48 protein-coding genes are annotated in these 48,818 nt (G+C 52.7%); 25 read left to right on the top strand and 23 right to left on the bottom strand.

Annotated features, from left to right (window positions below; all coding sequences use genetic code 11):
* Positions 1-32 precede the first annotated feature (32 nt).
* From OGX92_RS04730 to zapG, 4 genes are all read right to left on the bottom strand, one after another.
* Positions 33-1,390, bottom strand: a protein-coding gene (locus OGX92_RS04730; RefSeq protein WP_174785198.1) for an IS3 family transposase whose coding sequence is annotated in 2 segments (ribosomal slippage) — positions 33-928 and positions 928-1,390 — 1,359 coding nt in all. Because the reading frame shifts where the segments join, the coding sequence is not laid out codon by codon here.
* Positions 1,391-1,487: 97 nt separating this feature from the next.
* Positions 1,488-2,555 carry an outer membrane-stress sensor serine endopeptidase DegS gene (gene degS, locus OGX92_RS04725; RefSeq protein WP_003025154.1) on the bottom strand — a complete coding sequence of 356 codons (1,068 nt, stop codon included), beginning with the start codon at positions 2,553-2,555 and terminating at the stop codon, positions 1,488-1,490.
* An 89-nt stretch (positions 2,556-2,644) separates the two neighbouring features.
* Positions 2,645-4,012 (bottom strand): serine endoprotease DegQ, encoded by a 1,368-nt coding sequence (gene degQ, locus OGX92_RS04720; RefSeq protein ID WP_003828805.1) that lies wholly within the window; start codon positions 4,010-4,012, stop codon positions 2,645-2,647.
* Between the two features lie 168 nt (positions 4,013-4,180).
* Entirely contained in the window at positions 4,181-4,579 is a 399-nt protein-coding gene (gene zapG / locus OGX92_RS04715; RefSeq protein WP_003025147.1) for a Z-ring associated protein ZapG, read from the bottom strand.
* A gap of 192 nt (positions 4,580-4,771) precedes the next feature.
* On the opposite strand from zapG, the gene zapE reads away from it, so the two are divergent.
* The 5 genes from zapE to sspB all read left to right on the top strand — a co-directional run bounded on the left by zapE (position 4,772) and on the right by sspB (position 8,418).
* Positions 4,772-5,899 (top strand): cell division protein ZapE, encoded by a 1,128-nt coding sequence (zapE, locus tag OGX92_RS04710; RefSeq protein WP_126317333.1) that lies wholly within the window; start codon positions 4,772-4,774, stop codon positions 5,897-5,899.
* A gap of 218 nt (positions 5,900-6,117) precedes the next feature.
* The gene (gene rplM / locus OGX92_RS04705; RefSeq protein ID WP_003025141.1) at positions 6,118-6,546 is read left to right on the top strand and encodes a 50S ribosomal protein L13; all 429 of its coding nucleotides are present in this window, start codon (positions 6,118-6,120) and stop codon (positions 6,544-6,546) included.
* A gap of 15 nt (positions 6,547-6,561) precedes the next feature.
* Positions 6,562-6,954 carry a 30S ribosomal protein S9 gene (gene rpsI, locus OGX92_RS04700; RefSeq protein ID WP_003025138.1) on the top strand — a complete coding sequence of 131 codons (393 nt, stop codon included), beginning with the start codon at positions 6,562-6,564 and terminating at the stop codon, positions 6,952-6,954.
* A 316-nt stretch (positions 6,955-7,270) separates the two neighbouring features.
* Positions 7,271-7,909, top strand: a complete 639-nt coding sequence (sspA, locus tag OGX92_RS04695) for a stringent starvation protein SspA (RefSeq protein WP_003025132.1) — start codon at positions 7,271-7,273, stop codon at positions 7,907-7,909.
* Between the two features lie 5 nt (positions 7,910-7,914).
* Positions 7,915-8,418 (top strand): ClpXP protease specificity-enhancing factor, encoded by a 504-nt coding sequence (sspB, locus tag OGX92_RS04690; protein ID WP_003025130.1) that lies wholly within the window; start codon positions 7,915-7,917, stop codon positions 8,416-8,418.
* Positions 8,419-8,473: 55 nt separating this feature from the next.
* Here the strand turns inward: sspB and dcuC are convergent, their stop codons facing one another.
* Positions 8,474-9,841, bottom strand: coding sequence for an anaerobic C4-dicarboxylate transporter DcuC (dcuC, locus tag OGX92_RS04685; protein WP_240389378.1), 1,368 nt, complete (start codon positions 9,839-9,841; stop codon positions 8,474-8,476).
* Between the two features lie 359 nt (positions 9,842-10,200).
* Here dcuC and nanR point away from each other — a divergent pair, with 359 nt between their 5' ends.
* The 5 genes from nanR to nanQ all read left to right on the top strand — a co-directional run bounded on the left by nanR (position 10,201) and on the right by nanQ (position 15,182).
* Complete coding sequence (gene nanR, locus OGX92_RS04680; protein WP_126317335.1) at positions 10,201-10,992, top strand: transcriptional regulator NanR; 792 nt, start codon at positions 10,201-10,203, stop codon at positions 10,990-10,992.
* A 259-nt stretch (positions 10,993-11,251) separates the two neighbouring features.
* Positions 11,252-12,145, top strand: a complete 894-nt coding sequence (nanA, locus tag OGX92_RS04675; protein ID WP_003828793.1) for an N-acetylneuraminate lyase — start codon at positions 11,252-11,254, stop codon at positions 12,143-12,145.
* Positions 12,146-12,254: 109 nt separating this feature from the next.
* The gene (gene nanT / locus OGX92_RS04670) at positions 12,255-13,745 is read left to right on the top strand and encodes a sialic acid transporter NanT (protein WP_003828791.1); all 1,491 of its coding nucleotides are present in this window, start codon (positions 12,255-12,257) and stop codon (positions 13,743-13,745) included.
* Between the two features lie 97 nt (positions 13,746-13,842).
* Complete coding sequence (gene nanK / locus OGX92_RS04665) at positions 13,843-14,712, top strand: N-acetylmannosamine kinase (protein ID WP_240389377.1); 870 nt, start codon at positions 13,843-13,845, stop codon at positions 14,710-14,712.
* A gap of 2 nt (positions 14,713-14,714) precedes the next feature.
* Positions 14,715-15,182, top strand: a complete 468-nt coding sequence (gene nanQ / locus OGX92_RS04660) for an N-acetylneuraminate anomerase (RefSeq protein WP_003828788.1) — start codon at positions 14,715-14,717, stop codon at positions 15,180-15,182.
* A 58-nt stretch (positions 15,183-15,240) separates the two neighbouring features.
* On the opposite strand, the gene OGX92_RS04655 is transcribed toward nanQ, so the two are convergent.
* The 4 genes from OGX92_RS04655 to gltB all read right to left on the bottom strand — a co-directional run bounded on the left by OGX92_RS04655 (position 15,241) and on the right by gltB (position 23,900).
* On the bottom strand, positions 15,241-16,521 hold the full coding sequence (locus OGX92_RS04655; RefSeq protein ID WP_286586283.1) for a cytosine deaminase: 1,281 nt from the start codon (positions 16,519-16,521) through the stop codon (positions 15,241-15,243).
* Entirely contained in the window at positions 16,511-17,761 is a 1,251-nt protein-coding gene (gene codB / locus OGX92_RS04650) for a cytosine permease (RefSeq protein WP_286586282.1), read from the bottom strand. Before codB ends, OGX92_RS04655 begins: the two co-directional genes overlap by 11 nt.
* 247 nt (positions 17,762-18,008) lie before the next feature.
* Complete coding sequence (locus tag OGX92_RS04645) at positions 18,009-19,427, bottom strand: glutamate synthase small subunit (protein WP_063941616.1); 1,419 nt, start codon at positions 19,425-19,427, stop codon at positions 18,009-18,011.
* Between the two features lie 12 nt (positions 19,428-19,439).
* Positions 19,440-23,900: a glutamate synthase large subunit gene (gene gltB, locus OGX92_RS04640; protein WP_003828779.1), complete on the bottom strand. Its 4,461-nt coding sequence runs from the start codon at positions 23,898-23,900 to the stop codon at positions 19,440-19,442.
* A 684-nt stretch (positions 23,901-24,584) separates the two neighbouring features.
* Here gltB and mnmL point away from each other — a divergent pair.
* The 4 genes from mnmL to mtgA all read left to right on the top strand — a co-directional run bounded on the left by mnmL (position 24,585) and on the right by mtgA (position 29,645).
* Positions 24,585-25,514, top strand: coding sequence for a tRNA modification radical SAM protein MnmL/YtqA (gene mnmL, locus OGX92_RS04635; RefSeq protein ID WP_008785937.1), 930 nt, complete (start codon positions 24,585-24,587; stop codon positions 25,512-25,514).
* A gap of 195 nt (positions 25,515-25,709) precedes the next feature.
* Positions 25,710-28,046: an aerobic respiration two-component sensor histidine kinase ArcB gene (gene arcB, locus OGX92_RS04630; protein WP_286586281.1), complete on the top strand. Its 2,337-nt coding sequence runs from the start codon at positions 25,710-25,712 to the stop codon at positions 28,044-28,046.
* A gap of 229 nt (positions 28,047-28,275) precedes the next feature.
* Positions 28,276-28,929 carry an isoprenoid biosynthesis glyoxalase ElbB gene (gene elbB / locus OGX92_RS04625; protein ID WP_286586280.1) on the top strand — a complete coding sequence of 218 codons (654 nt, stop codon included), beginning with the start codon at positions 28,276-28,278 and terminating at the stop codon, positions 28,927-28,929.
* Positions 28,926-29,645 carry a monofunctional biosynthetic peptidoglycan transglycosylase gene (mtgA, locus tag OGX92_RS04620; RefSeq protein WP_003828772.1) on the top strand — a complete coding sequence of 240 codons (720 nt, stop codon included), beginning with the start codon at positions 28,926-28,928 and terminating at the stop codon, positions 29,643-29,645. Before elbB ends, mtgA begins: the two co-directional genes overlap by 4 nt.
* A gap of 66 nt (positions 29,646-29,711) precedes the next feature.
* Here the strand turns inward: mtgA and npr are convergent, their stop codons facing one another.
* The 11 genes from npr to OGX92_RS04565 all read right to left on the bottom strand — a co-directional run bounded on the left by npr (position 29,712) and on the right by OGX92_RS04565 (position 37,631).
* Positions 29,712-29,984 carry a PTS phosphocarrier protein NPr gene (npr, locus tag OGX92_RS04615; RefSeq protein WP_003828770.1) on the bottom strand — a complete coding sequence of 91 codons (273 nt, stop codon included), beginning with the start codon at positions 29,982-29,984 and terminating at the stop codon, positions 29,712-29,714.
* On the bottom strand, positions 29,981-30,835 hold the full coding sequence (gene rapZ / locus OGX92_RS04610) for an RNase adapter RapZ (protein WP_003025085.1): 855 nt from the start codon (positions 30,833-30,835) through the stop codon (positions 29,981-29,983). Before rapZ ends, npr begins: the two co-directional genes overlap by 4 nt.
* A 45-nt stretch (positions 30,836-30,880) precedes the next feature.
* Positions 30,881-31,372, bottom strand: a complete 492-nt coding sequence (gene ptsN / locus OGX92_RS04605; RefSeq protein WP_003025083.1) for a PTS IIA-like nitrogen regulatory protein PtsN — start codon at positions 31,370-31,372, stop codon at positions 30,881-30,883.
* Positions 31,373-31,455: 83 nt separating this feature from the next.
* Entirely contained in the window at positions 31,456-31,743 is a 288-nt protein-coding gene (gene hpf / locus OGX92_RS04600) for a ribosome hibernation promoting factor (RefSeq protein ID WP_003025078.1), read from the bottom strand.
* A gap of 22 nt (positions 31,744-31,765) precedes the next feature.
* A complete protein-coding gene (gene rpoN / locus OGX92_RS04595) occupies positions 31,766-33,199 on the bottom strand; it encodes an RNA polymerase factor sigma-54 (RefSeq protein ID WP_286586284.1) in 1,434 nt (477 codons plus the stop codon).
* Between the two features lie 46 nt (positions 33,200-33,245).
* Positions 33,246-33,971 (bottom strand): LPS export ABC transporter ATP-binding protein, encoded by a 726-nt coding sequence (gene lptB, locus OGX92_RS04590; protein ID WP_003828761.1) that lies wholly within the window; start codon positions 33,969-33,971, stop codon positions 33,246-33,248.
* Positions 33,972-33,977: 6 nt separating this feature from the next.
* The gene (gene lptA / locus OGX92_RS04585) at positions 33,978-34,526 is read right to left on the bottom strand and encodes a lipopolysaccharide ABC transporter substrate-binding protein LptA (protein WP_003828759.1); all 549 of its coding nucleotides are present in this window, start codon (positions 34,524-34,526) and stop codon (positions 33,978-33,980) included.
* Positions 34,495-35,070 (bottom strand): LPS export ABC transporter periplasmic protein LptC, encoded by a 576-nt coding sequence (gene lptC, locus OGX92_RS04580; protein ID WP_003828757.1) that lies wholly within the window; start codon positions 35,068-35,070, stop codon positions 34,495-34,497. The genes lptA and lptC overlap by 32 nt, the downstream gene beginning before the upstream one ends.
* Positions 35,067-35,633: a 3-deoxy-manno-octulosonate-8-phosphatase KdsC gene (gene kdsC / locus OGX92_RS04575; RefSeq protein ID WP_003828755.1), complete on the bottom strand. Its 567-nt coding sequence runs from the start codon at positions 35,631-35,633 to the stop codon at positions 35,067-35,069. The genes lptC and kdsC overlap by 4 nt, the downstream gene beginning before the upstream one ends.
* Positions 35,634-35,653: 20 nt before the next feature.
* The gene (kdsD, locus tag OGX92_RS04570) at positions 35,654-36,640 is read right to left on the bottom strand and encodes an arabinose-5-phosphate isomerase KdsD (protein WP_003828753.1); all 987 of its coding nucleotides are present in this window, start codon (positions 36,638-36,640) and stop codon (positions 35,654-35,656) included.
* Between the two features lie 13 nt (positions 36,641-36,653).
* The gene (locus tag OGX92_RS04565) at positions 36,654-37,631 is read right to left on the bottom strand and encodes a calcium/sodium antiporter (protein WP_286586279.1); all 978 of its coding nucleotides are present in this window, start codon (positions 37,629-37,631) and stop codon (positions 36,654-36,656) included.
* 215 nt (positions 37,632-37,846) lie between these two features.
* On the opposite strand from OGX92_RS04565, the gene mlaF reads away from it, so the two are divergent.
* The 7 genes from mlaF to murA all read left to right on the top strand — a co-directional run bounded on the left by mlaF (position 37,847) and on the right by murA (position 42,695).
* Positions 37,847-38,659, top strand: coding sequence for a phospholipid ABC transporter ATP-binding protein MlaF (mlaF, locus tag OGX92_RS04560; protein WP_003828749.1), 813 nt, complete (start codon positions 37,847-37,849; stop codon positions 38,657-38,659).
* A gap of 7 nt (positions 38,660-38,666) precedes the next feature.
* Positions 38,667-39,449 (top strand): lipid asymmetry maintenance ABC transporter permease subunit MlaE, encoded by a 783-nt coding sequence (gene mlaE / locus OGX92_RS04555; protein WP_003025053.1) that lies wholly within the window; start codon positions 38,667-38,669, stop codon positions 39,447-39,449.
* Positions 39,450-39,453: 4 nt separating this feature from the next.
* Positions 39,454-40,011: an outer membrane lipid asymmetry maintenance protein MlaD gene (mlaD, locus tag OGX92_RS04550; RefSeq protein ID WP_003828747.1), complete on the top strand. Its 558-nt coding sequence runs from the start codon at positions 39,454-39,456 to the stop codon at positions 40,009-40,011.
* Positions 40,012-40,029: 18 nt separating this feature from the next.
* On the top strand, positions 40,030-40,665 hold the full coding sequence (gene mlaC / locus OGX92_RS04545) for a phospholipid-binding protein MlaC (protein WP_003025047.1): 636 nt from the start codon (positions 40,030-40,032) through the stop codon (positions 40,663-40,665).
* On the top strand, positions 40,665-40,958 hold the full coding sequence (mlaB, locus tag OGX92_RS04540; RefSeq protein ID WP_003828745.1) for a lipid asymmetry maintenance protein MlaB: 294 nt from the start codon (positions 40,665-40,667) through the stop codon (positions 40,956-40,958). Before mlaC ends, mlaB begins: the two co-directional genes overlap by 1 nt.
* Positions 40,959-41,127: 169 nt before the next feature.
* Positions 41,128-41,382 (top strand): BolA family iron metabolism protein IbaG, encoded by a 255-nt coding sequence (gene ibaG / locus OGX92_RS04535; protein ID WP_003025040.1) that lies wholly within the window; start codon positions 41,128-41,130, stop codon positions 41,380-41,382.
* A gap of 53 nt (positions 41,383-41,435) precedes the next feature.
* Positions 41,436-42,695 carry a UDP-N-acetylglucosamine 1-carboxyvinyltransferase gene (gene murA, locus OGX92_RS04530; protein ID WP_003828741.1) on the top strand — a complete coding sequence of 420 codons (1,260 nt, stop codon included), beginning with the start codon at positions 41,436-41,438 and terminating at the stop codon, positions 42,693-42,695.
* Positions 42,696-42,751: 56 nt separating this feature from the next.
* Here the strand turns inward: murA and sfsB are convergent, their stop codons facing one another.
* The gene (gene sfsB / locus OGX92_RS04525; RefSeq protein ID WP_003025035.1) at positions 42,752-43,036 is read right to left on the bottom strand and encodes a DNA-binding transcriptional regulator SfsB; all 285 of its coding nucleotides are present in this window, start codon (positions 43,034-43,036) and stop codon (positions 42,752-42,754) included.
* 222 nt (positions 43,037-43,258) lie between these two features.
* Positions 43,259-44,230, bottom strand: coding sequence for an octaprenyl diphosphate synthase (gene ispB, locus OGX92_RS04520; RefSeq protein WP_003025033.1), 972 nt, complete (start codon positions 44,228-44,230; stop codon positions 43,259-43,261).
* Positions 44,231-44,488: 258 nt separating this feature from the next.
* On the opposite strand from ispB, the gene rplU reads away from it, so the two are divergent.
* From rplU to cgtA, 4 genes are all read left to right on the top strand, one after another.
* The gene (gene rplU / locus OGX92_RS04515; protein ID WP_003025032.1) at positions 44,489-44,800 is read left to right on the top strand and encodes a 50S ribosomal protein L21; all 312 of its coding nucleotides are present in this window, start codon (positions 44,489-44,491) and stop codon (positions 44,798-44,800) included.
* A gap of 19 nt (positions 44,801-44,819) precedes the next feature.
* Positions 44,820-45,077 carry a 50S ribosomal protein L27 gene (gene rpmA / locus OGX92_RS04510; RefSeq protein WP_003025030.1) on the top strand — a complete coding sequence of 86 codons (258 nt, stop codon included), beginning with the start codon at positions 44,820-44,822 and terminating at the stop codon, positions 45,075-45,077.
* A gap of 125 nt (positions 45,078-45,202) precedes the next feature.
* Entirely contained in the window at positions 45,203-46,168 is a 966-nt protein-coding gene (locus tag OGX92_RS04505; RefSeq protein ID WP_174328906.1) for a DMT family transporter, read from the top strand.
* A 15-nt stretch (positions 46,169-46,183) separates the two neighbouring features.
* Entirely contained in the window at positions 46,184-47,356 is a 1,173-nt protein-coding gene (gene cgtA, locus OGX92_RS04500; RefSeq protein ID WP_003828732.1) for an Obg family GTPase CgtA, read from the top strand.
* A gap of 55 nt (positions 47,357-47,411) precedes the next feature.
* On the opposite strand, the gene OGX92_RS04495 is transcribed toward cgtA, so the two are convergent.
* Positions 47,412-48,769 (bottom strand): IS3 family transposase gene (locus OGX92_RS04495; protein WP_174785198.1). Its coding sequence is split into 2 segments (ribosomal slippage): positions 47,412-48,307 and positions 48,307-48,769, totalling 1,359 coding nucleotides; the frame shifts between segments, so codons are not numbered across the junction.
* Between the last annotated feature and the right edge of the window lie 49 nt (positions 48,770-48,818).

The raw sequence follows: 48,818 nt of genomic DNA, 5'->3' as shown, positions 1-48,818 counted from the left end.
TGAACTGACCCCATAATGTTGGACAGTTTATTTTAAGCGGTTATCTGGGCCTGGGTTCGGTACTCTACCGGACTCAGGCCTTTCAGTTTCTGTTTTATTCTTTCATGGTTGTAATAGTGGATGTAGTCATCGATAGCCATGCGCAACTCGCTGATATTCTTGTGTTCCGTGAGGTAAAAACACTCAGATTTCAGTGTGCCGAAGAAGCTCTCCATCACTGCATTGTCATGACAGTTTCCCTTTCTTGACATGCTCTGTTTTAGACCCGCCTCCTTTAGCCGGTTCTGATAATGCGCCATCTGATATTGCCAGCCCTGATCTGAGTGGAGCAGCGGGTATTCGTTTTTGCCCAGTACAGATATAGCCTTCGACAGCATGTTATCCACCATCGACAGAAGAGGACGGGACTCCATCTGATACGCTACTATTTCTCCGTTATACAGATCCAGAACCGGGGACAGATACAGCTTTTCTCCGCTTATTTTAAATTCCGTGACATCTGTTACCCACTTCTGGTTGGGTTTATCCACACTGAACTGCCGGTTCAGTACATTACCCGCAACTTTCCCATGCCGGCCTTTGTAAGAGTTATATTTCTTCCTTCTGATACAACAGGTTAAATCTAACACCTTCATTAACCTCTGAACCGTTTTATGGTTCAGTAAGCTTCCTTCCCGGCGGCCAGCCAGCGTGATTCGCCTGTATCCATACCGTCCTTTATGTTTATGGAACAGCGTTAAAATATGCTGCTTATCATCGGCATATTTGTCTGGTTTTTTACCGTTGGCCAGTTGCCAGTAGAACGTGCTTCTTGCCAGTCCTGCAGCTTTTAACAAGCGTGCAAGAGGGAACTTCAGCCTTAACTCATTCACGACCTGCGCTTTATCCCGCGTCCTGACGTGCTTCTTTCCCTGAGTAAGGCCTGCAGCTTTTTTAGATATGCCACTTCAGCACGCAGTTGTTCAAGTTCCTCACGTTCATCCGGAGCAAGGGGGGTCTGCAAAGGAGGGACGGGGTGATTCTCAGGGCGTTCTGGCATCGTTTTTTTCCTGCGTCGACTGTCTGTAAGGGCTTCTAATCCCCCTTCATCATACAGTCGTTCCCACTGACTAACAGTGGAAAAGGCAGGGATAGTGAATTTTGCACAGACTTCGCGAACAGACAGCTGGTGTTCACGCATATGCAGGATAACGGACTCTTTAAAAGCAGGAGAATAGGTGAAATGCCGGGTTGTAAGCCCGGCTTCGCCATGGAGCTTCCAGGCGGCAGACCATTTACGAACGGCACTGTGATCGATACCAAAACGTTTTGCAGTCGCCTCCTGTCCTTCCAGCCCGGAAAGATAGTGCTGCACAACCTCAAGCTTGAAGCTGAGAGAATACTTGCTCATAAAAAACTGCACCTTACTTCGTTGGGTGTCCAACTTTTTGGGTGCAGTTCAAACATGCTCCGGTTTTTTTATGGTCAGTAGGCCGCCAGACGTGACGTTAATTGGTGGCTGGGTATTCCTGGATCGTTACCTGCAGCGTCAACTGTTTGTCATCACGCATCACGACAACGGAGATAACTGAACCTGGTCGAATCTCTGCCACCTGGTCCATCGTTTCCAGTGCAGACACTGCCGGTTTGTTATTGACCGAGATAATCAGATCGTTAACCTGAATGCCTGCCTGCGCAGCCGGACCGTCCGGGGCTACTTCGTTAACCACAATCCCCTGAATTTGATCCATCCCGCCGCCCTGAGCGTGCAGTGGTGCAATTTCGCGACCGCTGATGCCGATGTAGCCACGAATCACGCGCCCGTCACGAATCAGCTTATCCATGATTTTAGTCGCCAACTGAAACGGAATGGCAAAGCCGATCCCTTCCGGGGTTTCGCCATCGTTGCTCTTATCAAATGACAGCGTGTTAATCCCCATCAATTCACCCAGTGAGTTGACCAGCGCACCGCCGGAGTTTCCGTGGTTGATGGAAGCATCTGTTTGCAGGAAGTTTTGCCGTCCTGTTGGGTTCAGGCCAATTCGACCGGTGGCGCTGATGATCCCCTGAGTGATGGTTTGCCCAAGGTTGTACGGGTTACCGATGGCGAGTACCACGTCACCAATGTGCGGCACGCGTTTGTTATTAATTGGGATTGTTGGCAGCCCGCCAGTGGCGTTGATTTTCAGCACCGCAAGGTCGGTTAACGTATCAGACCCCACAAGCAGCGCTTCAAATACGCGACCGTCCTGCAATGCGACGATGATTTGGTCGGCATCGTTAATGACGTGCTTATTGGTAATGATATAGCCGCGCTGATCCATGATAACGCCTGAGCCGAGCGTGCGGATCTCAAGCTGGTTGTGCGCGGTACTGTTCATACTGCGGTTATAAACGTTCACGACGGCAGGCGCTGCGCGGCGAACCGCCGGGTTATAGCTAGCGGGCGTTTCATCTGCACTGTCGAACTGCGGTGCGGTAAGCGTATTAATTTTTCGCAGAGAGGGCATCGCGGCCAGCAGGATGGCGCCGACGATTAAACCAATCGCGACCGAACGTAAAAGCTTCACAAACATGATGGCGGCGTCATTAATAAAGGGAACGGCAGCAGCATATCACGAGTTTACCGGACATCACACGAGGGGCTGATGTCCGGTTGCATGCGTTAACGCAGGAGCAGGTAAATACTCTCGTTACCGCGCACCACCTGCAGAGCAATGATCGACGGTTTCGCTTCCAGCACTTTGCGCATTTCGGCGATTGAGTTTACGCGATCGCGGTTAACACCAATGATAACGTCATCTTTATGCAGACCGGCCTGTGCGGCAGGGCTGCTTTTTTCTACGTTATCAATTCTGATGCCTTTGGTGCCGTCTTTTAACTGACCGTCGCTGAGCGTGGCACCTTGCAACGCAGGCGCAATCATCTCTGCGCTGGCGGACGAAGATGTGCTGGTATCGAGGGTGACTTCAACCTCCAGCGGTTTACCGTTACGCAGCAGGCCCAGTTTGACCTTGGTCCCAGGTTCGGTTGTCGCAATGCGTGAACGCAGTTCGGCGAAGCTGTTGAGCGGTTTACCGTTGAGGCTGGTAATGACGTCACCAGATTTCACTCCCGCTTTTGCGGAGCCGGAGTTAGGCAGAACCTCACTGACAAACGCGCCACGCTGTACGTCCAGTTTGAACGCTTTGGCGATATCCGAGGTCATTTCGGTGCCTTTGATACCCAACAGACCGCGTTTGATTTCACCAAACTGCATCAGCTGCTGTGCCAGCGTGCGCGCCATGTTGCTCGGGATTGCAAAACCAATCCCGATGCTGCCGCCGCCGGGGGCCAGAATCGCGGTGTTAATACCGATCAGCTCACCGTTCAGGTTGAGCAATGCGCCGCCTGAGTTACCGCGGTTGATAGAGGCGTCAGTCTGAATAAAGTTTTCCAGACCTTCCAGGTTCAACCCACTGCGACCTAAAGCCGATACAATGCCGGAGGTGGCCGTTTGACCCAAACCGAACGGGTTACCCACAGCCACCGCGAAATCACCTACGCGGAGTTTGTCTGAGTCGGCAATAGCAATTTGTGTCAGGTTGCTGGGGTGCTGAATTTGTAGCAGTGCGATATCGCTCTGATCGTCGCTGCCGATAAGCTTAGCGTCGAACTCACGGCCATCATTAAGCTGAACGCTGATTTTTTGCGCCTGGTTAATGACGTGGTTATTGGTCAGGACGTAGCCTTTGGCGGCATCAATAATGACCCCTGAACCCAGCCCTTCAAAAGGTTGTGAAGGTTGATCGGGAAGTTCATCACCAAAAAACTTTTTGAACTCTTCCGGGACTTTCTGCCCCTGAGTGGCGGTGCCTTCGACCCTTACGCTCACCACTGCTGGTAACACTTTCTCCAGCATCGGAGCGAGGCTGGGAAGCGCTGCCTGACCGGGAACCTGGCCGGGAATCGACGCAATGGCCGGGAATGGCGCCGAGAGAGTTAACCCGACACTTAACGCTAATGCACTCAACAGCTGGGTTTGTTTTTTCATGGATCCTGCTCTCGTACCTTGAGTAAACGGAAGATGATTCAAAACAGGTTGATGTTATTGAATTTTCGGTTAGGTCACAATGCGGCTAACGACTAAATAATAGCTGGGACAGGAAGAGAAGCGGAGGGCGCAATTGCTGCGCCCAATAAATTTCTTAACGATGTGCGGTTAGTCGCGCTTTGCGCCGCTACGCAGCAGGCCGGATGCCCCTTCAGAATAGTCACGTGGCATCTGAACCGGCGCCTGATCGTTGCCTGCTTCAGACTCTGCCAGACGGTTACGGAACGGGTTGTTTTCCGGCGACATACCCGGCAGCAGGTTGCTGGAGCTTTTCGCCATGTGTTGGTAAATCTGACGATAATCGTCCGCCATGTTATCCAGCAATTCAGCGCTGCGGGCAAAGTGGCTCACCAGCTCTTCGCGGTACTCTTCCAGCTCAGCTTTATTTTTTTCCAGTTCGTACTGCAATGCCTGCTGTTGGCGTAATTTACGATTACCAAAACGCATGGCTACAGCACCAATAATGATACCGACGACTAACCCAATTAGCGCATATTCCCAGGTCATGAACATCTCCCGTTGTCTTGTGTTTCCGTAGGGTGTTGGCTTTAGGCTCCATGCCTGCGCCTGATTATGCCACTATAACCGCTAATCCCGTAGAAGTGGAATCCCGTGTTTATATCACGTAATGTAGAACGGCCTTTTTTTCGTCAACCGTGAGCGACGGCACATCGATTCTCAAGGAATAACAATAACATCATGCAAAGCCTTTCCCCGACATCGCGTTACCAGCAAGCCCTCAGCGACGGCAGTCATCAGCCCGACAACGTACAACTCGAAGCCGTGAATCGACTGGAAACAATTTTCCAGGCGCTTACGACACCAGCACGTCCTGCACCGCAGGAGAGCGGACTGATGGCGCGTTTTGGTAAATTGCTGGGCAAGCGTGAGTCGCCGATCAACGCATCGGTGCGTGGCTTGTATATGTGGGGCGGAGTTGGGCGTGGAAAAACCTGGCTGATGGATCTGTTTTACCATAGCCTGCCGGGCGAACGTAAACAGCGTTTGCACTTTCACCGTTTTATGCTGCGCGTGCATGAAGAGCTTACTGCCTTACAAGGGCAGAGCGATCCGCTGGAAATCATCGCCGACCGCTTTAAGGCCGAAACGGACGTGCTGTGCTTCGACGAATTTTTTGTTTCTGATATCACCGACGCCATGCTGCTTGGCGGCCTGATGAAGGCGCTGTTTGCCCGTGGCATTACGCTGGTGGCGACCTCCAATATTCCGCCAGATGAGCTATATCGCAACGGTTTGCAACGCACGCGTTTTCTTCCTGCCATTGATGCCATCAAACAGCATTGTGACATCATGAATGTCGATGCCGGCGTCGATTATCGTCTGCGTACCTTAACGCAGGCGCATTTGTGGTTGTCGCCATTGAATGAGGAAACCCGCCAGCAGATGGATAAGCTCTGGCTGGCATTAGCGGGAACCAAAGGTGAACATGCGCCAACGCTGGAGATTAACCATCGTCCTATGCAAACCCTGGCTGTAGAAAATCAGACGCTGGCGGTGTCGTTTACCACGCTCTGTGTCGATGCCCGGAGTCAGCATGACTACATTGCGTTGTCGCGTCTGTTTCACACGGTGCTGTTGTCTGATGTGCCGGTCATGACCCCGCTGATGGAGAGTGAAGCGCGACGCTTTATCGCATTGGTGGATGAGTTCTATGAACGCCACGTCAAGCTGGTGGTCAGTGCGGCATCACCCCTCTATGAAATTTATCAGGGCGAGCGTCTGAAGTTTGAATTTCAGCGTTGTTTGTCGCGTTTGCAGGAGATGCAAAGCGAAGAGTATCTGAAGCGGGAACATTTAGCCGGTTAAACCTGCCGCAAATCACATAAAGGGGTCGATCTTTGACCCTGACTTCTCTATAATCTTGCGACCCCACGTTACGAGAGAGTTTTTTTCCCAAAACTTTCTATGCGCCGGCATAGGCTATTCGAAGGGGTAGGTTTGCTGGACAATGTCGTGTGAACCTCAACTGATAAAACGTTTGGGTGTTCACCAACGTGTAACTTATTTATTTGGGTAAGCTTTTAATGAAAACTTTTACAGCTAAACCAGAAACCGTAAAACGCGACTGGTATGTTGTTGACGCGACCGGTAAAACTCTGGGCCGTCTGGCTTCCGAACTGGCTCTGCGCCTGCGCGGTAAGCACAAAGCGGAATATACTCCGCACGTAGATACCGGTGATTACATCATCGTTCTGAACGCTGACAAAGTTGCTGTAACCGGCAACAAGCGTACTGACAAAGTGTACTATCACCACACCGGCCACATCGGTGGTATCAAACAAGCGACCTTTGAAGAGATGATTGCTCGCCGTCCTGAGCGTGTGCTTGAAATCGCGGTTAAAGGCATGCTGCCAAAAGGCCCGCTGGGTCGTGCTATGTTCCGTAAACTGAAAGTTTACGCTGGCAACGAGCACAACCACGCGGCACAGCAACCGCAAGTTCTTGACATCTAATCGGGATTATAGGCAATGGCTGAAAATCAATACTACGGCACTGGTCGCCGCAAAAGTTCCGCAGCTCGCGTTTTCATCAAACCGGGCAGTGGTAAAATCGTAATCAACCAACGTTCTCTGGAACAGTACTTCGGTCGTGAAACTGCCCGCATGGTAGTTCGTCAGCCGCTGGAACTTGTCGACATGGTTGAGAAACTGGATCTGTACATCACTGTTAAAGGTGGTGGTATCTCTGGTCAGGCTGGTGCGATCCGTCACGGTATCACCCGCGCTCTGATGGAGTACGACGAATCCCTGCGTGGCGAACTGCGTAAAGCTGGCTTCGTTACCCGTGATGCTCGTCAGGTTGAACGTAAGAAAGTCGGTCTGCGTAAAGCACGTCGTCGTCCTCAGTTCTCCAAACGTTAATTGTACTCTGCTTTGGCAGACGACAATTTGCGAAAAAACCCGCTTCGGCGGGTTTTTTTATCGTTATTTCTCGCCTCAGATCCACGCTAATCCGCTGATTGCCACCTCTTTTTCCCCATTTCAAGAATCGACTCACCACAAAGGTCACAAAATCTGGTAAACTATCATCCAATTTTCTGCCCAAATGTCCGGTATCGTTCATTTTTTGTTTGTATTTTGAACAGCAATGACTTTCCCGAGCCTGGGTGACATCACTTCTGGCTGGCCACTGAGTGGCTGGTAGCAGTAAAAATTCTGAATATACCTGGAGGTTTTCATGGCTGTCGCTGCCAACAAACGTTCGGTAATGACGCTGTTTTCTGGTCCTACTGACATCTATAGCCATCAGGTCCGCATTGTGCTGGCTGAGAAAGGTGTTAGTTTCGAGATTGAGCATGTGGAGAAGGACAATCCACCTCAGGATCTGATCGACCTCAACCCGAATCAGAGCGTACCGACACTGGTGGATCGTGAGCTGACCCTGTGGGAATCTCGCATCATTATGGAATACCTGGATGAGCGCTTCCCGCATCCGCCGCTGATGCCGGTTTACCCGGTTGCGCGTGGTGAAAGCCGCCTGTACATGCAGCGTATTGAAAAAGACTGGTACACGCTGATGAATGTCATCGTGAACGGTTCTGCATCTGAAGCCGAAGTCGCGCGTAAGCGTCTGCGCGAAGAACTGCTGGCAATCGCGCCAGTATTTGGCCAGAAACCTTACTTCCTGAGCGATGAGTTCAGCCTGGTAGACTGCTACCTGGCGCCGCTGCTGTGGCGTTTACCGCAGCTGGGTATTGAATTCAACGGTGCAGGTTCGAAAGAACTGAAAGGGTACATGACTCGCGTCTTCGAACGTGACTCTTTCCTGGCTTCTCTGACTGAGCCTGAACGTGAAATGCGTCTGGGCCGGGGTTAATCTGTATGGATTTGCCACAGCTAACACCACGCCGTCCGTATCTGCTGCGCGCGTTCTATGAGTGGTTGCTGGACAACCAGCTCACGCCGCATCTGGTGGTGGATGTGACGCTCCAGGACGTGCAGGTTCCAATGGAATATGCGCGTGACGGGCAAATTGTTCTGAATATTGCACCGCGTGCGGTGGGCAACCTGGAACTGGCTAACGATGAAGTGCGCTTTAACGCGCGCTTCGGTGGTGTGCCGCGTCAGGTGTCTGTGCCGTTGGCTGCCGTTCTGGCAATTTATGCACGTGAAAATGGCGCCGGTACGATGTTCGAACCGGAAGCCGCCTACGACGAAGATGTTGCCAGCTTAAATGATGACGACAACGACGCGTCTGGTTTTGAGAGTGAAACGGTCATGTCGGTCATTGATGGCGATAAGCCTGATAATGGCGACGACAACGATCCGGATGATACTCCGCCACCGCCTCGCGGTGGGCGTCCAGCGCTGCGCGTAGTGAAATAAATAGTGAAATAAAAAACAGGCCCTTTGGGGCCTGTTCTGTTTTCTGGCTTTGGCATCAATAAAACAGAGCGATGGTGGCTACCATATTCACCACAAATCCTACTGCCATCGGGATTGCTGTACGTTTTACCACTTCAAAGGGCGATACGCCGGCAATACCCGATGTCACGACAATGACCGCGGTAATGGGTGACACCGCCCGGGCCAGCGTAGTGGCAAAATGCATCGGCATAATCATTACTACGGCAGGAATATGCAGCCCGGCGGCAATATCCGGAATGAGGCTGGCAAAAGACATAAACGGCGCGTTGCCTGACCCCATGACGATCGCACAGGCGGCAATGACTACAGCCATGATGATCATCACGCCGATGCCGCCAAGACCGGAATGCTCTGCGCCTTTTATGACGGCGTCGACAGTCCCGATAGTCGTCAACCCTTTCGCAAAGATTTCACCGGCGACCACCAGCGTGACAACGTTGGCAAACTGCGTCCCCATGCCGTCAAAAAAAGCCTGCACATCATCCATCGTTTCGCGCAGATTATGTTTATGCAGGAATTCAACAAACATAGTCAGCGTCATGCTCATCAACATCACCACCACCAGATTCAACTCTGCTTTCATTAGTCCCATTTGTGCAAGGGCAAGCGAGCCCAGCATCAGGATCAGCGGCATGACAGGTAGAATGGCGTAATAGAGCGGAGGTACGTTTTCCAGCGTCTTTTGTTCCGCAAATCCGTTACTTTCCGGTGCGGCTTTTTTATCAAATTGACGCTGAACGAAAAAATGCGCAATGGCGACGGCGACAATGACACACGACGCGACGGGCAACTGGTATTGAAAGAAATAGGTGGCGATTTTCATGCCCGCGACCTGCGCGGCAAAAATAGAGTTGGTTTCCAGAATGCCCCATTCAATCGACATCGAAGTGGCAATGACCGCAACAGCGGATAAACGGCTCACGCCAAGACTAACCAGTGTTGGGAACAGCGTCACCATCAGCAACATACCTAACCCGGATGCGCTGGTAATGAATTGCGCCATGATCTGACCAATCACATAGGTGGCGGCAAGAACTACATAGGGGGAACGGATTAGCTTGAGCGGGCGACTTAACAGGCTAACCATCGCTCTGCTGGCCCCCATTCTGTCCATATAACGGGCATAACCGCCCACCGCCATGATTGATAACCCCAGTCCGGCCGCACGGTTGGAGAGCATACGCAAAATTTCGTTGTAAATATCGAACAGTAGATAGCCACTGCTTTTGTCGTCAGCGACCAACGCGCCGTAGCCCAGCCAAACGCCGCAGATCATCAGAAAGATCCCGGCGGCGGCCAGCACGACCTGCGGTTTGTAGTTTTTGAGGATCAGGTAACCCATCGTTAATAAAACGATGACAGAGATAATGATGCCGAACATTGTTTCACTCCATGCCAGAGAAGAAGATAAATCCGGTAATAATGCTGTTGTCAAAACGGATGTTATATTTTTCTGGGCATTTTTTATGGAGTGAATATCTTATTTTTAATTCAATGATGTAATTATTTATCGTTATAAAATAGAATGTTATGATAAATTATCACGTTCATGTTCATAATTTTCATGAAGCTATTTAACTCCATTCAATTAAAATGAGGCAGAAGATACTCGCTTAAAATAATATTGCTGTTACGTATATTATCAATAAGCCAGCCGGATCAGATCGTCCATCATTTCACCCTGCTTTCGATCCTGTGTTAGGATAAACCCGCTGTTGTTTATCACCACGACTTAGCTGAATGGACCCTATGAACGCATTTGATTCGCAAGCTGAAGACTCTCCATCCACCATTGGCCGTAGCTTACGCAATCGCCCGTTGGCGCGTAAAAAACTGTCTGAAATGGTTGAAGAAGAACTGGAGCAGATGATTCGTCGTCGGGAATTTGGCGAGGGCGAACAGTTGCCGTCTGAGCGGGAGCTGATGGCCTTCTTTAACGTGGGCCGTCCTTCTGTACGAGAAGCGCTGGCCGCGTTAAAACGCAAAGGTCTGGTACAAATCAACAACGGCGAGCGCGCCCGCGTTTCGCGTCCTTCAGCTGATACCATCATTAGCGAGCTGTCTGGTATGGCGAAAGATTTCCTCGCACATCCCGGCGGCATTGCCCACTTCGAGCAGTTGCGACTGTTCTTTGAATCCAGCCTGGTACGATACGCCGCCGAACATGCGACAGATGAGCAAATCGACAGACTGGCTAAAGCACTGGAGATCAACAGCCAGTCGCTCGATGACAATACGTTGTTCATCCGCTCGGACGTTGATTTTCACCGTGTACTGGCTGAGATCCCGGGTAATCCTATCTTTATGGCTATCCATGTTGCGCTGTTAGACTGGCTGATTGCCGCCCGTCCGACCGTTGCCGATCAAGAGTTGTATGAGCACAACAACGTGAGTTATCAGCAGCATATCGCGATTGTAGAAGCTATTCGTCAGCGCGATCCTGAGGAAGCTGACCGCGCACTGCAAGAACACCTCAACAGCGTTTCCGCGACCTGGCACGCCTTCAGCAAAAGTAAAAAATTGCGTAAGTGATCGCGATCCTGACGATCGTTTAAACACAAAATCATTCAAGTTGCATCAAGGCGGCAGGAGAGCGAGTTCCCTGGAGCATAGATAACTATGTGACAGGGGTGAGCGAACGCAGCTAACGCAGAGGCGGCTCGAAGGATGACGTGTTTAGTGAAGTAGATCGCACTATAAGCGTTCTCTATTGTATTGCTGCTTATTTGATCTGGTATAACAGGTATAAAGGTATGCAGTCAGATAACACTAATCATCGTCAGAGGTCGTTATGGCAAGAGATTTAAAAGGCGTAATGCCAGCGTTGTTAACCCCATTCGATAACCAACAGAGACTGGACATCGAGAGTTTGCGCCGCCTGGTGCGTTTCAACATTGGTCAGGGTGTAGACGGGCTCTATGTCGGTGGCTCAACGGGTGAGGCCTTTGTCCAAAACCGCGTTGAAAGAGAGCAGGTACTGGAAATTGTTGCCGAAGAGGCGAAAGGTAAGGTGACGCTGATCGCCCACGTTGGCACGGTGAGTACTGAAGAGAGCCAACAGCTGGCGAGCGCGGCACATCGTTACGGCTTTGATGCCGTTTCGGCCGTTACACCGTTTTACTATCCGTTCAGCTTTGAAGAACATTGCGATCACTACCGCGCAATTATTGATTCCGCTGATGGTTTACCGATGGTGGTCTATAACATTCCGGCGCTGAGCGGCGTAAAACTGACGCTGGATCAGATCAACACGCTGGTGACGCTGCCGGGCGTTGGTGCTCTGAAGCAAACTTCAGGCGATCTCTATCAGATGGAACAGATCCGCCGCGCTCATCCCGATCTGGTGCTTTATAACGGCTATGACGAAATCTTCGCTTCCGGACTGCTCGCGGGCGCAGATGGCGGTATCGGTAGCACTTACAACATCATGGGGTGGCGCTATCAGGGAATTGTGAAAGCGCTCAAAGAAGGTGACATTCGCACGGCGCAAAAGCTGCAAACCGAGTGCAATAAGGTTATCGATCTGCTTATTAAGGTTGGCGTGTTCCGCGGCCTGAAAACAGTACTGCACTATATGGATGTGGTTTCTGTCCCACTGTGCCGTAAACCCTTTGCCCCGGTAGATGAACACTATCTGCCGGAACTGAAAGCGCTGGCAAACCAACTGCTGGCGGAAAAGGCGTAATCGCGGGTCGCCGGGGGCGCTTCGCTTGCCCGGCCTGGATTTTCGACCGTAGGCCGGGTAAGGCAAAGTCACCACCCGGCACAACAACAAAAATCGTCGGGAGAGTAAAATGAGTACTTCTACCCAGAACATCCCGTGGTATCGCCATCTCAATCGGGCTCAATGGCGGGCATTTTCCGCCGCCTGGCTGGGATATTTGCTTGATGGTTTCGATTTTGTGTTAATCGCCCTGGTGCTGACAGAAGTGCAGGGCGAATTCGGACTGACGACGGTGCAGGCCGCCAGCCTGATCTCGGCCGCCTTTATCTCCCGTTGGTTTGGCGGGTTAATGCTGGGGGCAATGGGCGACCGCTACGGACGCCGCCTGGCAATGGTCACCAGCATCATTCTGTTCTCTGTGGGAACGCTGGCCTGCGGTTTCGCGCCGGGCTACACCACCATGTTTATCGCCCGCCTGGTTATCGGTATGGGAATGGCCGGTGAGTATGGCTCCAGCGCAACCTATGTTATTGAAAGTTGGCCTAAACACCTGCGAAACAAAGCCAGTGGTTTCCTGATTTCCGGCTTTTCCGTTGGTGCCGTGATCGCCGCCCAGGTTTACAGCCTGGTGGTCCCGGTCTGGGGATGGCGTGCGCTGTTTTTCATCGGCATCCTGCCAATTATCTTCGCCCTCTGGCTGCGTAAAAATATTCCGGAAGCGGAAGACTGGAAAGAGAAACACGAAGGCAAAGCGCCGGTACGCACGATGGTGGACATTCTCTACCGGGGCGAGCATCGGGTAATTAATATTCTGATGACGCTCGCCGCTGCAACCGCGCTGTGGTTCTGCTTTGCTGGCAACCTGCAAAATGCGGCTATTGTGGCGGTCCTGGGACTGATATGCGCCTTTATCTTCATTAGCTTTATGGTGCAAAGCAGCGGGAAACGCTGGCCAACGGGCGTGATGCTGATGGTGGTCGTGCTATTTGCCTTCCTGTACTCGTGGCCGATTCAGGCGCTGTTGCCAACCTATCTGAAAACGGAACTGCTGTACGATCCTTCCACGGTGGCCAGAGTGCTCTTCTTTAGCGGCTTTGGTGCGGCGGTTGGTTGTTGCGTCGGCGGTTTTCTTGGTGACTGGCTGGGCACGCGTAAAGCCTATGTCTGCAGTCTGCTGGCCTCGCAGTTGCTGATTATTCCGGTATTTGCGATAGGCGGTTCAAACGTTTGGGTACTGGGTTTGCTGCTGTTTTTCCAACAAATGCTCGGCCAGGGGATCTCCGGGATCTTACCAAAACTGATTGGCGGCTATTTCGATACCGATCAGCGTGCGGCGGGATTGGGCTTCACCTATAACGTGGGCGCACTGGGCGGGGCTTTGGCACCGATCATCGGCGCGCTGATTGCCCAACGTCTTGATCTGGGTACCGCGCTGGGATCGCTCTCTTTCGGCCTGACATTTGTAGTGATCCTGCTGATTGGTCTTGATATGCCGTCCCGTGTACAGCGCTGGCTGCGTCCTGAAGCGTTGCGTACGCATGATGCCATTGATGGTCGACCGTTTAGCGGTGCCGTGCCGTTCGGCGGTGACAAAAGCACCATGGTGAAATCCAAAAGTTAATCCAATTGCCCGGTGCTGAACCGGGCAATAGCCGTAAGGGAAGAAATATGTCGTTCTTCGAGCTACAGAGCGCCACCACGATGCATGAGGCTGCGCCATGACCACACTGGCGATTGATATTGGCGGCACCAAATTGGCTGCCGCGCTGGTAGAGAACAATCTGCAAGTCCGCGAGCGGCATGAACTGCCGACGCCTGCCAGTAAAACGCCGCAAGCGCTGCGCACTGCGTTACAAACACTGGTTGCACCGCTACAGGGGCGTGCTAATCGGGTGGCGATCGCCTCGACGGGGATTATCCGTGAGGGGGCTTTACTGTCGCTGAATTCGCATAACCTCGGCGGGTTGATGCATTTTCCGCTGACACAAACGCTGGAACAAATCACCGACCTGCCGACGCTGGCCGTCAATGACGCACAGGCAGCGGCGTGGGCTGAGTACCATGCGCTTGGTGGTGAGTACCGCGATCTGGTGTTTATTACCGTCTCCACAGGCGTGGGCGGGGGAGTCGTCAGCGGTGGGAAACTGCTGACTGGAATCGGCGGTCTTGCTGGGCATCTGGGACATACGCTGGCCGATCCGCATGGGCCTGTTTGCGGCTGCGGGCGTGTGGGCTGCGTTGAGGCGATCGCATCCGGTCGTGGAATAGCGGCGGCAGCCGAAGGCGCGCTTGCCGGATGCGACGCCAAAACTATTTTTAGCTGTGCCGGGCAGGGGGATGAGCAGGCAAGTCGGTTGATCCATCGCTCAGCGCGAACATTGGCAAGGCTTGTTGCCGATGTGAAGGCCACGACCGATTGCCAGATTGTGGTGATTGGCGGCAGCGTTGGGCTGGCTGAAGGGTATCTGGCGCTGGTGGAACATTATCTGGCACAAGAGCCTTTGGCCTATCACGTGGAATTGCTGGCGGCGCATTACCGTCATGACGCTGGATTACTGGGGGCCGCGCTGTTGGCCCAGGGAGAATGATGATGATATCAGATGCGTTGAATTCACTGCCTTCTGCCGGATTACATCCGGTCTTGCAGCAGGCGTTAACGCTTGCCATTGCGGCGAATCCGCAGGAGAAGACGCCTGGGCGCTACACGTTGCAGGGCGAGAATATTTTTATGAATGTCATGCAATTTACAACGCAGAGCCCAGAGCAAAAGAAAGCGGAGCTGCATCAGCAGTACATTGATATTCAGATGCTGTTGTCCGGCGAAGAACGTATTCTGTTTGGGATGACCGATTCTGCTCGTCACTGCGAAGAGATGCACGTTGAGGATGATTATCAGCTGTGCAGTCAGATTGCCGATGAGCAGGCTATGGTACTGAAGCCGGGAAAATTTGTGATTTTTATGCCGGGCGAGCCGCATAAACCGGGTTGTGTGGTGCAGGCCCCGATGGACATCAAAAAGGTGGTGATCAAAGTCCGCGCCAGTTTATTACAAGCTTGAGAATGAGAGACTGTGTCGGATGGCAAGGCTTACGCCATCCGACATGGAATGTAACGACCTAGCGCTTAAACGTCACCGTTTCTGGCTGCGTCAGATGCAGTGTGGTTTGGCTTGGGACCGTCTCGGCAATGACTCGACCATGACGAATGGAATAACGGGCAGGCGTCTGGCGACGAACCGCATCAAACCCATTTTCTGCAGGCAAAATCACCAGATTCGCAGAATTCCCCACGTTCAGACCGTAGTCCTGCAGGTGCAGGGTTTTCGCGCTGTGGGTGGTGACCAGGTTCAACCCATCGTTAATTTGTCCGTATCCCATCAACTGGCACACGTGTAATCCCATATGCAGCACCTGCAGCATATTCGCAGTGCCCAGCGGGTACCACGGATCGAAGACGTCATCATGACCGAAGCAGACGTTGATCTCCGCCTCCAGCATCTCTTTGACGCGCGTAACACCACGACGCTTAGGGTACGTGTCGAAGCGCCCTTGCAGGTGAATATTCACCAGTGGATTTGCGACAAAGTTAATACCGGACATTTTCAACAGACGGAAAAGACGGGAAGCATACGCGCCGTTATAGGAATGCATTGCCGTGGTATGGCTGGCGGTCACGCGTTCGCCCATATTGTAGCGATGCGCCAGGGCCGCAACGGTTTCAACAAAGCGGGATTGCTCATCATCGATTTCGTCACAGTGCACGTCGATAAGTCTGTCGTATTTTTGCGCCAGAGCGAAAATCTTATGCAGCGACTCTACGCCATATTCACGCGTGAATTCAAAGTGCGGGATCGCGCCAATGACGTCGGCGCCCAGACGCACGGCATCCTCCAGGAGCGCTTCACCGTTGGGATAAGAAAGAATGCCTTCTTGCGGGAACGCGACAATCTGTAGCTCTACCCATGGAGCGACTTCTTGCTTCACCTCCAGCATGGCTTTTAGCGCCGTCAACGTAGGGTCGGAAACGTCAACGTGAGTACGGACATACTGGATGCCGTTGGCCATCTGCCACTTCAGGGTCTGCATGGCGCGCGCTTTGACGTCTTCGTGAGTGAGCATTGCCTTACGTTCAGCCCAGCGCTCAATGCCCTCAAACAGCGTACCAGACTGATTCCAGCTCGGCTCGCCCGCGGTTTGCGTAGTGTCCAGATGGATATGTGGCTCAACGAACGGTGGGATTGCCAGACCGCCTTCAGCATCAAGCACTTCACCCTGTGGTATCGTCGCTGCGTCTTGAGGCTCAATACGGCTAAAGCGCCCGTTTTCAATCGTGATTTGCCATAACCCTTCACGTCCCTGTAAACGCGCCTGATGAATGGTGATGTTATTATTCTGCATGGCTGACCTCCGGGGATTTAGCAAGGCTGCGATTGAAAAGTGGATTCAGCAGGATATAGCTGAATACGCCGCCGAGTACGGCATTGACGGGCACGATGCCTGGAATATAGTGACCTGCGGCAATGCCCAGTGCAACGGACAGGAGCGCTATCCAGTTTACGGAAATAAATTGCGCTTTGCTGAAGTCGGCATATCGGCGATGGTTCAGCAGATAGTCGGCGATGATCACCCCGCCAATCGGGGGAATCGCTGCCGACAGAAATGTCAGCCAGCCGACAAAGTTATTGTAAAGCCATAGCGCGCACAGTGTGCCGATAATACCGTTAGCCACTGACAGCGTACGGCTGGAAAGGCCGGTAATATTGGCAAATCCCAGGCCCGATGCATACAACGCATTATCGTTGGTGGTCCAGATATTCAGGCCGAGAACGATGATTGCGGGCAGCAGCAGTCCCTGGGCAATCATCACGTCAGAGATATCCGCCTGTCCAACCGCAGCCGCGCCCGCAGCGCCGAAGATGAACATCAAGGAGTTGCCAAGGAAAAACGCCACCATGGCGATCAGCACCGCGCCTTTGGCGTTGCGGCCAAAACGGACGAAGTCAGCGGTTAACGTTCCTGCGCTGACAAACGAACCGACCACCAGCGCCAGTGCGGTGGAGAAATCCAGCGGCGTTTGCGGCACTATCGCTTTTAAATGCTCCAAACCGCCGACATCGCTCACTGCCAGCCAGACGGAGTAGCTGCCAAGTACGACGATGGCAGGCACGGCGATGATAGATAAAACGGTCAGCGCTGAGATGCCAAAAAAGATGGTCAGGGTCATCAGCAGACCGGAAACCGCAATCAGGATATTGACGTCAATTCCCGTCGCTTTGCCAACCGGGATAGCAAACAGGGCCACACCAACGCCAAACCAGCCTACCTGTGTGCCGCCTAACAGCAGAGAGGGAAGCCATGAACCTTTCACACCAAATGAGTAACGCGCCAGAAGGTGGGTTGAGAGCCCTGTTTTTGCGCCGATAAAACCGAGAAATGCAGTGTAAATACCGAGGAGAAGATTACCGAAGAGAACTGCCAGGAAGAAATCATTATAGGAAAGACCGGTACCGAGTGTGCCACCGGTCCACATACTGGCGGAAAAAAATGTGAGCCCCAACATCACAAATGTTAGTGGAACTACGCCTTTTCGCGCCGCCAGAGGGACGGGGCCCTGGCTATAATTGTTGTCTTGCGACACAACGCCTCCATGAATTTTGCCCAAAAAATCCGCCGCATAATATACAGTTCTCAACGTAAAGCAAACGTTTTCGTCTGATTTTTACATGGTTATTATTCATGATGTTGATGTGTTTGGGGTGTTAAGGTTATTTGCCCTGTTTACTAAAGGTGTTGTCAGACTGGCTTAATCGGCAGGTTTGGCGGTATTGCGGCAGGAATTTGGCATCTCACCCACCAGGGCAGATGAGATGCCTTAAGAGGCTGTATTACACTTCCAGGTAGTTCAGGATGCCGTCCGCCGCTTTACGACCTTCGGCAATCGCGGTGACTACCAGATCCGAACCGCGCACGATGTCACCACCGGCGAAGATTTTCGGGTTGCTAGTCTGGAAGGCGTTGTCGCTGCGCTCTGGAGCAATAATGCGGCCCTGAGAATCCAGTTCGACGCTGTGTTTTGCCAGCCACTCCATACTGTGCGGACGGAAGCCAAACGCCAGTACCACCGCATCTGCCGGAACAACGTGTTCGGAACCGGCGACGATCTCCGCACGGCGACGGCCCTTCGCATCCGGTTCACCCATTTCAGTACGCGCCATTTTCACACCGCATACCTTACCGTTGGCGTTCACTTCCACGCCTAAAGGCTGGACGTTGAACTGGAATTCGACGCCTTCTTCACGCGCATTTTTCACTTCGCGTTTGGAACCCGGCATGTTCTCTTCGTCACGACGATAAGCGCAGATGACATGTGCTGCGTTCTGGCGAACCGAGGTCCGCACGCAGTCCATCGCGGTATCGCCGCCGCCGAGAACGACGACGCGTTTGCCTTCCATGCTGATGTACGGCTCGTCGCTGTTTTCGCCAAAGCCCATCAACTGTTTGGTATTGGCGATCAGGAACGGCAGGGCATCAAATACGCCGGAAGCGTCTTCGTTTTCCAGCCCACCGCGCATAGACTGATAGGTACCTACGCCAAGGAACACGGCGTCATAATCTTTCAGCAGATCGTCAAGCTGTACATCGCGGCCCACTTCCACGTTCAATTTGAACTCAATGCCCATACCGGTGAAGATTTCACGACGGCGGGTCATCACCTCTTTTTCCAGTTTGAAGGCTGGAATACCGAAGGTCAGCAGACCGCCGATTTCTGGGTGGCGGTCAAATACCACCGCCTTCACGCCGTTGCGGGTCAGCACATCAGCACAGGCCAGGCCTGCCGGACCGGCACCGATGATCGCCACGCGCTTGTCGGTTTGGCGCACGCCGGTCATATCCGGGCGCCAGCCCATTTCGAATGCTTTATCGTTGATATAGCGCTCGATGTTGCCGATAGTCACCGCGCCGAACTCATCGTTCAGCGTACAGGATCCTTCACACAGACGATCCTGCGGGCACACGCGGCCACAGACTTCCGGCAGAGTGTTGGTCTGGTGCGACAGTTCTGCTGCTTCAAAAATACGCCCCTCGTTCGCCAGTTTCAGCCAGTTCGGGATGTAGTTATGCACCGGGCACTTCCACTCGCAGTACGGGTTACCGCAGGACAGGCAACGGTCTGCCTGTGCTTTGGCCTGGCCTTCGGAAAACGGCTCGTAGATCTCGATAAACTCGATCTTACGGATCTTCAGCGGCTTCTTAGGCGGATCAACGCGCTGCAAGTCGATAAATTGGTATACGTTCTGACTCATTGCTGCTACCCCTTACTGCGCCTGCACACGCAGCTCTGCTGCGCTACGACTACGGTGACCCAACAGTGCTTTCACATCACTGGATTTTGGTTTTACCAGCGCGAATTTCGCCGAGAATGCTGGCCAGTTAGCCAGGATCTCTTCGCCGTGTGAAGAGCCGGTATGCTGTACGTGCTCGGTAATCAAACCGCGCAGGTGTTCCTCGTGGATAGCCAGCGAGTCCACGCTCAGCACTTCTACCAGTTCCGGGTTCACGCGTTTGCGGAACTCACCGTCTTCGTCGAGCACGTAGGCGAATCCACCCGTCATACCCGCTCCGAAATTGACGCCCGTTTTTCCGAGAATACAGACGATGCCGCCGGTCATATATTCGCAGCCGTTGTCGCCAATACCTTCAACCACGGTGATTGCGCCGGAGTTACGTACTGCAAAGCGCTCACCTGCACGACCCGCGGCAAACAGGCGGCCACCGGTGGCGCCATACAGACAGGTGTTACCAATGATGCTCGCCTCATGGCTACGGAAAGCAGAGCCAACTGGAGGACGCACTGCCAGCAGACCGCCCGCCATACCTTTACCGACATAGTCGTTGGCATCACCGGTCAGATACAACTCCACGCCGCCCGCGTTCCACACGCCGAAGCTCTGGCCTGCGGTACCGCTGAAGTGCGCTTTGATTGGGTCAGACGCCAGCCCCTGATCGCCATGCGTTTGCGCGATATAGCCCGACAGCGACGCGCCAACGGAACGGTCGGTGTTGCGGATATCGAACCAGAAGGTTTTACTCTGGCGCTCGTCGACAAACGGTTTCGCTTGCTGTAACAACTGAGCGTTCAGCACGCCGTTATCAAACGGCGGGTTGTTCTCGGTGCAATGCAGCGCTTTACCCGGATGCGGTTCGGCGGTTTCCAGCAGACGAGACAGCTCCAGTTTCTGTTGCTTGGCGGTAAACCCTTCCAGCTCTTTGAGCAGGTCGGTACGACCAATCAGATCCACCAGACGCTTCACACCCAGTTGCGCCATCAGCTCACGGACTTCGCGGGCGATAAATTCAAAGTAGTTAGTCACTTTGAACGGCAGGCCGTGATAGTGGTTCTTACGCAGTTTGTCATCCTGAGTCGCCACGCCGGTTGCGCAGTTGTTCAGGTGGCAAATACGCAGGTATTTACAGCCCAGCGCCACCATTGGACCGGTACCGAAGCCGAAGCTTTCCGCACCCAGAATCGCCGCTTTAATGATATCGACACCGGTTTTCAGACCGCCATCAACCTGCAGACGAATCTTGTGACGCAGACCGTTAGCGACCAGCGCCTGCTGGGTTTCCACCAGACCGAGTTCCCACGGGCAGCCCGCATATTTCACCGAGGAGAGCGGGCTTGCGCCGGTACCGCCATCGTAGCCAGCAATGGTGATCAGATCCGCATAGGCTTTTGCCACGCCTGTGGCGATAGTGCCGACACCCGGTTCGGAAACCAGCTTCACGGAGATCATCGCTTTCGGGTTGACCTGTTTGAGGTCGAAAATCAGCTGTGCTAAGTCTTCGATAGAGTAAATATCGTGGTGCGGCGGCGGGGAGATCAACGTCACGCCCGGTACCGAATAGCGCAGTTTAGCGATGTACGGGGTGACTTTATCACCCGGTAACTGACCGCCTTCGCCAGGCTTCGCGCCCTGAGCGACTTTAATCTGAATGACATCGGCATTGACCAGATACGCCGGGGTTACGCCAAAGCGACCGGAGGCAACCTGCTTAATGCGCGACACCTTGTTAGTGCCGTAGCGCGCCGGGTCTTCGCCGCCTTCACCGGAGTTCGAGTTGCCACCGATGCTGTTCATGGCTTCGGCCAGCGCTTCGTGTGCTTCGGGGCTTAATGCACCGATGGACATCGCCGCGGTATCAAAGCGTTTAAACAGTTCGGTTGCGGGTTCTACTTCGCTAATGCTTACGGCTTCATCGCCAGGCGTAATCGCCAGCAGATCGCGCAGCGTGGCCGCCGGACGCTCATTGACCAGCTTGGCATATTCCTGATAGTCGCTGTACTCGCCGCTTTGTACCGCCTGTTGCAGCGTGCGCACCACGTCCGGGTTGTAGGCATGGTATTCGCCGCCGTGGACGTATTTGAGCAAACCGCCCTGGCTGATAGGCTTACGTGCCAGCCAGGCATGTTTGGAGAGGTTCAGCAGATCCTGCTGGAAGTCGGTAAACCCTGCGCCGCTGATGCGGCTGACTACGCCCTGGAAGCACAGCGCCACGACATCATCATGCAGACCAACCGCTTCAAACAGCTTCGAGCAGCGGTAAGAGGCGATGGTCGAGATGCCCATTTTGGACATGATTTTGTACAGACCTTTGTTGATGCCGTTACGGTAGTTCAGCATCACGGTCCGGTAATCTTTGGCAATCGCCTGAGTGTCGATCAATCGTCCCAGCGTTTCATACGCAAGATACGGATAAATGGCCGTCGCGCCAAAGCCGAGCAGGACAGCAAAATGGTGCGGGTCACGGGCGCTGGCGGTTTCAACGATGATGTTGGCGTCGCAACGCAGACTTTGTTCTACCAGACGCGTTTGCACTGCGCCCACGGCCATCGGTGCCGGAACCGGCAAACGGTTTTTCGCGATGTTACGGTCAGAGAGCACCAGCAGCACCGTACCGTTACGCACCATCTGTTCGGCTTTATCGCACAATGCTTTGACGGTCTCTTCGAGCGTGGTTTCGGTCACGTCGAAGGTGATATCCAGGCGATCGGCGCGGTAATGTTCCTCTTTCATGGTGGTGAGCTGGGTGAAATCGGAGTACAGCAGGATCGGCGATTTAAAGCTCAGGCGGTGTGCCTGACCTTCGGCTTCGCAGAAGACGTTCATCTCACGACCGATGCTGGTGGCCAGCGACATAACGTGCGCTTCACGCAGCGGGTCGATCGGTGGGTTAGTCACCTGCGCGAACTGCTGGCGGAAGTAGTCATAAATGATGCGTGGCTGGCTTGAGAGCACCGCAAACGGGGTATCATCACCCATTGAGCCGACCGCTTCCTGACCGTTTTCACCGAGCACGCGGATCACGGAATCCAGCTCTTCGGCGCTGTAGTTAAACTGTTTCTGATAGCTGGCGAGCGTGTCATCGTCCAGTTCGCGGCTGCCGACCTGATCGTCTGCGAGGTCTTCGAACGGCACCAGACGGCGGACGTTCTTCTCCATCCACTCTTTGTACGGATGGCGGCTTTTCAGATCGTCATCGGTTTCGGCGGAGTGCAGAATGCGCCCGCTGCGGGTATCGATAACCATCAGCTCGCCTGGGCCGACGCGACCTTTCTCGACGACTTCATCCGGCTGATAATCCCAGATCCCGACTTCAGAGGCGCAGGTAATCAGCTTGTCTTTGGTGATGACGTAGCGCGCCGGACGCAGGCCGTTACGGTCAAGGTTACAGGCGGCAAAGCGGCCGTCGGACATAACAATGCCCGCCGGGCCATCCCACGGCTCCATGTGCATGGAGTTAAAGTCAAAGAACGCGCGCAGCTCCGGGTCCATATCCGGGTTGTTCTGCCAGGCCGGCGGCACCAGTAAACGCATGGCGCGGATAATGTCCATCCCGCCAGCCAGCAGCAGTTCCAGCATGTTATCCATTGAGCTGGAGTCGGAGCCGGTTTCGTTAACGAACGGTGCGGCGTCGTGCAGGTCAGGGATCAGCGGTGTCTGGAATTTATAGGTACGTGCGCGTGCCCACTGGCGGTTGCCGGTGATGGTGTTAATTTCACCGTTATGCGCCAGGTAGCGGAACGGTTGCGCCAGCGGCCACCGCGGTACGGTATTAGTGGAGAAGCGCTGGTGGAACAGGCAGATGGCCGATTCCAGACGCAGATCCGCCAGGTCCAGGTAAAAGCGCGGCAGATCCGCCGGCATACACAGACCTTTATAGATATTGACCAGGTTCGACAAGCTACAGACGTAGAAGTCTTTATCGTCCTGGAGGCGTTTTTCGATACGACGGCGCGCGATGAACAGGCGACGCTCCATATCACGCGGACGCCAGCCCGCAGGGGCGTTGACAAAAATTTGCTCGATTCGAGGCAGGGAGGAGAGGGCGATTTCACCGAGAACACCTTCGTTGGTCGGCACGTCGCGCCAGCCGACAATCGACAGGGTCTCCTGCTGTAATTCTTCTTCGACAATGCGACGAGAAGCCGCAGCCAGTTCAGCGTCTTTATTTAAAAAGATCATGCCGACGGCGTAGTTTTTAGCTAAACGCCAGCCGCGCTCTTGCGCCACGATGCGGAAAAAGCGGTCAGGTTTTTGTAACAGCAAACCGCAACCATCGCCGGTTTTACCATCGGCAAGAATTGCGCCACGGTGCTGCATGCGGGCCAGTGCGTGTATGGCGGTACGCACTACCTTGTGGCTAGGTTCGCCTTCTATGTGGGCGATCAGGCCGAAACCACAGTTATCCCTCTCAAGGGATTTATCGTACAACATATCAGTGAACCTCCCCAGGCTCTGCGGGATTCCCATCTGGACCGTTGCGCACGGGCACACCAAGAGCATGGCGACGGGGTTTGCGTGTCATACGCTTACCTCGCATTCGCCCTCTTTATCCTTTTCGCATAGGTCAAACAAGTTTGAGGACTTGCTTCAGAGGGAATCTCAATTACTGCATAAATATGATGAGCAGACTGCTCATCCAGAAAGCTTCCAGCGGATTTCCACGTTATCGGGAATCCACACACAGGTCAAATGGCAATCTTATTTATGCAAAAATGTGCTATAGGGCGATTAACTTTATGAATATGTTGAAATTTAAGGCTTTTTTACATTGATTTAACGCAAGGGGAATGGAGTGCGAAGTGTGATCTGTCTCACTGTCAGAAAGGCTGTATATCCCCCGTCCTCCCTTTGTTTATCGCTATGCTTGGCATTTTATGCTGGTTTTTAGAGTTTTGGCGTCTTAAAGATACTGTTTTTATGCTGAGAGTATAAGAAGATAAAAAAAACAGTCGGATATAAGGAAAAGTAATTTCATTTTGAATGAATGAAATTTCGATTATTTTGATTTGTTATGCAATAAATAAAGGCACGCCAGGGCGATTGATCCAGGTCATCGCCGACTGGGGCAAAAAATGGCAGGCTTTGGCCTCTTTTCAAGGCGCGGTCTACCAGATTATGCAGTTACAGAAATTAGTCAATATGTTTGGTGGGGATCTTTCTCGCCGTTACGGGCAAAAGGTTCATAAACTCACGCTTCACGGCGGCTTTAGCTGTCCAAATCGTGATGGCACCATCGGACGTGGTGGATGTACTTTCTGCAATGTCGCCTCGTTTGCCGATGAAGCACAGCAGCACCATTCTATTGCCGAGCAGCTTGAGCATCAGGCGCATCTGGTCAATCGCGCGAAACGCTATCTGGCCTATTTCCAGGCCTATACCAGCACCTTTGCTGAAGTGCAGGTGCTGCGTTCGATGTATCAGCAGGCAGTCAGCCAGGCCAGTATCGTCGGGTTATGCGTTGGGACGCGCCCCGACTGCGTGCCGGATGCGGTACTCGATCTGCTTTGCGAGTATAAAGACCTCGGCTATGAGGTATGGCTGGAACTCGGTTTGCAAACTGCGCATGACAAAACCTTGCACCGTATTAACCGCGGCCATGATTTTGCCTGTTACCAACGCACTACGCGACTGGCACGCGAGCGCGGGCTGAAAGTGTGCTCACACCTGATTGTCGGTCTGCCGGGAGAAGGGCAGGCAGAATGCCTGCAAACCATGGAACGTGTGGTGGAGACGGGTGTTGACGGTATTAAGCTGCACCCGCTGCATATTGTGAAAGGCAGTACGATGGCGAAAGCCTGGGAAGCCGGGCGGCTGAACGGAATTGAACTGGACGACTATACGGTTACCGCCGGGGAGATGATCCGTCATACGCCGCCAGAGGTGATTTATCATCGAATTTCCGCCAGCGCGCGCCGCCCAACGCTGTTGGCACCTCTATGGTGTGAAAACCGCTGGACCGGCATGGTCGAACTGGATAAGTACCTTAACAAGTACGGTGTGCAAGGCTCGGCGCTCGGTACGCCATGGGTGCTGCCTGAGAACTAACTCTCCGTAGGCCGGATAAGGCAAAGCCGACATCCGGCAATCTGCGCCTACTTACCTGATGGCGCTTTGCTTATCAGGCCTACGATGGCCTCTCCGCGGTCATTTCACCGATAACCTCCGCATTTCTTGCACAATCTTCAACGTCACGCTGAGAATTGAGTATTATTGTGCCAAGTTGTCGTGAAGGAACCCTCTATGAAGCAAATCCGTATGCTGGCGCAATATTACGTCGACCTGATGATGAAGTTAGGTCTGGTGCGCTTTTCGCTGCTGTTGGCGCTGGCTCTGGTCGTGTTGGCAATTGTGGTGCAGATGGCTGTCACCATGGTGCTGCATGGCCAGGTAGAAAGCATTGATGTCATCCGCTCTATCTTTTTTGGTCTGTTAATTACCCCCTGGGCCGTCTATTTCTTGTCCGTGGTGGTGGAGCAACTTGAGGAGTCCCGGCAGCGCCTGTCACGACTGGTACAAAAGCTGGAAGAGATGCGCGAGCGCGATCTCAAGCTCAATGTGCAGCTGAAAGATAATATTGCCCAGCTCAATCAGGAAATTGTTGAGCGTGAAAAAGCCGAAGCAGAGCGCCAGGAAACATTCGAGCAACTGAAGGTTGAAATCAAAGAGCGCGAAGAGGCGCAGATCCAGCTTGAGCAACAGTCTTCCTTTTTACGCTCTTTCCTTGATGCCTCGCCGGATCTGGTTTTTTATCGCAATGAAGATAAGGAGTTTTCCGGCTGTAACCGTGCCATGGAGCTGCTGACTGGCAAAAGCGAAAAGCAGCTGGTGAACTTAAAACCGGCTGACGTTTACTCTCCTGAAGCGGCTGAAAAGGTGATTGAGACCGACGAGAAGGTGTTCCGTCATAATGTTTCGCTCACCTACGAACAGTGGCTGGACTACCCGGATGGGCGCAAAGCCTGCTTTGAAATTCGCAAAGTGCCTTACTATGACCGCGTAGGTAAGCGACATGGTCTGATGGGCTTTGGACGCGATATTACCGAGCGTAAGCGTTATCAGGATGCGCTTGAGCGCGCCAGCCGCGATAAGACCACCTTTATTTCTACCATCAGCCACGAGCTGCGCACCCCGCTTAACGGCATTGTCGGCTTAAGCCGGATCCTGCTGGATACGGATCTAACAGCGGAGCAGGAAAAATACCTGAAAACAATCCACGTCTCTGCTGTGACGCTGGGGAATATATTCAACGATATTATCGACATGGATAAGATGGAGCGACGTAAAGTCCAGCTCGATAACCAGCCGATCGATTTCACCAGTTTTATGGCGGATCTGGAAAACCTCTCTGGCCTACAGGCGCAGCAAAAGGGTCTGCGTTTTGTGCTTGAGCCGACGTTACCCCTGCCGCATAAGGTCATTACCGACGGAACGCGTCTGCGTCAGATCCTGTGGAATCTGATCAGCAACGCCGTGAAGTTTACCCAGCAGGGGCAGGTGACCGTGCGGGCGCGCTATGACCAGGGGAATATGCTGCATTTCGAAGTTGAAGATTCCGGCATCGGCATTCCGCAGGATGAGCAGGATAAAATCTTCGCTATGTATTATCAGGTGAAGGACAGTAACGGCGGTAAACCGGCAACGGGGACAGGGATTGGTTTGGCCGTGTCGAAGCGTCTGGCGAAAAACATGGGCGGTGATATTACGGTTTCCAGCCAGGCAGGAAAAGGGTCTATCTTTACGCTGACCGTGCATGCCCCTGCGGTAGCGGAAGAGATTGAAGATGCTTTTGAAGACGATGAACTGCCGCTGCCAGCCCTGAATGTGCTGCTGGTGGAAGACATTGAGCTGAACGTTATTGTTGCGCGCTCCGTGCTGGAAAAATTAGGCAACAGCGTGGATGTCGCGATGACCGGGAAAGCCGCGCTGGAAATGTTTACGCCGGGTGAATATGACCTGGTGTTGTTGGATATTCAGCTACCGGATATGACCGGTCTGGATATCTCGCGGGAGCTCACGCAAAAATACGCCCGTGAAGATCTGCCACCGCTGGTCGCACTCACCGCCAACGTACTGAAAGATAAAAAAGAGTATCTGGACGCAGGCATGGACGACGTGCTGAGTAAGCCGCTGTCGGTTCCGGCGCTAACCGCCATGATCAAAAAATACTGGGATACCCGAAACGAAGAGGAGAGCACTGTGACATCTGAAGAAAGCAGTAAATCGCAAGCGCTGTTAGATATTCCTATGTTGGAACAATACCTCGAGCTGGTGGGACCGAAGTTAATTACCGACGGGCTGGCGGTGTTTGAGAAGATGATGCCGGGATATTTGAGCGTGCTGGAGTCCAACCTGACGGCACGGGATAAAAAAGGTGTTGTTGAGGAAGGCCATAAAATTAAAGGCGCAGCAGGTTCAGTGGGGCTGCGTCACCTGCAACAGCTAGGTCAGCAAATCCAGTCGCCGGATCTTCCTGCCTGGGAAGATAACGTTGCTGAATGGATTGAAGAGATGAAGCAGGAGTGGCAGCACGACGTGGCAGTATTAAAAGCCTGGGTGGCGTGCGTGGAAAAAAAATGACCCCGGCTTGACCGGGGTGCGCGAATACTGCGCCAACACCAGGGAAATCGTGGCTGCGCCGTAAATTATTATCATTGTTTACAAGGGCGCAGCCCTAATTTTCAGGCCGCACGCAGTTAAGATAGCAAATCTTAAATAATTTGTTACATGAATCAGTTAAATGTGTGAAGCGTAGCATTTAAATCATAATAACTAATATGTTTCAGCCAGTTGAGAAAGGAGTATCACGATGAAAAAAGTGGGTGTAGTGCTCAGCGGATGCGGCGTGTATGACGGTGCAGAGATCCATGAAACTGTTCTCACGCTTCTGGCCATTGCCCGCAACGGCGCTCAGGCTGTCTGTTTCGCACCAGATAAACAACAAGCGGATGTGATTAATCATCTGACCGGCGAGGCGATGCTGGAAACTCGCAATGTGCTGATTGAAGCCGCGCGCATCACACGTGGCGATATTCGCCCACTTGCGCAGGCAGTCTCATCGGAACTGGATGCGTTGATCGTGCCGGGTGGGTTTGGTGCGGCCAAAAATCTCAGCAATTTTGCCAGTCAGGGCAGCGAATGCCGGGTTGACAGCGATTTAGCCGCGCTGGCGGTGGCCATGCATCAGGTGGGTAAGCCGTTGGGATTTATGTGCATTGCGCCTGCCATGTTACCTAAAATTTTTGACTTCCCGCTGCGTCTGACCATCGGCACTGATATCGACACGGCAGAGGTGCTGGAAGAGATGGGCGCTGAGCATGTGCCTTGTCCGGTTGATGACATTGTCGTCGATGAAGACAACAAAATCGTCACCACGCCTGCCTATATGCTGGCGCAGGACATCGCTCAGGCTGCGAGTGGCATCGATAAACTGGTATCGCGTGTGTTGGTGCTGACTGAATGAGAAAAGGAGTAACCGCCTTTCTGCGACGTATTTTTCTGCGGGTGGTGGTTGTCCTCGCCGTATTCTGGGGCGGGGGTATCGCACTTTTCAGCGTGATGCCTGTGCCTTTCTCGGCGGTGATGGTCGAGCGACAGCTGGGCGCATGGCTGTCCGGTGATTTCGGCTATGTGGCGCACTCGGACTGGGTGAGTATGGATGAGATCTCACCGTGGATGGGACTGGCGGTGATTGCTGCGGAGGATCAGAAGTTTCCCGACCACTGGGGGTTTGACGTCACCGCCATAGAGAAAGCGCTGGCGCACAATGAACGCAATGAAAACCGCATTCGCGGGGCGTCGACGTTATCGCAACAGACGGCGAAAAACCTGTTTTTATGGGATGGACGCAGCTGGGTGCGTAAAGGTCTCGAAGCCGGGCTAACGCTGGGTATGGAAACCGTCTGGAGTAAGAAACGTATTCTGACCGTCTATTTGAATATCGCCGAGTTTGGCGATGGGATATTTGGCGTGGAGGCGGCGGCGCAACGGTATTTTCATAAACCGGCCAGTCGGTTGAGCCTGTCTGAAGCGGCCTTGCTGGCGGCAGTATTGCCCAATCCTTTGCGTTTTAAGGCGAATGCGCCTTCTGGTTATGTGCGTAACCGCCAGGCTTGGATTATGCGCCAAATGCGTCAGTTAGGTGGTGAGTCGTTTATGCGGGAAAATAAGCTGTATTAGCGTAGTTATTGCCGGATGCGGCGTAAACGCCTTATCCGGCCTACTGGCTACGTTCTGTGTACTCGATTAATCTTCATCAAACCCTGAATTAAACAGGGCAATCACTGCGGCCAGGGCTTCTACTTCCTGTGGTCCCGTGGCTTCGACTTCTATCTGACGCCCTTTGGCTGAATCCAGCATCAGCAGGGCGATAACGCTGTTGGCCTCGGCCTCCGTTCCTTCATCATTACGCAGCAAAACTTCTGCTTCGAAACCCTGCATCAATTCAAACAGTTTCATCGCTGGGCGGGCATGCATGCCCAGCTTATTGGTGATTTCAACGGTTTGCTTCACGGTCATGATTTACGTTTTTCCAGCGTACGATGGCGTGACTGCACGTTTTTACCGCGTGAGCGGAAGTAGTCTGCCAGCTGCTCTGCAATATACACCGAACGGTGTTTCCCGCCGGTACAGCCGATGGCTACGGTAAGGTAGCTACGGTTGTTGGTCTCCAGCATGGGTAACCATAGCTCAAGATAGCTGCGAGTCTGGTAGATAAAATTGTGTACTTCTGTGTGCCTGTCGAGGAATGCGGCGACGGGGCGGTCAAGACCGGTCATTGGGCGCAGCTTCGGATCCCAGTGTGGGTTAGGCAGGAAGCGCACGTCAAAGACGTAATCCGCATCAATCGGGATACCGTGTTTGAAACCAAAGGATTCGAATACCATCGTCAATTCACGTTCACGTTTACCCAGCAGTCGGGTACGTAACATTTCCGCCAGTTCGTGTACGGACATTTCGGAGGTATCAACGATCAAGTCAGCGCGAGAGCGCAGAGGCTCCAGCAAATCGCTTTCCTTATCGATAGCGCTTTCCAGAGACAAGTTCTTGCTGGAGAGCGGGTGTAAACGGCGCGTGTCGCTGTAGCGACGAATCAGCGTGTTACGGTCTGCATCAAGGAACAGCAGCTGTGGTGAGAAACCCTCGGGCAGATTATTCATTGCCTGCTCGAAAATTTCCGGGGACTCAGGCATGTTGCGCACATCAATGCTGACGGCCGCAGAAATCTGGCGATCGGCCAGTGTACGAGCCAGATCGGGCAACAGCACTACGGGAAGGTTATCCACGCAGTAAAAACCCATATCTTCCAGCGCACGCAGGGCGACAGATTTACCTGACCCTGAACGGCCGCTGACGATCATCAGTACCATGTACTGTTTCTCCTCACAACGACAAAAAAGGATGCCATTGGGTTGTTATGCTTCATCCTGTCCACCTTCGGTGTCCGTGATGATTTGATACAACTCCTGGTCACTCTGCGCGGCGCGCAGACGACGACAGATGGTTTTATCTGCCAGACGTTTTGCGACCAGTGACAACGTATGCAAATGCGTCTTGGTTTGGTCTGCCGGGACCAGCAGGGCGAAAAGCAGATCGACAGGTTGATTATCAATGGCGTCGAAGGCGATGGGTGTTTCGAGTTGAACAAACACACCAACCGCGCGCATCGTGTCTTCTTCCAGCTTTCCGTGCGGGATAGCAATACCATTACCGATGCCGGTACTGCCCATTTTTTCACGCGTCAGAATGGCTTCAAATACCACCTGAGAAGGCAAGCTAAGCTGTTTTGCCGCAAGTTCGCTGATGATTTCCAGTGCGCGTTTCTTGCTTTGGCAGTGAACGCCTGCGCGTGTACATTCCTGGTTAAGAACAGTGCTCAGTTGTAGAGTCGTATCGTTATTTGTCATAATTTCACCTAAGCGCTAACTGTACAAATGGCCCGTTGTGCTACACAACAGGCCGTCCTGCACCCGCTAACTGCCCGGACAAGTTAGTGCTGTTTCAGTTTATCTTTATGTTTTGTTAACTGCCGAGCCAGTTTATCAATTAAACCGTCAATGGCGGCGTACATATCCTGACCTTCCGCGCTGGCATGAATTTCGCCACCGTTCACATGCAGTGTTGCATCCGAGATATGTGTAACCTTCTCCACTTTCAACACAATATAGACCTGATTAATCCGGTCGAAATATTGTTCGAGCTTGGCAAATTTTGTATTCACAAAATCGCGCAGGGCTTCGGTGATTTCGACGTTGTTTCCAGTGATGTTGAGCTGCATAGTGTCTTCCTTATCGGTTGGGTCACACCAGCTGTTTGCGCTGGTTAGACGGCGGAATGGATAAAGACTCTCGGTACTTCGCAACGGTGCGGCGTGCCACCATGATACCCTGTGCTGACAGCATAGAGGTTAACTTGCTGTCACTCAGCGGTTTCGCGGGGTTTTCCGCAGCAATTAATTTCTTCACCAGCGCACGGATAGCTGTGGATGAGGCTTCACCTCCGCCTTCAGTGTTAACGTGACTGGAAAAGAAATACTTCAATTCAAAAATGCCGCGCGGACTGTGCAGATACTTTTGCGTGGTCACACGGGAAATGGTCGATTCGTGCATCTCGACGGCCTGGGCGATATCCGCCAGTACCATCGGTTTCATATACTCTTCGCCTTGTTCAAAGAAAGCTTGCTGCTGCTCAACGATGCAGCGGCTGACGCGCAGCAACGTATCATTGCGGCTTTCCAGGCTTTTAATCAGCCACTTCGCATCTTGCAGATTGCTACGAATAAACTGGCTGTCGGCATCGTTGCGCGCGCTATTGCACATCGCGGCGTAGTGCTGGTTAATCTGTAAGCGCGGAATGCTGTCGCCGTTGAGTTCGACCACCCAGCGATCGTTATGCTTACGCACCAGCACATCCGGAATGACGTACTCCGGCTCGCCAGTCTGGATCGACTGCCCTGGGCGGGGATCAAGCGACTGGATGAGGTTGACGGCTTCTTTCAGCACGTCTTCTTTCAGTCGGGTCACGCGCATCAGCGTGCGGAAGTCATGGTTGGCTAACAGATCGAGATGATCGCTGATGATCAGGCGCGCTTCATCCAGCCACGGTGTGGCTTTATCAAACTGCGAAAGTTGGATCAGTAAGCAGTCACGGAGATCTTTGGCGGCCACGCCAACGGGATCAAAGCGCTGAACGCGTTTAAGCACGGCTTCGATTTCGTCCATACCGACGTCGTCATCGCCCATGCTTTCGAGAATATCGTCCAGGGTCACGGTGAGATAACCGGTTTCGTCTACCGCATCCACAATGGATGTCGCAATGGCGCGATCGGTATCCGAGAACGGGGTCAGTTCCACTTGCCACATCAGGTAATCCTGTAGTGATTGCGTGGTCTCACCCTGATAGACAGGCAGTTCGTCGTCGATGTAATCTCCGCTGGTGCCCGAAGGCGTCCCGGCGGTGTAAATTTCATCCCAACTGGCGTCAAGCGGCAACTCCTCAGGCATCTCTTTTTGTTCGAGTGCATCTGCGGTGTCGAGGGTTTCGCTGTCCTGTTTTTCCTGGGTATCAATTTCGTCGTGAAGATCGGTTTGCTCGAGCAGTGGGTTACTTTCCAGCGCTTGCTGAAGTTCTTGCTGAAGTTCCAGCGTGGACAACTGCAACAGACGGATAGCCTGTTGTAGCTGAGGCGTCATCGCCAGTTGTTGGCTAAGCCTGAGTTGCAAACCTTGCTTCATGTTCAGAGTTGTTTTCTCCTGCAGTGACGTGAAGTCTTCTACCCTATCAGAGTCTGAAGTCTTCCCCAAGGTATACGCGCTTAACGTGCTCATCCTGCAGTATTTCTGTTGGCGTGCCGTGCGCGATCAGGTGTCCCTGACTTACGATATAGGCGCGCTCACACACTGCCAGCGTTTCGCGGACGTTGTGGTCGGTAATCAGCACGCCAAGGCCGCTGTCGCGCAGGTGTTCGATGATCCGTTTGATATCAATAACGGAAATTGGGTCAACACCGGCAAACGGTTCATCCAGCAGGATAAATTTCGGATTGGCGGCCAGTGCGCGAGCGATCTCCACGCGGCGTCGTTCACCACCGGAGAGCGACTGACCTAAGCTGTCGCGCAGGTGCTCGATGTGGAATTCTTCCATCAGCTCGTTAGCGCGATCTTCCCGCTGCTCGCTGGTCAGATCGTCACGAATTTGCAGCACCGCCATCAGGTTATCAAACACGCTCAGGCGACGGAAAATCGATGCTTCCTGCGGTAAGTAGCCGATGCCGCGACGCGCGCGCGCATGCAGAGGCAGCAGACTGATGTCTTCGTCATCAATGATAATGTTACCCGCATCGCGCGGGACAATGCCGACTACCATGTAAAAGGTTGTTGTCTTGCCTGCACCGTTAGGACCGAGCAGACCGACGATCTCCCCGGAGTTGACGGTCAGACTGACATCTTCAACCACACGACGGCCTTTATAGGCTTTTGCAAGGTTCTTTGCAGTTAATGTTGCCATAACGAATCAGTTACCTTTTTTCTCTGCCGGAGCCTTGTTTTTGTCCTGCAACTGCGACGGAACCAGAACGGTGGTGACGCGTTTGCCTTTATCGCTGAAGGCCTGCATTTTCTGCTCTTTTACCAGATAAGTGATCTTATCGCCCGTGATGTTGCTATCGAGCTGTTCCAGATACGCCTTGCCGGTGAGAACGACAAAGTCTTTCGCCAGTTCATAGTGCATCTGAGAGGCGTGGCCTTTAACCGGTTTACCGTTGTCCTGCATCTGGTAAAACGTTGCTGGATTGCCATAGCCATCAATCACTTCTTTGCCGTCTTCACCGCCAGGACGGGTCACGACGACTTTATCGGCGTTAATTTTGATGGTGCCCTGAGTCACAATCACGTTGCCAGTAAACGTCACCACGTTGCCCTGCATATCCAGGGACTGCTGGTCCGATTCAATGTGAATCGGCTGCTCGGTATCGCCGGTGACGGCAAATGCCGGAATGCTGGCGGCCAGAAGTGAGCTGGCAAGTACAAGATTAAGGCTGAGTTTGTTTGTTTTGGATTTCATATGAGGTTCTAACCTTTTCAATCAGCTCGGCGTTCTTGCTGCGTAAGTTGCCGCGCATCTTCAGTCCGCTGGAGTTAAATGTTGTGCCATACAACGTCACCAGATCATCGGAAGTGACGTCTTGTGTCACCAGGTTAATCTGCGCGTTATCGGTCGTAATTCTGCGTAGTTGAGAGTCAGGCACCAGGGCGTTAACCTCAACATGGCCGTACAGATACAGCATCCGATCGTTGGTCAATTTGGCTTTATCGGCCTTGATCGTCCAGGTCGGTACTTTATCCTTATCAAACGTGGTTAATACCGGTTGAGTAAACCACGAAACCGCTTGTTCCGAATAATATTCAACGTGTTGTGCGATCAAGTGATAGCTCAGCGCGCCTTCCGGACTATACACGACGGTATCAGTATGTTCGCTCTTATAGGTTGGCTCGTTGTTATTGACGACGACCTGAGCGGTGTCATCTTTGTCTGCCAGATTAATACCAATCATCACAAGGACAGCCAGCGACAGTAGAATGATAACCCAACGTCTGGTTTTGCTCATATCGATTGCCCTTTGGCCTCGTCCAGTTTGCCCTGCGCCAGGAGTAATAAATCGCAGACTTCACGCACAGCGCCACGTCCCCCATCAATGCGGGTGACATAATCAGCTCGCGGGATCAGCAAAGGGTGGGCATCTGCCACCGCGACGCTTAATCCCACTTTAGCCATCACCGGCCAGTCGATCAGGTCATCGCCAACATAGGCGACATTCTCCGGCGCGATCGCCAGTTTGCTAAGGAGATCGCCAAAGGCAACCAGTTTGTCTGACTGCCCCTGATACAGGTGGGTGATCCCCAAAGTGGTACAGCGATCTTCTACAAGTTTAGCCTTTCGTCCGGTAATAATGGCAACCTCAATACCGGAAGTGAGCGCACAGCGAATTCCGTAACCATCACGGACGTTAAAAGCCTTCAGCTCTTCACCGTTGTTGCCCATATAAATCAGACCATCAGACAGTACGCCATCCACATCCAGGATCAGCAAACGGATGTTTTCTGCCCGGGTGATAACGTCTGCGCTGACGGGTCCATAACAGGTCGCAAGCGACGCACCTGCTTTACTCATTTTCGTTATCCTTGAGTTTCTTACACTACACCTGCACGCAGCAGATCATGCATATGTAACACACCGAGTAACTGGTCGCCATCAGCAACCATTACCGAGGTGATATGGCGGGACTGCATTAAGTTCAGGGCATCGACGGCAAGAATGCCCGGACGCACGCGAATGCCTCCAGGGGTCATCACATCGGCAATGCCTAACTGGCGTACATCAACGCCCATATCGAAGACTCGACGTAAATCGCCATCGGTGAAAATACCGTCAATCTTCATGGCATCATCGCAAATGACGGTCATGCCGAGATTTTTACGCGTGATCTCAAGTAAGGCGTCACGCAGGCTGGCGTTTTTGGTCACATGCGGGATCTCGTCGCCCGTATGCATAATATCGTTAACGCGCAGTAAAAGCTTACGGCCCAGTGCGCCACCGGGATGAGACAACGCAAAATCTTCCGCGGTAAAGCCGCGCGCTTTTAATAACGCCACCGCCAGGGCATCGCCCATCACCAATGTTGCTGTCGTACTGCTGGTCGGCGCCAGGCCTAACGGACAAGCTTCCTTGGGCACTTTAACACACAGATGCACATCTGCCGCACGCGCCATACTGCTTTCAGGACGACCGGTCATGCAGATAAGCGGTACATGAAGACGTTTTAATACCGGGATCAGCGCCGCTATCTCATTGGATTCACCGGAGTTAGAGATGGCGATGACCACATCCTGCGGCGAGACCATACCCAGATCGCCATGTGCGGCTTCGCCTGGATGTACAAAAAATGAGGGGGTGCCGGTGCTGGCAAATGTGGCTGCCATTTTCCGCCCGATATGGCCAGATTTCCCCATTCCCATCACCACCACTTTGCCCGGGCAGCTGAATATTTTCTCGCATGCGAGGGTAAAATTTTGGTTGATGTACTGATCAAGCTCCGCCAGGCCTTCACGTTCAATTGCCAGGACTTCCTTGCCTGCTTTCTGAAAGTCAAAACCCGGTTGCAACTCTAAGTGCGACATAATGCGTTTCCAGTTATCCAACGAGAAGTGGCGATAACCAATACAGCATCGCCAGCCATATGATAAAACCGCCGGTCAGCAGCGCACCTGCGCCGCGACCAATCTGGCGCGGACGTCGCCAGCAGAGTAGTGCAAAAATCACGCTCACCAGCAGCATGACGCTATAGTCACGGGTGAAGGCCATTGGATTGACTTCATCCGGCGTAATCAGCGCCGGTAGCCCGAGGACGATAACGATATTAAAAATGTTTGCGCCGATAATGTTACCGACGGCAATATCGTTTTCACCTTTACGCAGACCCGCAATCGCTGTTGCCAGCTCCGGCAGGCTGGTACCAATGGCGACCACTGTTAGCCCGATAGTAAGTTCGCTCATGGCGAAATAGTTCGCCAGCACGGTAGCGTTATCCACCACCATACGTGTTGCCATTGGCATAATAATCAGCGCAATGCCCAGCCACAAAAACGCGACAGGTAACCCGCCTTCACGCGGTAGCTCAGCTATCTGCTCACGTGTCAGGCTGTCATTGCCTTGTCGCTCGGCCAGACGGGCGATTTTAACAATGAATAGCAGCCATAGCACGGCCAGAAGCAGAAGAAAGAAACCGTCGCTGCGGCTTAACTGTCCGTCATACAGGACGGATGCAGCTAAAATACTTACCAGCAACATTAGCGGTAATTCACGACGCAGAACATCAGAATGCACGGTAAAAGGATGAATCAGCGCCGACAGGCCTAAAATAAGCAGAATGTTGGTGATGTTAGAACCTATGGCGGTCCCGACAGCCAGATCGAGTTGCCCATTCATCGATGCGGCAACGGAGACAATTATCTCGGGTAACGACGTACCCATGCTGACCACGGTCATTCCGATGATAATGGGAGGAATACCGAAATTTCGACATAAAATGGATGCGGCAAATACCAGACGGTCGGCACCGTAGACCACCAGAAGTAAACCAATTATTAACAGCGCCGTCGCTAAAAGCATCTAAAGTCCTTTCTTCAGGTATACTCGCCGGTCCACTTGAAGGATCTTCTGGAAGCCGTAACGAAGTCTTAATTTTGACTTTATGCGGCTAAAAAGTAAAACAAATGCCAGCTTTCGCTAACCAGGACAGGCAATAATCTGTAAATATGTTGGGTTCAGGGCTAAATTGAGCGCCAAACTCTTCGATCAACGAGGCAATAGTAAAGGATGAATCAATGGGGCAGTCTGTGGCGAATCTAGTCGATATGCGCGATGTCAGCTTTTCCCGGGGTGACCGCTGCATCTTTGATAATATTTCCCTGACGGTACCGCGCGGTAAGGTGACGGCGATCATGGGGCCATCAGGCATCGGCAAAACGACGCTGTTGCGTCTGATTGGCGGACAGATCCCCCCGGATAAGGGCGAGATCCTGTTTGACGGTGAGAACGTCCCGGCCATGTCCCGTTCGCGTTTATTTACCGTGCGTAAGCGCATGAGTATGCTGTTTCAGTCTGGTGCGCTATTTACCGACATGAATGTTTTTGACAACGTCGCGTACCCTCTGCGCGAGCATACGACGTTGCCAGCGCCGTTGCTGAAGAGCACGGTGATGATGAAGCTCGAGGCCGTCGGCCTGCGGGGTGCGGCCAAATTAATGCCTTCTGAATTATCCGGTGGGATGGCGCGTCGCGCCGCGTTAGCACGTGCTATCGCGCTGGAGCCAGACCTCATCATGTTTGATGAGCCGTTCGTCGGCCAGGATCCCATCACCATGGGCGTTCTGGTGAAGCTAATTTCAGAACTGAACAGCGCGCTGGGCGTCACCTGTGTGGTGGTATCCCATGATGTGCCTGAGGTACTGAGTATTGCGGATTACGCCTATATAATGGCGGATAAAAAAATAGTGGCCTACGGTAGTGCTCAGGCGCTACAAGAAAATGCCGATCCGCGCGTACGCCAGTTCCTTGACGGCATTGCCGATGGACCGGTTCCGTTCCGTTACCCGGCGGGCGACTACCACATCGATTTACTCAAAACAGGGAGTTAAGCCACCCATGTTGTTAAATGCGCTGGCATCACTCGGACATCGGGGAATAAAAACCCTCAGGACGTTCGGGCGAGCCGGATTAATGTTGTTCAATGCGGTTGTCGGCAAGCCGGAGTTTCGCAAACATGCGCCGCTGCTGATACGCCAGCTCTATAATGTCGGTGTCTTATCGATGCTGATCATTATTGTTTCTGGCGTGTTCATCGGTATGGTGCTGGGGTTGCAGGGATACCTGGTGCTGACGACTTACAGCGCGGAAACCAGCCTCGGTATGCTGGTGGCACTGTCATTGTTACGTGAGCTGGGACCGGTTGTTGCGGCGCTGCTGTTTGCCGGGCGGGCCGGGTCGGCCTTAACCGCAGAAATTGGCCTGATGCGGGCGACCGAACAGCTTTCCAGTCTGGAAATGATGGCCGTCGATCCACTGCGCCGGGTGATTTCCCCACGTTTTTGGGCCGGTGTTATTTCATTGCCGCTGCTGACGATTATTTTTGTCGCAGTCGGGATCTGGGGTGGTTCACTGGTTGGCGTAAGCTGGAAGGGTATTGATGCGGGCTTTTTCTGGTCGGCTATGCAAAATGCCGTCGACTGGCGTCTGGACCTGGTCAACTGTCTGATTAAGAGCGTGGTGTTCGCCATTACGGTCACATGGATTGCATTGTTCAATGGTTATGATGCGATCCCGACCTCTGCCGGGATTAGCCGGGCAACGACACGCACCGTTGTGCACGCCTCTCTTGCCGTTCTGGGGCTGGATTTTGTGCTGACCGCACTGATGTTTGGGAATTGAGTTCATGCAAACGAAAAAAAATGAAATTTGGGTCGGGTTATTCTTGCTGGTTGCGCTGTTGGCAGCGCTGTTTGTGTGCCTGAAGGCAGCGAACGTCACCTCAATGCGTACTGAGCCGACTTACACGATTTATGCGACCTTTGATAATATCGGCGGCCTGAGAGAGCGTTCTCCGGTGCGGATTGGCGGGGTGGTAGTTGGACGCGTATCGGACATCTCGTTAGATCCGAAAACGTACCTGCCGCGCGTGACGCTGGAAATCGAATCGCGTTTTAACCATATTCCTGACACCAGTTCTCTGAGCATCCGTACTTCCGGTCTGCTGGGCGAACAGTATCTGGCATTGAACGTGGGTTTTGAAGATCCTGAGCTGGGAACGTCTATCCTCAAAGATGGCGGTACGATTCAGGACACGAAATCCGCGATGGTGCTGGAAGATATGATTGGTCAGTTCCTTTACAACAGCAACAGTAAAGGTGATGACAATAAGAATTCTGGCGATGCGCCAGCCGCAACTGACGGCAATAATGAAGCCACTACGCCTGCGGGCGCAACGAAATAATCTCAGGAGAATCGACGTATGTTTAAACGATTGATGATGGTGGCTATGCTGGTGATTGCTCCACTTAGCGCGGCAACCGCAGCAGACCAGACTAACCCGTACAAACTGATGGATGAGGCGGCGCAGAAGACCTTTGACCGTCTGAAAAACGAGCAACCAAAAATCCGTTCCAACCCCGATTACCTGCGTCAGGTCGTCGATCAGGAACTGCTGCCTTATGTGCAGGTTAAGTATGCCGGTGCGCTGGTGCTGGGCCGTTACTACAAAGATGCGACTCCTGCCCAACGTGAAGCCTATTTTGCCGCATTCCGTGAATATCTGAAGCAGGCTTACGGCCAGGCACTGGCGATGTACCACGGCCAGACCTATCAGATTGCCCCTGAACAACCGCTGGGTGATGCGACTATCGTACCTATCCGCGTAACCATCATCGATCCAAACGGTCGTCCTCCGGTACGTCTGGATTTCCAGTGGCGTAAAAACTCCCAGACCGGTAACTGGCAGGCGTATGACATGATCGCCGAAGGCGTAAGTATGATCACCACCAAACAAAATGAGTGGAGCGACCTGCTGCGTACCAAAGGTATTGATGGCCTGACGGCGCAGCTGAAATCTATTTCTCAGCAGAAAATCACGCTGGAAGAGAAAAAATAATGGCGCAGTCACTCACCTGGACGCGCGAAGGCGACAAGCTGGTGCTGGTGGGAGAGCTGGATCAGGACGTGTTAAATCCCTTATGGGATGCGCGAATTGAGGCGATGAAAGGGGTATCCTGCATCGACCTGAACCAGGTATCCCGGGTAGATACCGGCGGTTTGGCGTTACTGTTGCATCTGATTAATCAAGGCAAGCAGCAGGGAAATAGCGTTTCGCTCACTGGCGTTAACGATAAAGTGTACACGCTGGCGCAGCTTTACAATCTGCCTGACGACGTCCTTCCGCGTTAATTTTTCCAGGCCGGATAAGGTCTTGTGCCGCTATCCGGCAAAACCCCTGAGGGGGATCTGCCACTAAAGCCTTGTCTGATTTATCAGCGAGGCTTTTTGCTTATTTATGACAGCGCCACTTTGCTCTAAGATGTTGGGCTGTTTTCACTATCTGACGAATGAAGAGCCCATGGAAAATAATGAAATTCAGAGCGTGCTGATGAATGCACTCTCCCTCCAGGAAGTCCACGTTTCTGGCGACGGCAGTCACTTTCAGGTTATTGCCGTGGGTGAGATGTTTGAAGGCATGAGCCGGGTCAAGAAGCAGCAATCGGTCTATGGCCCGTTGATGGAGTACATTGCGGACAACCGCATTCATGCCGTGTCGATTAAGGCGTTTACCCCAGCGGAATGGGCGCGCGATCGCAAACTTAACGGTTTTTGAGCTACGGGTGATGTGCCGGTAGCGAAGATAAATTCTTAACAGAGAACAGAATAATGGATAAATTTCGTGTTCAGGGGCCAACCAAGCTCCAGGGCGAAGTCACAATTTCAGGCGCTAAAAATGCCGCACTGCCGATCCTGTTTGCGGCGCTGCTGGCTGAAGAACCTGTAGAGATCCAAAACGTCCCGAAACTGAAGGACGTTGACACCTCGATGAAGCTGCTGAGCCAGCTGGGTGCGAAAGTTGAGCGTAATGGTTCCGTGCACATTGATGCGCGTGATGTGAACGTCTTCTGTGCGCCGTACGATCTGGTGAAAACCATGCGTGCATCCATCTGGGCGCTCGGGCCGCTGGTTGCCCGCTTTGGTCAGGGCCAGGTATCACTGCCGGGCGGCTGCACCATCGGTGCACGTCCGGTTGACCTGCACATTACCGGCCTGGAGCAGTTAGGCGCGACTATTAAGCTGGAAGAAGGCTATGTGAAGGCGTCCGTTGATGGCCGTCTGAAAGGCGCGCATATCGTCATGGACAAAGTGAGCGTCGGTGCGACGGTCACCATTATGTGCGCAGCAACGCTTGCCGAAGGCACCACCGTCATCGAAAACGCCGCGCGCGAGCCGGAGATTGTGGATACCGCGAACTTCCTGATTGCGCTGGGCGCGAAGATCACGGGTCAGGGCACCGACCGTATTACCATCGAAGGCGTTGAGCGTCTCGGCGGTGGTGTTTATCGCGTTCTGCCAGATCGTATCGAAACCGGTACCTTCCTGGTGGCGGCGGCAATTTCTCGCGGCAAAATTATCTGCCGTAATGCACAGCCGGACACGCTGGATGCCGTTCTGGCGAAGCTGCGTGATGCAGGTGCGGATATTGAAGTGGGTGATGACTGGATAAGCCTCGATATGCACGGTAAACGTCCGAAAGCGGTCAATGTGCGTACTGCACCGCATCCGGCGTTCCCTACCGACATGCAGGCCCAGTTCACGTTGCTGAACCTGGTAGCTGAAGGGACCGGCTTCATCACGGAAACCGTGTTTGAGAACCGCTTTATGCACGTGCCTGAGCTGAGCCGTATGGGTGCTCACGCAGAAATCGAAAGCAATACCGTGATTTGCCACGGCGTGGAAACGCTCTCTGGCGCACAGGTTATGGCGACCGATCTGCGCGCATCTGCAAGCCTGGTGCTGGCAGGCTGTATTGCTGAAGGTACGACGGTAGTCGACCGTATTTATCACATCGATCGCGGCTATGAGCGCATCGAAGATAAACTGCGTGCGCTGGGCGCAAACATTGAGCGCGTGAAAGGCGAGTAATCGTCAACGTCTCTTGTAACCCCCAGTTCAGTTGGCCGGGGGTTACAGCTCAATGTTCATTCCGGATTCTTTTTCTCTCTGCGACTCCTCATCATTCGCGTTCTGTCGATGAACTCATGCGTTTTGGCATCGTGATAGCGTGACGGCCAAATCACCCAGGGGTCAGTTCCCAGTGCCCGGGCGATAATCAACTCACCTTTTGGCCATGGTCTCGTTAACGCATTGGCCAGCGTTGATGAACTCAATCCATTTTTACGTGATTCAGCGGCCATTGAGGTCCCTTTCTTGCGCAGTCCGGCGATGATGTCGGCCGGATGCCAGTCAATCAGTTTGCTTTCCATAAATTCATCTCTCCTTTGGTTAACGACTTACGGTTCCACGATCGGTTGTGCCGACACTATAACGCTCAAAGAACGAATGTTCTAAAATGTTCATGTAAAGTGTGTGCATATTCAGAATATGCCAAGGCTGTGTATGTTTTTTTTGGAGCGGAGGAAATGTTTACTAGAACTTATAAGAAAATCCCGTGCAGGGCACGGGATGAGAGAGGATGCAGTAGGGAATTAACGGTCGCGCTGTACGGCGATATGTGCCAGACCAATCAGCGCTTCTCTCCACGGTGTATCAGGCAGCACCTGCAGCGCAGCGATAGCCTTATCAGCCTCTTCTTCTGCCCGCTGACGGGTCCATTCCAGAGAACCACATGCGTTCATCGCTTCCAGAACCGGCTCCAGAAGGTGACGACCATTACCTTGCTCAATGGCCTGGCGGATCATTTGCGCTTGTTCTGGGGTACCATGGCGCATGGCATGCAGCAGCGGCAGCGTTGGTTTACCCTCGTTGAGGTCATCGCCGACGTTTTTACCCAGTTGCTCGCCATCTGCGCTGTAATCCAGCAAATCGTCAATTAACTGGAAAGCGGTACCGAGATAACGGCCATAATCCTGCAACCCTTTTTCTTGTTCTTCGCTACAGCCAGCCAGAATACCTGAACATTGGGCTGCCGCTTCAAACAAACGCGCGGTCTTACTGTAGATGACGCGCATATAGTTTTCTTCGGTGATGTCCGGGTCGTTGACGTTCATCAACTGCAAGACTTCACCTTCGGCGATGACGTTGACTGCTTTCGACATGACTTCCAGCACTTTCAACGAGCCAAGGCTGGTCATCATCTGAAATGCGCGGGTATAGATAAAATCGCCAACCAGCACGCTGGCCGCATTACCAAACGCCGCATTTGCCGTAGCTTTCCCACGGCGCATGTCTGACTCATCCACAACATCGTCGTGCAGCAGGGTCGCGGTGTGGATAAACTCGATGAGGGCCGCGATCGTAACGTGCGCATTTTCCTGGTAACCAACGGCCCGCGCTGCGAGGACGGCGATCATTGGGCGAATGCGTTTTCCGCCGCCGCTAACGATGTAGTACCCCAGTTGATTGATCAACTGAACGTCGGAATTGAGCTGTTCAAGGATTGTCGCATTGACCCCCGCCATATCTTGCGCGGTTAACTCATTGATTTTTTCTAAATTCATCGCAAAAGCCGGGCTTCTCGCCCCGATTACCTTACTGTGTGGGAAGGTAACGTCGGGTTTAGGGTTATAAATATATGCTGATTGTACTGAAAAAACGCCGTAGATAAACGTTACCGTACGTGTTGTGTTTTTTTTCTTCATGTATTGACGGTAGCACTTGTCAAAGGCTCGCGTTTTGCGTAATATTCGCGCCCTATTGTGAATATTTATAGCGCACTCTGAATCATCAAAAAGGTGTGCGCGGAAGCGGAGTTTTTTATGTACGCGGTTTTCCAAAGTGGTGGTAAACAACACCGAGTAAGCGAAGGTCAGACCGTTCGCCTGGAAAAGCTGGACATCGCAACTGGCGAATCTGTTGAATTCGCAGAAGTTCTGATGATCGCAAACGGTGAAGAAGTCAAAATCGGCGTTCCTTTCGTTGATGGCGGCGTTATCAAAGCTGAAGTCGTTGCTCACGGTCGTGGCGAGAAAGTTAAAATTGTTAAGTTTCGTCGTCGTAAACACTACCGTAAGCAGCAGGGCCATCGTCAGTGGTTCACTGATGTGAAAATCACTGGCATCAGCGCTTAAGTTAAGGGGAGCAGATTAAATGGCACATAAAAAGGCTGGCGGCTCGACTCGTAACGGTCGCGATTCAGAAGCTAAACGTCTGGGCGTAAAACGCTTCGGCGGTGAAACAGTTCTGGCTGGTAGCATCATCGTTCGTCAACGTGGTACTAAATTCCACGCTGGCTCCAACGTTGGTTGCGGCAAAGACCACACTCTGTTTGCTAAAGCAGACGGTAAAGTGAAATTTGAAGTGAAAGGCCCGAAAAACCGTAAATTCATCAGCATCGTTGCTGAATAAGTTTTTCGCGTCCCGGTAACGGATAAAAGCCCCGCAACACGTTGCGGGGCTTTTTACATTCGACGGCCGGTAAATACGCTCGTCGCGCCGACAACCCGGAAACGAGCCCTTGCAGGGAATACGGCATGAAGCAGCAGGCAGGCATTGGTATTCTGTTAGCACTCACAACGGCAGTATGTTGGGGCGCTTTGCCAATAGCAATGAAGCAAGTGCTGGAGGTGATGGAGCCTCCTACCGTGGTATTCTACCGTTTTTTAATGGCAAGCGTTGGCCTTGGCGCTATTCTTGCGGTTAAAAAAAAGCTCCCTCCGCTGCGTATTTTTCGCAAAGCGCGCTGGCTGGTGTTGCTGGCTATCGCAACCGGTGGGCTGTTCGGTAACTTCATTCTGTTTAGTTCATCCTTGCAGTATTTGAGCCCAACGGCTTCGCAGGTTATCGGCCAGCTGTCACCGGTTGGTATGATGATCGCCAGCGTCTTTATCCTGAAAGAAAAGATGCGCGGCACGCAGGTTATTGGCGCCATTATGCTTCTGAGCGGCCTGGTTCTGTTTTTTAATACCAGTCTGATCGAAATTTTTACCCGACTCACCGATTACACCTGGGGCGTTATCTTTGGTGTCGGTGCGGCGATGGTCTGGGTGAGCTATGGGGTCGCACAAAAGGTGTTATTGCGCCGCCTGGCATCACCGCAGATCCTGTTTTTACTGTACACTTTATGTACGATGGCGTTGTTGCCGCTGGCTAAACCCGGTGTCATCACGCAACTCAGCGACTGGCAGCTGGCATGCCTGGTATTCTGCGGCCTGAATACGCTGGTAGGATACGGCGCTCTCGCGGAAGCGATGGCGCGTTGGCAGGCGGCTCAGGTGAGCGCTATTATCACGCTCACACCGCTGTTTACGTTGTTATTTTCAGATTTATTATCACTGGCCTGGCCCGATTTCTTCGCCAGACCGATGCTAAACCTATTAGGTTATCTCGGTGCGTTTATCGTGGTTGCGGGCGCGATGTATTCCGCCATTGGTCATCGAATTTGGGGCGGTTTACGTAAGCATGAAACGGTGGTTTCGCAACCCCGATCAGGCGAATGATTTACGGAGAGTAAAATGAAGTTTGTTGATGAAGCATCGATTCTGGTCGTTGCAGGTGATGGCGGTAATGGTTGCGTCAGCTTCCGCCGCGAAAAGTACATCCCAAAAGGCGGTCCGGACGGTGGTGATGGTGGTGACGGTGGTGACGTTTGGCTGGAAGCCGACGAAAACCTGAACACGCTGATCGATTACCGTTTTGAAAAATCATTCCGTGCGGAACGTGGTCAGAATGGCGCGAGCCGTGATTGCACCGGTAAGCGTGGCAAAGACGTTACGATTAAAGTACCTGTTGGTACGCGTGTTATCGATCAGGGCACGGGCGAAACCATGGGCGACATGACCAAACACGGTCAGCGTCTGATGGTCGCTAAAGGTGGCTGGCACGGTCTGGGCAACACCCGTTTCAAATCCTCGGTTAACCGTACTCCGCGTCAGAAAACAATGGGTACGCCGGGTGATAAGCGCGATCTGATGCTGGAGCTGATGCTGCTGGCGGACGTGGGTATGCTGGGCATGCCAAACGCCGGGAAATCGACGTTTATCCGTGCGGTGTCCGCGGCGAAGCCGAAAGTCGCTGATTATCCGTTTACCACCCTGGTGCCGAGCCTGGGCGTGGTTCGTATGGACAACGAAAAGAGCTTCGTGGTTGCCGACATTCCGGGACTGATTGAAGGCGCGGCTGAAGGCGCAGGCCTGGGTATCCGCTTCCTGAAACACCTGGAACGTTGCCGTGTACTGCTTCACCTCATCGATATCGATCCGATTGATGGCTCTGATCCAGTTGAAAACGCCCGTATCATTATTGGCGAACTGGAAAAATACAGTCAGGATTTGGCATCTAAACCGCGCTGGTTAGTGTTCAACAAAATTGATTTGATGGACAAGGCTGAAGCGGAAGAGAAAGCGAAAGCGATCGCCGAAGCGTTGGGTTGGGAAGGTAAATATTACCTGATCTCTGCCGCCAGCCAGCTGGGCGTGAAAGATCTCTGCTGGGATGTGATGACCTTTATCATTGAGAACCCGATTGTTCAGGCTGAAGAAGCGAAACAGCCAGAGAAAGTTGAGTTCATGTGGGATGATTATCACCGCCAGCAGCTCGCTGAAGTCGAAGACGAAGCGGAAGATGACTGGGATGACGATTGGGACGAAGACGACGAAGAAGGCGTTGAGTTCATCTACAAGCGTTAATCGCATTAAAAACCCCGGCCATGTGAACTGACCCCATAATGTTGGACAGTTTATTTTAAGCGGTTATCTGGGCCTGGGTTCGGTACTCTACCGGACTCAGGCCTTTCAGTTTCTGTTTTATTCTTTCATGGTTGTAATAGTGGATGTAGTCATCGATAGCCATGCGCAACTCGCTGATATTCTTGTGTTCCGTGAGGTAAAAACACTCAGATTTCAGTGTGCCGAAGAAGCTCTCCATCACTGCATTGTCATGACAGTTTCCCTTTCTTGACATGCTCTGTTTTAGACCCGCCTCCTTTAGCCGGTTCTGATAATGCGCCATCTGATATTGCCAGCCCTGATCTGAGTGGAGCAGCGGGTATTCGTTTTTGCCCAGTACAGATATAGCCTTCGACAGCATGTTATCCACCATCGACAGAAGAGGACGGGACTCCATCTGATACGCTACTATTTCTCCGTTATACAGATCCAGAACCGGGGACAGATACAGCTTTTCTCCGCTTATTTTAAATTCCGTGACATCTGTTACCCACTTCTGGTTGGGTTTATCCACACTGAACTGCCGGTTCAGTACATTACCCGCAACTTTCCCATGCCGGCCTTTGTAAGAGTTATATTTCTTCCTTCTGATACAACAGGTTAAATCTAACACCTTCATTAACCTCTGAACCGTTTTATGGTTCAGTAAGCTTCCTTCCCGGCGGCCAGCCAGCGTGATTCGCCTGTATCCATACCGTCCTTTATGTTTATGGAACAGCGTTAAAATATGCTGCTTATCATCGGCATATTTGTCTGGTTTTTTACCGTTGGCCAGTTGCCAGTAGAACGTGCTTCTTGCCAGTCCTGCAGCTTTTAACAAGCGTGCAAGAGGGAACTTCAGCCTTAACTCATTCACGACCTGCGCTTTATCCCGCGTCCTGACGTGCTTCTTTCCCTGAGTAAGGCCTGCAGCTTTTTTAGATATGCCACTTCAGCACGCAGTTGTTCAAGTTCCTCACGTTCATCCGGAGCAAGGGGGGTCTGCAAAGGAGGGACGGGGTGATTCTCAGGGCGTTCTGGCATCGTTTTTTTCCTGCGTCGACTGTCTGTAAGGGCTTCTAATCCCCCTTCATCATACAGTCGTTCCCACTGACTAACAGTGGAAAAGGCAGGGATAGTGAATTTTGCACAGACTTCGCGAACAGACAGCTGGTGTTCACGCATATGCAGGATAACGGACTCTTTAAAAGCAGGAGAATAGGTGAAATGCCGGGTTGTAAGCCCGGCTTCGCCATGGAGCTTCCAGGCGGCAGACCATTTACGAACGGCACTGTGATCGATACCAAAACGTTTTGCAGTCGCCTCCTGTCCTTCCAGCCCGGAAAGATAGTGCTGCACAACCTCAAGCTTGAAGCTGAGAGAATACTTGCTCATAAAAAACTGCACCTTACTTCGTTGGGTGTCCAACTTTTTGGGTGCAGTT

Origin of the sequence: Citrobacter sp. Cpo089, from assembly GCF_030332695.1 — a bacterium.
Classification (GTDB): domain Bacteria; phylum Pseudomonadota; class Gammaproteobacteria; order Enterobacterales; family Enterobacteriaceae; genus Citrobacter; species Citrobacter portucalensis.
This window is presented reverse-complemented; position numbering and strand designations above follow the sequence as displayed.

Bases quoted from the DNA above. Each gene is read 5' to 3' on its own strand.
- zapE (WP_126317333.1), top strand. From the start codon at position 4,772: ATGCAAAGCCTTTCCCCGACATCGCGTTACCAGCAAGCCCTCAGCGAC.
- elbB (WP_286586280.1), top strand. From the start codon at position 28,276: ATGAAAAAAGTGGGTGTAGTGCTCAGCGGATGCGGCGTGTATGACGGT.
- sfsB (WP_003025035.1), bottom strand. From the start codon at position 43,036: ATGGAAAGCAAACTGATTGACTGGCATCCGGCCGACATCATCGCCGGA.
- rpsI (WP_003025138.1), top strand. From the start codon at position 6,562: ATGGCTGAAAATCAATACTACGGCACTGGTCGCCGCAAAAGTTCCGCA.
- gltB (WP_003828779.1), bottom strand. From the start codon at position 23,900: ATGTTGTACGATAAATCCCTTGAGAGGGATAACTGTGGTTTCGGCCTG.
- hpf (WP_003025078.1), bottom strand. From the start codon at position 31,743: ATGCAGCTCAACATCACTGGAAACAACGTCGAAATCACCGAAGCCCTG.
- npr (WP_003828770.1), bottom strand. From the start codon at position 29,984: ATGACCGTGAAGCAAACCGTTGAAATCACCAATAAGCTGGGCATGCAT.
- OGX92_RS04565 (WP_286586279.1), bottom strand. From the start codon at position 37,631: ATGCTTTTAGCGACGGCGCTGTTAATAATTGGTTTACTTCTGGTGGTC.
- lptB (WP_003828761.1), bottom strand. From the start codon at position 33,971: ATGGCAACATTAACTGCAAAGAACCTTGCAAAAGCCTATAAAGGCCGT.
- mlaC (WP_003025047.1), top strand. From the start codon at position 40,030: ATGTTTAAACGATTGATGATGGTGGCTATGCTGGTGATTGCTCCACTT.
- nanA (WP_003828793.1), top strand. From the start codon at position 11,252: ATGGCAAGAGATTTAAAAGGCGTAATGCCAGCGTTGTTAACCCCATTC.
- nanQ (WP_003828788.1), top strand. From the start codon at position 14,715: ATGATATCAGATGCGTTGAATTCACTGCCTTCTGCCGGATTACATCCG.
- lptA (WP_003828759.1), bottom strand. From the start codon at position 34,526: ATGAAATCCAAAACAAACAAACTCAGCCTTAATCTTGTACTTGCCAGC.
- dcuC (WP_240389378.1), bottom strand. From the start codon at position 9,841: ATGTTCGGCATCATTATCTCTGTCATCGTTTTATTAACGATGGGTTAC.
- rpmA (WP_003025030.1), top strand. From the start codon at position 44,820: ATGGCACATAAAAAGGCTGGCGGCTCGACTCGTAACGGTCGCGATTCA.
- degS (WP_003025154.1), bottom strand. From the start codon at position 2,555: ATGTTTGTGAAGCTTTTACGTTCGGTCGCGATTGGTTTAATCGTCGGC.
- nanR (WP_126317335.1), top strand. From the start codon at position 10,201: ATGGACCCTATGAACGCATTTGATTCGCAAGCTGAAGACTCTCCATCC.
- rapZ (WP_003025085.1), bottom strand. From the start codon at position 30,835: ATGGTACTGATGATCGTCAGCGGCCGTTCAGGGTCAGGTAAATCTGTC.
- sspA (WP_003025132.1), top strand. From the start codon at position 7,271: ATGGCTGTCGCTGCCAACAAACGTTCGGTAATGACGCTGTTTTCTGGT.
- murA (WP_003828741.1), top strand. From the start codon at position 41,436: ATGGATAAATTTCGTGTTCAGGGGCCAACCAAGCTCCAGGGCGAAGTC.
- kdsD (WP_003828753.1), bottom strand. From the start codon at position 36,640: ATGTCGCACTTAGAGTTGCAACCGGGTTTTGACTTTCAGAAAGCAGGC.
- cgtA (WP_003828732.1), top strand. From the start codon at position 46,184: ATGAAGTTTGTTGATGAAGCATCGATTCTGGTCGTTGCAGGTGATGGC.
- nanK (WP_240389377.1), top strand. From the start codon at position 13,843: ATGACCACACTGGCGATTGATATTGGCGGCACCAAATTGGCTGCCGCG.
- ibaG (WP_003025040.1), top strand. From the start codon at position 41,128: ATGGAAAATAATGAAATTCAGAGCGTGCTGATGAATGCACTCTCCCTC.
- mtgA (WP_003828772.1), top strand. From the start codon at position 28,926: ATGAGAAAAGGAGTAACCGCCTTTCTGCGACGTATTTTTCTGCGGGTG.
- mlaF (WP_003828749.1), top strand. From the start codon at position 37,847: ATGGGGCAGTCTGTGGCGAATCTAGTCGATATGCGCGATGTCAGCTTT.
- degQ (WP_003828805.1), bottom strand. From the start codon at position 4,012: ATGAAAAAACAAACCCAGCTGTTGAGTGCATTAGCGTTAAGTGTCGGG.
- rplM (WP_003025141.1), top strand. From the start codon at position 6,118: ATGAAAACTTTTACAGCTAAACCAGAAACCGTAAAACGCGACTGGTAT.
- rplU (WP_003025032.1), top strand. From the start codon at position 44,489: ATGTACGCGGTTTTCCAAAGTGGTGGTAAACAACACCGAGTAAGCGAA.
- OGX92_RS04645 (WP_063941616.1), bottom strand. From the start codon at position 19,427: ATGAGTCAGAACGTATACCAATTTATCGACTTGCAGCGCGTTGATCCG.
- lptC (WP_003828757.1), bottom strand. From the start codon at position 35,070: ATGAGCAAAACCAGACGTTGGGTTATCATTCTACTGTCGCTGGCTGTC.
- kdsC (WP_003828755.1), bottom strand. From the start codon at position 35,633: ATGAGTAAAGCAGGTGCGTCGCTTGCGACCTGTTATGGACCCGTCAGC.
- OGX92_RS04505 (WP_174328906.1), top strand. From the start codon at position 45,203: ATGAAGCAGCAGGCAGGCATTGGTATTCTGTTAGCACTCACAACGGCA.
- zapG (WP_003025147.1), bottom strand. From the start codon at position 4,579: ATGACCTGGGAATATGCGCTAATTGGGTTAGTCGTCGGTATCATTATT.
- ispB (WP_003025033.1), bottom strand. From the start codon at position 44,230: ATGAATTTAGAAAAAATCAATGAGTTAACCGCGCAAGATATGGCGGGG.
- mlaE (WP_003025053.1), top strand. From the start codon at position 38,667: ATGTTGTTAAATGCGCTGGCATCACTCGGACATCGGGGAATAAAAACC.
- nanT (WP_003828791.1), top strand. From the start codon at position 12,255: ATGAGTACTTCTACCCAGAACATCCCGTGGTATCGCCATCTCAATCGG.
- mnmL (WP_008785937.1), top strand. From the start codon at position 24,585: ATGCAGTTACAGAAATTAGTCAATATGTTTGGTGGGGATCTTTCTCGC.
- ptsN (WP_003025083.1), bottom strand. From the start codon at position 31,372: ATGACAAATAACGATACGACTCTACAACTGAGCACTGTTCTTAACCAG.
- OGX92_RS04655 (WP_286586283.1), bottom strand. From the start codon at position 16,521: ATGCAGAATAATAACATCACCATTCATCAGGCGCGTTTACAGGGACGT.
- mlaD (WP_003828747.1), top strand. From the start codon at position 39,454: ATGCAAACGAAAAAAAATGAAATTTGGGTCGGGTTATTCTTGCTGGTT.
- arcB (WP_286586281.1), top strand. From the start codon at position 25,710: ATGAAGCAAATCCGTATGCTGGCGCAATATTACGTCGACCTGATGATG.
- rpoN (WP_286586284.1), bottom strand. From the start codon at position 33,199: ATGAAGCAAGGTTTGCAACTCAGGCTTAGCCAACAACTGGCGATGACG.
- sspB (WP_003025130.1), top strand. From the start codon at position 7,915: ATGGATTTGCCACAGCTAACACCACGCCGTCCGTATCTGCTGCGCGCG.
- mlaB (WP_003828745.1), top strand. From the start codon at position 40,665: ATGGCGCAGTCACTCACCTGGACGCGCGAAGGCGACAAGCTGGTGCTG.